At 47.3% G+C, this 57,132-nt stretch carries 57 protein-coding genes and 1 tRNA gene (1 of these 58 only partly in view); 27 read left to right on the plus strand and 31 right to left on the minus strand.

Annotation, left to right across the window (positions count from 1 at the left end):
* From KVT36_RS14175 to KVT36_RS14210, 8 genes are all read left to right on the plus strand, one after another.
* Positions 1-273 (plus strand): inositol-3-phosphate synthase (locus tag KVT36_RS14175; RefSeq protein ID WP_217604160.1); only part of this gene is annotated, 273 nt, incomplete at its 5' end.
* 2 nt (positions 274-275) lie between these two features.
* Positions 276-737: a phosphatidylglycerophosphatase A gene (locus KVT36_RS14180; RefSeq protein WP_217604161.1), complete on the plus strand. Its 462-nt coding sequence runs from the start codon at positions 276-278 to the stop codon at positions 735-737.
* 5 nt (positions 738-742) lie between these two features.
* Entirely contained in the window at positions 743-1,114 is a 372-nt protein-coding gene (locus KVT36_RS14185) for a GtrA family protein (protein ID WP_162277657.1), read from the plus strand.
* An 8-nt stretch (positions 1,115-1,122) separates the two neighbouring features.
* Complete coding sequence (locus KVT36_RS14190) at positions 1,123-3,690, plus strand: DUF5686 and carboxypeptidase-like regulatory domain-containing protein (RefSeq protein ID WP_217604162.1); 2,568 nt, start codon at positions 1,123-1,125, stop codon at positions 3,688-3,690.
* An 81-nt stretch (positions 3,691-3,771) separates the two neighbouring features.
* Positions 3,772-5,052 (plus strand): DUF4833 domain-containing protein, encoded by a 1,281-nt coding sequence (locus KVT36_RS14195; protein WP_217604163.1) that lies wholly within the window; start codon positions 3,772-3,774, stop codon positions 5,050-5,052.
* Positions 5,053-5,103: 51 nt separating this feature from the next.
* Entirely contained in the window at positions 5,104-5,724 is a 621-nt protein-coding gene (locus tag KVT36_RS14200; protein ID WP_254640001.1) for a sterol desaturase family protein, read from the plus strand.
* A gap of 1 nt (position 5,725) precedes the next feature.
* Entirely contained in the window at positions 5,726-6,667 is a 942-nt protein-coding gene (locus KVT36_RS14205; protein WP_217604164.1) for a phosphatase PAP2 family protein, read from the plus strand.
* 434 nt (positions 6,668-7,101) lie between these two features.
* Complete coding sequence (locus tag KVT36_RS14210) at positions 7,102-8,448, plus strand: glycoside hydrolase family 105 protein (protein ID WP_217604165.1); 1,347 nt, start codon at positions 7,102-7,104, stop codon at positions 8,446-8,448.
* A gap of 1 nt (position 8,449) precedes the next feature.
* Here KVT36_RS14210 and KVT36_RS14215 read toward each other — a convergent pair whose 3' ends face one another.
* Both KVT36_RS14215 and KVT36_RS14220 read right to left on the minus strand, forming a co-directional pair.
* The gene (locus KVT36_RS14215; protein ID WP_217604166.1) at positions 8,450-9,307 is read right to left on the minus strand and encodes a DMT family transporter; all 858 of its coding nucleotides are present in this window, start codon (positions 9,305-9,307) and stop codon (positions 8,450-8,452) included.
* Positions 9,308-9,322: 15 nt separating this feature from the next.
* Positions 9,323-11,017, minus strand: coding sequence for a beta-xylosidase (locus tag KVT36_RS14220; RefSeq protein WP_217604167.1), 1,695 nt, complete (start codon positions 11,015-11,017; stop codon positions 9,323-9,325).
* 55 nt (positions 11,018-11,072) lie between these two features.
* Here KVT36_RS14220 and KVT36_RS14225 point away from each other — a divergent pair, with 55 nt between their 5' ends.
* Positions 11,073-11,273 (plus strand): hypothetical protein, encoded by a 201-nt coding sequence (locus KVT36_RS14225; protein WP_217604168.1) that lies wholly within the window; start codon positions 11,073-11,075, stop codon positions 11,271-11,273.
* A gap of 1 nt (position 11,274) precedes the next feature.
* Here KVT36_RS14225 and KVT36_RS14230 read toward each other — a convergent pair whose 3' ends face one another.
* Complete coding sequence (locus KVT36_RS14230; protein WP_217604169.1) at positions 11,275-11,646, minus strand: helix-turn-helix domain-containing protein; 372 nt, start codon at positions 11,644-11,646, stop codon at positions 11,275-11,277.
* A gap of 80 nt (positions 11,647-11,726) precedes the next feature.
* On the opposite strand from KVT36_RS14230, the gene KVT36_RS14235 reads away from it, so the two are divergent.
* On the plus strand, positions 11,727-12,545 hold the full coding sequence (locus KVT36_RS14235) for an SDR family oxidoreductase (protein WP_217604170.1): 819 nt from the start codon (positions 11,727-11,729) through the stop codon (positions 12,543-12,545).
* Position 12,546: 1 nt separating this feature from the next.
* On the opposite strand, the gene KVT36_RS14240 is transcribed toward KVT36_RS14235, so the two are convergent.
* Complete coding sequence (locus KVT36_RS14240) at positions 12,547-13,422, minus strand: hypothetical protein (RefSeq protein ID WP_217604171.1); 876 nt, start codon at positions 13,420-13,422, stop codon at positions 12,547-12,549.
* 153 nt (positions 13,423-13,575) lie between these two features.
* On the opposite strand from KVT36_RS14240, the gene KVT36_RS14245 reads away from it, so the two are divergent.
* A complete protein-coding gene (locus KVT36_RS14245) occupies positions 13,576-14,841 on the plus strand; it encodes a hypothetical protein (RefSeq protein WP_217604172.1) in 1,266 nt (421 codons plus the stop codon).
* 15 nt (positions 14,842-14,856) lie between these two features.
* On the opposite strand, the gene KVT36_RS14250 is transcribed toward KVT36_RS14245, so the two are convergent.
* A complete protein-coding gene (locus KVT36_RS14250; RefSeq protein WP_217604173.1) occupies positions 14,857-16,068 on the minus strand; it encodes an exo-beta-N-acetylmuramidase NamZ domain-containing protein in 1,212 nt (403 codons plus the stop codon).
* Positions 16,069-16,200: 132 nt separating this feature from the next.
* Here KVT36_RS14250 and KVT36_RS14255 point away from each other — a divergent pair, with 132 nt between their 5' ends.
* From KVT36_RS14255 to rhuM, 5 genes are all read left to right on the plus strand, one after another.
* Positions 16,201-17,361 (plus strand): VCBS repeat-containing protein, encoded by a 1,161-nt coding sequence (locus KVT36_RS14255; RefSeq protein WP_217604174.1) that lies wholly within the window; start codon positions 16,201-16,203, stop codon positions 17,359-17,361.
* Positions 17,362-17,436: 75 nt separating this feature from the next.
* Positions 17,437-18,531 (plus strand): suppressor of fused domain protein, encoded by a 1,095-nt coding sequence (locus tag KVT36_RS14260; protein ID WP_217604175.1) that lies wholly within the window; start codon positions 17,437-17,439, stop codon positions 18,529-18,531.
* A gap of 130 nt (positions 18,532-18,661) precedes the next feature.
* Positions 18,662-19,876: a CehA/McbA family metallohydrolase gene (locus KVT36_RS14265; protein ID WP_254640002.1), complete on the plus strand. Its 1,215-nt coding sequence runs from the start codon at positions 18,662-18,664 to the stop codon at positions 19,874-19,876.
* A gap of 164 nt (positions 19,877-20,040) precedes the next feature.
* Entirely contained in the window at positions 20,041-20,421 is a 381-nt protein-coding gene (locus KVT36_RS14270) for a hypothetical protein (protein WP_217604176.1), read from the plus strand.
* A gap of 174 nt (positions 20,422-20,595) precedes the next feature.
* Entirely contained in the window at positions 20,596-21,588 is a 993-nt protein-coding gene (gene rhuM, locus KVT36_RS14275) for a virulence protein RhuM/Fic/DOC family protein (RefSeq protein WP_217604177.1), read from the plus strand.
* Between the two features lie 10 nt (positions 21,589-21,598).
* On the opposite strand, the gene KVT36_RS14280 is transcribed toward rhuM, so the two are convergent.
* The 4 genes from KVT36_RS14280 to KVT36_RS14295 form a co-directional block, all read right to left on the minus strand.
* Entirely contained in the window at positions 21,599-23,398 is a 1,800-nt protein-coding gene (locus KVT36_RS14280) for a glycoside hydrolase family 36 protein (RefSeq protein ID WP_217604178.1), read from the minus strand.
* A 38-nt stretch (positions 23,399-23,436) separates the two neighbouring features.
* Complete coding sequence (locus KVT36_RS14285; RefSeq protein WP_217604179.1) at positions 23,437-23,862, minus strand: alpha-L-fucosidase; 426 nt, start codon at positions 23,860-23,862, stop codon at positions 23,437-23,439.
* 23 nt (positions 23,863-23,885) lie between these two features.
* A complete protein-coding gene (locus KVT36_RS14290; RefSeq protein WP_217604180.1) occupies positions 23,886-26,447 on the minus strand; it encodes a glycoside hydrolase N-terminal domain-containing protein in 2,562 nt (853 codons plus the stop codon).
* A 694-nt stretch (positions 26,448-27,141) separates the two neighbouring features.
* Positions 27,142-27,438, minus strand: a complete 297-nt coding sequence (locus tag KVT36_RS14295) for a hypothetical protein (RefSeq protein WP_217604181.1) — start codon at positions 27,436-27,438, stop codon at positions 27,142-27,144.
* 186 nt (positions 27,439-27,624) lie between these two features.
* On the opposite strand from KVT36_RS14295, the gene KVT36_RS14300 reads away from it, so the two are divergent.
* Both KVT36_RS14300 and KVT36_RS14305 read left to right on the plus strand, forming a co-directional pair.
* Positions 27,625-28,041 carry a thioesterase family protein gene (locus tag KVT36_RS14300; protein ID WP_217604182.1) on the plus strand — a complete coding sequence of 139 codons (417 nt, stop codon included), beginning with the start codon at positions 27,625-27,627 and terminating at the stop codon, positions 28,039-28,041.
* A 42-nt stretch (positions 28,042-28,083) separates the two neighbouring features.
* A complete protein-coding gene (locus tag KVT36_RS14305; RefSeq protein WP_217604183.1) occupies positions 28,084-28,449 on the plus strand; it encodes a hypothetical protein in 366 nt (121 codons plus the stop codon).
* A gap of 13 nt (positions 28,450-28,462) precedes the next feature.
* Here KVT36_RS14305 and KVT36_RS14310 read toward each other — a convergent pair whose 3' ends face one another.
* From KVT36_RS14310 to KVT36_RS14330, 5 genes are all read right to left on the minus strand, one after another.
* Entirely contained in the window at positions 28,463-28,675 is a 213-nt protein-coding gene (locus KVT36_RS14310; RefSeq protein WP_217604184.1) for a YwbE family protein, read from the minus strand.
* Between the two features lie 93 nt (positions 28,676-28,768).
* Positions 28,769-29,365 (minus strand): TMEM175 family protein, encoded by a 597-nt coding sequence (locus KVT36_RS14315; protein WP_217604185.1) that lies wholly within the window; start codon positions 29,363-29,365, stop codon positions 28,769-28,771.
* A gap of 291 nt (positions 29,366-29,656) precedes the next feature.
* Positions 29,657-30,505 (minus strand): class I SAM-dependent methyltransferase, encoded by an 849-nt coding sequence (locus tag KVT36_RS14320; protein ID WP_217604186.1) that lies wholly within the window; start codon positions 30,503-30,505, stop codon positions 29,657-29,659.
* A gap of 36 nt (positions 30,506-30,541) precedes the next feature.
* Complete coding sequence (locus KVT36_RS14325) at positions 30,542-30,946, minus strand: VOC family protein (RefSeq protein ID WP_217604187.1); 405 nt, start codon at positions 30,944-30,946, stop codon at positions 30,542-30,544.
* A 74-nt stretch (positions 30,947-31,020) separates the two neighbouring features.
* Positions 31,021-31,815 carry a helix-turn-helix domain-containing protein gene (locus KVT36_RS14330; RefSeq protein ID WP_217604188.1) on the minus strand — a complete coding sequence of 265 codons (795 nt, stop codon included), beginning with the start codon at positions 31,813-31,815 and terminating at the stop codon, positions 31,021-31,023.
* A 91-nt stretch (positions 31,816-31,906) separates the two neighbouring features.
* On the opposite strand from KVT36_RS14330, the gene KVT36_RS14335 reads away from it, so the two are divergent.
* Complete coding sequence (locus KVT36_RS14335) at positions 31,907-32,587, plus strand: methyltransferase domain-containing protein (RefSeq protein WP_217604189.1); 681 nt, start codon at positions 31,907-31,909, stop codon at positions 32,585-32,587.
* 410 nt (positions 32,588-32,997) lie between these two features.
* Positions 32,998-33,324, plus strand: a complete 327-nt coding sequence (locus tag KVT36_RS14340) for a hypothetical protein (RefSeq protein WP_217604190.1) — start codon at positions 32,998-33,000, stop codon at positions 33,322-33,324.
* A gap of 333 nt (positions 33,325-33,657) precedes the next feature.
* Here KVT36_RS14340 and KVT36_RS14345 read toward each other — a convergent pair.
* A tRNA-Met gene (locus tag KVT36_RS14345) sits at positions 33,658-33,731 on the minus strand.
* A gap of 77 nt (positions 33,732-33,808) precedes the next feature.
* Positions 33,809-34,366 carry an isoprenylcysteine carboxylmethyltransferase family protein gene (locus KVT36_RS14350; protein WP_217604191.1) on the minus strand — a complete coding sequence of 186 codons (558 nt, stop codon included), beginning with the start codon at positions 34,364-34,366 and terminating at the stop codon, positions 33,809-33,811.
* Between the two features lie 150 nt (positions 34,367-34,516).
* Here KVT36_RS14350 and KVT36_RS14355 point away from each other — a divergent pair, with 150 nt between their 5' ends.
* Positions 34,517-35,518, plus strand: a complete 1,002-nt coding sequence (locus KVT36_RS14355; RefSeq protein ID WP_217604192.1) for a hypothetical protein — start codon at positions 34,517-34,519, stop codon at positions 35,516-35,518.
* 166 nt (positions 35,519-35,684) lie between these two features.
* On the opposite strand, the gene KVT36_RS14360 is transcribed toward KVT36_RS14355, so the two are convergent.
* The 6 genes from KVT36_RS14360 to KVT36_RS14385 form a co-directional block, all read right to left on the minus strand.
* Positions 35,685-36,632, minus strand: coding sequence for a bifunctional helix-turn-helix transcriptional regulator/GNAT family N-acetyltransferase (locus KVT36_RS14360; RefSeq protein ID WP_217604193.1), 948 nt, complete (start codon positions 36,630-36,632; stop codon positions 35,685-35,687).
* 407 nt (positions 36,633-37,039) lie between these two features.
* Positions 37,040-38,278: a DUF3570 domain-containing protein gene (locus tag KVT36_RS14365; RefSeq protein ID WP_217604194.1), complete on the minus strand. Its 1,239-nt coding sequence runs from the start codon at positions 38,276-38,278 to the stop codon at positions 37,040-37,042.
* A gap of 8 nt (positions 38,279-38,286) precedes the next feature.
* Entirely contained in the window at positions 38,287-38,520 is a 234-nt protein-coding gene (locus tag KVT36_RS14370; RefSeq protein ID WP_217604195.1) for a DUF4266 domain-containing protein, read from the minus strand.
* Positions 38,507-39,433, minus strand: a complete 927-nt coding sequence (locus tag KVT36_RS14375) for an FAD:protein FMN transferase (protein WP_217604196.1) — start codon at positions 39,431-39,433, stop codon at positions 38,507-38,509. Before KVT36_RS14375 ends, KVT36_RS14370 begins: the two co-directional genes overlap by 14 nt.
* Positions 39,434-39,438: 5 nt before the next feature.
* Positions 39,439-39,864, minus strand: coding sequence for a thioredoxin family protein (locus KVT36_RS14380; protein WP_217604197.1), 426 nt, complete (start codon positions 39,862-39,864; stop codon positions 39,439-39,441).
* A 61-nt stretch (positions 39,865-39,925) separates the two neighbouring features.
* Positions 39,926-42,460 carry a mechanosensitive ion channel family protein gene (locus KVT36_RS14385; protein WP_217604198.1) on the minus strand — a complete coding sequence of 845 codons (2,535 nt, stop codon included), beginning with the start codon at positions 42,458-42,460 and terminating at the stop codon, positions 39,926-39,928.
* Between the two features lie 149 nt (positions 42,461-42,609).
* Here KVT36_RS14385 and KVT36_RS14390 point away from each other — a divergent pair, with 149 nt between their 5' ends.
* A complete protein-coding gene (locus KVT36_RS14390) occupies positions 42,610-43,494 on the plus strand; it encodes a glycerophosphodiester phosphodiesterase (RefSeq protein ID WP_254640003.1) in 885 nt (294 codons plus the stop codon).
* Here the strand turns inward: KVT36_RS14390 and KVT36_RS14395 are convergent.
* The 4 genes from KVT36_RS14395 to KVT36_RS14410 all read right to left on the minus strand — a co-directional run bounded on the left by KVT36_RS14395 (position 43,491) and on the right by KVT36_RS14410 (position 45,746).
* The gene (locus KVT36_RS14395) at positions 43,491-44,072 is read right to left on the minus strand and encodes a nitroreductase (RefSeq protein ID WP_217604199.1); all 582 of its coding nucleotides are present in this window, start codon (positions 44,070-44,072) and stop codon (positions 43,491-43,493) included. The genes KVT36_RS14390 and KVT36_RS14395 overlap by 4 nt on opposite strands.
* A 20-nt stretch (positions 44,073-44,092) precedes the next feature.
* Entirely contained in the window at positions 44,093-44,524 is a 432-nt protein-coding gene (locus KVT36_RS14400) for a thioesterase family protein (protein ID WP_217604200.1), read from the minus strand.
* A gap of 53 nt (positions 44,525-44,577) precedes the next feature.
* The gene (gene rdgB, locus KVT36_RS14405) at positions 44,578-45,180 is read right to left on the minus strand and encodes an RdgB/HAM1 family non-canonical purine NTP pyrophosphatase (RefSeq protein WP_217604201.1); all 603 of its coding nucleotides are present in this window, start codon (positions 45,178-45,180) and stop codon (positions 44,578-44,580) included.
* Positions 45,181-45,251: 71 nt separating this feature from the next.
* Complete coding sequence (locus KVT36_RS14410) at positions 45,252-45,746, minus strand: hypothetical protein (protein WP_217604202.1); 495 nt, start codon at positions 45,744-45,746, stop codon at positions 45,252-45,254.
* Positions 45,747-45,835: 89 nt separating this feature from the next.
* On the opposite strand from KVT36_RS14410, the gene KVT36_RS14415 reads away from it, so the two are divergent.
* The 4 genes from KVT36_RS14415 (at position 45,836) to rpsG (ending at position 48,511) form a co-directional block, all read left to right on the plus strand.
* Entirely contained in the window at positions 45,836-46,948 is a 1,113-nt protein-coding gene (locus KVT36_RS14415) for a branched-chain amino acid aminotransferase (protein ID WP_254640004.1), read from the plus strand.
* 139 nt (positions 46,949-47,087) lie between these two features.
* On the plus strand, positions 47,088-47,372 hold the full coding sequence (locus tag KVT36_RS14420; RefSeq protein ID WP_217604203.1) for a hypothetical protein: 285 nt from the start codon (positions 47,088-47,090) through the stop codon (positions 47,370-47,372).
* Between the two features lie 259 nt (positions 47,373-47,631).
* The gene (gene rpsL / locus KVT36_RS14425; RefSeq protein ID WP_089918361.1) at positions 47,632-48,012 is read left to right on the plus strand and encodes a 30S ribosomal protein S12; all 381 of its coding nucleotides are present in this window, start codon (positions 47,632-47,634) and stop codon (positions 48,010-48,012) included.
* 31 nt (positions 48,013-48,043) lie between these two features.
* Positions 48,044-48,511: a 30S ribosomal protein S7 gene (gene rpsG, locus KVT36_RS14430; protein ID WP_217604204.1), complete on the plus strand. Its 468-nt coding sequence runs from the start codon at positions 48,044-48,046 to the stop codon at positions 48,509-48,511.
* Positions 48,512-48,786: 275 nt separating this feature from the next.
* On the opposite strand, the gene KVT36_RS14435 is transcribed toward rpsG, so the two are convergent.
* Genes KVT36_RS14435 through KVT36_RS14450 form a run of 4 tightly spaced genes read right to left on the minus strand, consistent with a single transcriptional unit; the run spans position 48,787 to position 53,830 of the window.
* Positions 48,787-51,774: a hypothetical protein gene (locus KVT36_RS14435; RefSeq protein WP_217604205.1), complete on the minus strand. Its 2,988-nt coding sequence runs from the start codon at positions 51,772-51,774 to the stop codon at positions 48,787-48,789.
* 13 nt (positions 51,775-51,787) lie between these two features.
* Positions 51,788-52,138 carry a hypothetical protein gene (locus KVT36_RS14440; protein WP_217604206.1) on the minus strand — a complete coding sequence of 117 codons (351 nt, stop codon included), beginning with the start codon at positions 52,136-52,138 and terminating at the stop codon, positions 51,788-51,790.
* Between the two features lie 30 nt (positions 52,139-52,168).
* Positions 52,169-53,320: a type IX secretion system outer membrane channel protein PorV gene (gene porV / locus KVT36_RS14445; RefSeq protein ID WP_217604207.1), complete on the minus strand. Its 1,152-nt coding sequence runs from the start codon at positions 53,318-53,320 to the stop codon at positions 52,169-52,171.
* A gap of 12 nt (positions 53,321-53,332) precedes the next feature.
* Positions 53,333-53,830, minus strand: coding sequence for a T9SS type A sorting domain-containing protein (locus KVT36_RS14450; protein WP_217604208.1), 498 nt, complete (start codon positions 53,828-53,830; stop codon positions 53,333-53,335).
* A gap of 485 nt (positions 53,831-54,315) precedes the next feature.
* Between KVT36_RS14450 and fusA the strand changes: the two genes are divergently transcribed.
* Positions 54,316-56,463, plus strand: coding sequence for an elongation factor G (gene fusA / locus KVT36_RS14455; RefSeq protein ID WP_217604209.1), 2,148 nt, complete (start codon positions 54,316-54,318; stop codon positions 56,461-56,463).
* A 172-nt stretch (positions 56,464-56,635) separates the two neighbouring features.
* Here fusA and KVT36_RS14460 read toward each other — a convergent pair whose 3' ends face one another.
* A protein-coding gene (locus KVT36_RS14460) for a sorbosone dehydrogenase family protein (protein ID WP_254640005.1) crosses the window boundary here: on the minus strand, positions 56,636-57,132 show its 3' end. It continues 619 nt past the right edge of the window; only the last 497 of its 1,116 coding nucleotides appear in the window; its start codon lies off the right edge, out of view; the stop codon is at positions 56,636-56,638.

Below are 57,132 nucleotides of genomic sequence, written 5' to 3' on the forward strand. Positions count from 1 at the left end.
AAGATAAATTCCCTGTCCCGCGATTCTATATTGGCAGCACCCATCGTACTGGACCTGGCTTTATTCATTGATCTGGCTAAAAGAGCCGGTATGGAAGGGATTCAGGAATGGCTGTCATTCTACTTCAAATCACCGCAAACAGCGCCTGGTTTGAGGCCGGAGCATGATATTTTCAAACAATTAATAAAACTCGAAAATACCTTACGTTATATGATGGGCGAGGACCTGATTACACACCTTGGCCTGGATTATTACGAGGAGGGTGAAGCTTAAAAATGAACAGGTTCCATCAATTGATCTCCACCAGCCTGGGAATAGGTTATGTTGGCAAAGGAGCGGGTACGCTGGCAGCAGTAGTAACCGCCATTTGCTGGTATACGCTTCAGGTTGGGGAGATCCCCAATATTACAATGCAATGGGCGGTAACCGCTTTCATTACGGTATTGGGGGTATGGAGTGGTAATAAGGTGGAAGCCTTTTGGGGTAAGGACAATCAAAAAGTAGTAATAGATGAAGTAGCAGGTATGTGCATCAGCTTACTGATGGTGCCTTTAAGCATACCATATGTGGTAGCAGGATTGATCCTGTTCCGCATTTTTGATATTACCAAACCATTGTATATCAGGCGGGCAGAACGCCTGCCGGGTGGTTGGGGGGTAATGCTGGATGATGTGCTGGCCGGTATTTGTGCAAATGTGCTGTTACAAGTGGCGTATAGGGGGGCCAGGTTATTCTGATGAGAATGGCAACCTTTCTGAAAGCACAGGCATCATCTTTGGCAGCCACCGCTTTCGACTATTTGACCACAATCGTTTTGGTGGATTTTTTTGGCTGGTGGTACCTGGCAGGTAGTATTACAGGTACCATAGCCGGAGGTGTACTTAATTTTATGTTAGGCCGGCTTTGGGCGTTTAACGCTGCCGATGGGAAAGTAGAATGGCAATTTATTAAATACGCGCTGGTTTGGTCCGGCAACCTCCTGTTAAATGCAGCAGGAGTTTTCATGTTCACGCATTACATGGGTTTGGACTACCGGGTATCTAAAGTTATAACCGGTTTAATAGTTGGCATTGGATATAACTATGTATTGCAAAAGAAATTTGTTTTCAGATGAATAAGCTTATGAAGTATAGCTTGGAAAAATTTGGCCTTGCGCTGTTATTGTTGTTAACCATTTGTTCGGTGCGCTTATCCGCACAAAACACCACCATTAAAGGAACTATTACAGACGCAAAGCAAAAGGCCCCCATGCCTTTTGTAAACGTATTTATTCCCGGTACCGCCATTGGAACATCTACAGACATTAATGGTAAGTTCACCCTGCAGTTCACCGGCCGGTATGACAGTATACATGTTGCCAGCCTGGGCTACAAAACCTTTAGGGTAAAGATCAACACCGGTACAGAGCAAACCGTGAACGTACGGCTGGAAAGTACTTCCCGCATGCTGGGAGAGGTGATTGTTAAAGGTGCAAAAACAGCCCGTTACCGCAATAAGGATAACCCGGCAGTAGATCTCATCCGCCTGGTACTGGACCACCGCGACAGCAACCGTATTGAAGGCCTTGATTATGCGCAGTATAACCAGTACGAAAAGCTACAGTTTGCGCTCAGCAGCGCATCTGATAAGGAAAGGCCTAACCGGCTGCTGCGTAAATACAAGTTCATAATGGATAACCGGGACACCACAAAAGTGGAAGGTAAATCCCTGTTGCCCATTTACCTGGAAGAAAATATTGCCGACGTATATTACCGCCGTAACCCTGAGAAAAAGAAAACATTTGTACGTGGCGATAAGAAGGTAAGTTTTGACGAAAGTTATATTGATAACGCAGGTATGAGCCAGTACCTGAACCATATTTACCAGGACTTTGATATTTATGACAACAACCTGATGCTGTTCACCAACCAGTTCCTGAGTCCTATTTCCAACGCCGGCCCTACTTTTTATAAATACTTTATTACCGATACCCTTTATACAGAAGACAGTACCAAGCTCATTGAGCTGTCATTTGTGCCCCGTAACCAGACCGATCTGCTGCTGCAAGGCAAATTATTCATTACGGCCGACGGGCATTATGCTGTACAGCGCGCCGATATGACGGGGAATAAGCATACCAACCTTAACTGGATCCGCAGTTTCCGTATTATGCAGGAGTTTGAGAAAATGCCCAATGGCCGCTACCGTACCAGCAAGCGTACGCTGATGGCGGATATGGGCATGTTTACCAGTGGCAAGGGCGGTATTTATGGCGAACGAACGGTATCGCTCCGGAATTTTGTGGCTAATAAGCCCATGCCGGATGATTTTTATAAGGGCAACCCCATTGTAAAAGCAGATAGTGCGGATAAAACAACGGACAGCTTTTGGGTGCATTACCGGCACGATACCCTTACCACTGCAGAATCAAAGGTTTATGAAAATATCGATAGCCTGCAGCACACCCGGTCTTTCCGCCGCACCATGGATATAGCTACCCTGCTGCTGGCCGGTTATAAGGGCTTTGGACCCATAGAAGTAGGCCCGGTAAACACTTTTTACAGCTTTAACCCGGTAGAAGGGTTCCGTCTGCGTTTGGGCGGCCGTACCACCCCTAAGTTCAATAAGAGCATTTACCTGGAATCGTATGGTGCTTATGGTTTTAAGGATAAAAAGTGGAAGTATTACTTTGGCGGCACTTACTCCTTTACCCACCGTTCCATCTGGGAATTCCCGGTACGCTCGCTTTCTGCCAACTACCAGCGGGATATGCAAATTCCCGGTCAGGCGCTGCAGTTCATCCAGGAAGATAACTTCCTGCTGTCGTTTAAACGCGGTAACAATGATAAATGGCTGTACAACGATATTTACAATGTTAACTACCTGCATGAGCTGGTGAACCATACGTCTTTTAAATTCGGGTTCAAGTACTGGGCGCAGTCACCGGCCGGTAGTCTTGCCTACATAAAAGGGCAGCCGGTAGGCGGTTTTCCTGACAGTGTGCAAAGGGTAAAAACCTCCGAGTTTTCACTGGAGTTCCGTTGGGCGCCGCATGAGCAGTTTTATCAGGGCAAACAGTTCCGGGTACCCATCCCGAACAAATATCCGATCTTTTTGCTGCGTGGTACTGCAGGGGTAAAGGGTCTTTTTGGTAGCCAGTATAACTACCAGAGCGTTACATTGAACATTTACAAATTGTTCTACATGTCGCCCATAGGTTATAGTGAGGTGGTATTTGAGGGCGGTTACACCTTTGGAAAGGTGCCCTTTCCGTTACTTAGTATTCACCACGCCAACCAAACCTACGCTTACCAGCTGGAATCCTATAACTTAATGAACTTCCTGGAGTTTGTGAGCGACCATTATGTTAGCTTAAACATTGACCATCACTTTAACGGATTTATTTTCAATAAAATACCTTTGCTGAAAAAGCTGAAATGGCGTGAGGTGGCAGCCGGTAAAATACTATATGGCGGCCTGCGGGATGAGAACCGTCCGGAGAACGACCCCTCGCTGTTCAAATTCCCAGTGGATAAGAATGGCGTACTTTCTACCTACACCCTGGGTAAAAAGCCTTATATAGAGGGGAGTGTGGGTATTGCCAACATATTCAGGCTGATCCGGGTAGACCTGGTTAAACGGTTTACCTACCTGGACCATCCGGATATTTCTTCCTGGGGGATAAGAACCCGGGTAAGATTGGATTTTTAAGCAGACATTTGCATAATTAAAATTAGATCAACTATATGCGATGTAGGGTGATCCGGCCTGAAAAAATTAAAATATTAACGGATGAAAAAGAGCACATTCAGAGATAAGTTGCAGCAGGGCATTTATGTGGTCATTAATCCCGTGGTAAAGGGTTTAATAAAAATAGGCCTTACGCCCAATGCGGTCACTACCATAGGTTTGATATTGAATATTGGCGTAGCCATTATATTTATAGTTGGGGCGGAAAAAAGTAACCGTGGCGACCTGTCCTACGTGGGCTGGGCCGGCGCGTTGATCCTTTTTGCTGGGTTGTTTGATATGCTGGACGGGCAGGTGGCCCGCTTGGGTAAAATGAGCTCCAAATTCGGCGCCCTGTACGATTCCGTGCTGGACCGTTACAGTGAGCTGGTGCTGTTCCTGGGTATTTGTTATTACCTGGTGGCGCACCATTACTTCCTCAGCTCCCTGTTTGCCTTTATTGCCCTCATCGGGTCTATGATGGTAAGCTACACCCGCGCGCGGGCAGAAGGGCTGGGTATTGAATGTAAAGGCGGTCTTATGCAGCGGCCGGAGCGGGTGGTGCTTATTGCCCTGTCGGCCCTGGGTTGTGGTATTGCCAGCCATTACATTGGCGGCGGGTATAAATTATTTATACCGGGCATACCATTTCATGTATTTGAAACCATGTCTATCTTTACAGTTCCGATCACCGTTTTGGCTATCATGAGCAATATTACTGCCATTAACCGCCTGCGGGAAGCCAAACGGTCGCTGGAAAAAGAACAGACAATGGAAGAACATAAAAGCAAAACGCCTGGTAAACAACTGATTGCGGTGATCGGTATTTTTATAATACTGCTTACCGGCATTGGCGCCAGGGCTGGCGGTCCGGAACGGCCTAAGTTCCCGGTACCTACCGGCATTCCGCACATGTTATATTACCTGCAGCGTACGCCCAATTCCAATACCATCGTGTACGACCTGAACCTGAAAGCGGATGGTACCCTGGATGAGGACGACCCGGTAAATGTTTACTGGCTGCGGTACACAGAAGGAGGAACAAAAAAGGGATTAAATTTTATTCAGCGTAAATTTGCATACGGTATTAAGGTAAAACGCCTGTCATCAGAAAAGTACGAGGTTAAATCCGTTGCCTATGATGGCCGTCCTATGTACCTGATGAAGTCTGACAAAGGCCAGTACCAGATGTACATGAAGATCAGTAATACCATGGCTTTGTTAAACAACATCTGGATCCAGATAGAAGGTGGTACCTTTTGGGTACCTAATGTTATATATGTGGAGCTGAATGGTACAGATCCTGTTACCGGCGCAGTAAAAACAGAACGTTTTAAACCATAGAAAAGACTGGTGCCCGCTCACCACACGGGTAACATAAAATATATTAACGGGATGAAAAAGAATTATGTATCCAATTCCGAGGAATCTGTCCGCATGTTTAAGCAGGGATGGATGGAAGCCTTATCAAAAGTACATTTTACGGTACCGCTGATCCTGTATGTGCCGGTGATCCTGTATTGTACCTGGCGGGCCTTTGCCATGGTAGGTATGGGCATACTGCCTTTCATTGGCTGTTTTGCTGCCGGCTTATTTTTATGGTCCATTACGGAATACATTATGCACCGCTGGGTGTTTCACTTCATACCTAAATCCAGGTGGGGGCTGCGCCTTCATTTCATTTTTCATGGGGTGCATCATGACTATCCTAATGACAGGTTAAGGCTGGTGCTGCCGCCTTCCGTTAGCATTCCGCTGGCCATTGGTTTTTATTTCCTGTTTAGGGCGCTCGTAGGCGAAGCATACCTGTATGCGTTTTACCCGGGTTTTGTGTTAGGGTATCTTTGCTATGATATATCGCATTATGCTTTTCACCACCTGAATTTTAAGAATAAGCTCTGGATGAAGCTGAAAAAGCATCATATGCTGCACCACTATTCAGATCCAACCAAGGGATACGGCGTAAGTTCGGCGCTGTGGGATAAGGTCCTTGGGTCGGATTTTATAAAGAAGTAAAATGGATTCATTTTCAACTGTCACACCTATTCCATTCTTTGATCGCAAAACAGTACTTATTACTACGCTGCTCAGCGTAGCATACCTGCTGCTGTCAACCTTACTGGTGGGCTTTAAGAGTGATCAGCTGGTGCTGGTAGGTTTGTTTAACGGGGCATTCTATCTCTCGCGTCCTACGCGTAAGTTTATCATAGGCTTTTCCATCTTTATTGTTTACTGGATCGTGTTTGACTATATGAAGGCTTTTCCCAACTACCAGTTTGGAACAGTGCATATAGAAAGCATTTACAATGCGGAGAAAAGTGTTTTTGGCATTCATTCCGGTAGTACGGTGCTTACCCCAAATGAATACTGGCTGGCGCATTCCCATACTTTCCTGGATGTGCTGTGCGGTTTGTTTTACCTGTGCTGGATCCCTCTGCCACTGGCTTTTGCGGTATATTTATTTTATACCAACCGCATGCAGTTTTTTCATTTTGCGCTGATCTTTTTCCTTACTAACCTGCTGGGCTTTGTAGTATATTATACTTACCCTGCTGCCGCGCCCTGGTATGTGCAGCAGTATGGATATACCCTGCATGTGCATACCCCCGGTAATACTGCCGGACTGGCCCGGTTTGATACTTTTTTCCAGGTGAATATTTTTCACGGCATTTACGCCAAAAGCTCCAATGTATTTGCGGCTATGCCTTCTTTACACTCTGCCTATCCGCTGATCGTATGGGTATTTTCCTGGAAAAGTAAAAGTATTTTCTTTCGCGTGCTGTCAACCATTGTAACACTGGGTATCTGGTTTGCCGCAGTGTACACCAGCCACCATTATGTGCTGGATGTACTGGCCGGTATTATATGCGCCGTACTGGGCATTCTGTTATATCAGAAGGTATTATGCCGGCGCTATTTCTTCATTAGCTTCTTACAGTATTTGTACCGCCATACCTGATGGGCAGGTATCTCCACATTATTATAGAAAATGCAACACTGCTAATAGCGTTAAACATTGGCTGTAGCAGCCTGTTACTCCTTATGGATTGATATTGCTATAGTTACCGGCTATATGAAATAATACGGCAGTCCGGCATATCATTTGAATAATAGTTAACAAGACAGAACGCTACATCAGTGCAATTAGTGTTGAGGATGTTGAATTATGCAGCGGTTTGATCCCCTTCCATGCCGCATCCATTTGTGAATATACAGGAAGAGAAGGAACCCAAAACGGTATGCCAGGGATGTGCTGAGGTAGTAATGCAGAGATGCTGAACGCTTAACGGTAAAACTGTTAAGCGTTCAGTTTTTTTATGACCTACCGTGACAGTATAGGATACCCCTGTATGGGTATTTGGGTATATTTAAATACTTAGATACGTCCATGTTATGAAAGCTGCAAAACTTATTTCCCTGGTTTTTTTATTATTTGTTTCATCTGTTGTATATCCCCAGTCCGGCGGGAATGATGTAACCACGCCTTTACATGCCCTGCAACCTGATTACGTAGTTCCTTATGGCGCTCCCACAGCAGATCAGGTAAAGCAGGTGCTGTACCGCATTTATCATTATTTAGATACAGTTACACCGGTGCAGCTGGTAGATAAGGTTTCCGGGCAGCTGGTAAAAGACTTTGCTGCGGTGAATGAAAATACCACCTGGCAGCAGGGGGCTTTCCGCCTTACCAGCTATGAATGGGGCGTTACCTACTGCGGTATGTTACTGGCCGGGGAAGCCACCGGCGATACTACCTTTACCGCCTACACGAAAAAACGCCTGCACTTTATTGCAGATGCACAACCGGCCTTCAGCAAATTATACCAGCAGCCCGGTAACAATGCCAATCCACTGCGGGCCGTGCTTTTCCCCCATGCCCTGGACGATGCCGGCGCTATGTGCGCCGCAGTGGTTAAAACGCTGCGAGCTGGCGGCCAGCCCAATTTGCGGCCCCTGGCAGATCATTATATTGATTACATATCTCATAAAGAATTTCGCCTGCCGGATGGTACCCTGGCCCGCAACCGCCCCCAGAAAAATACACTCTGGCTGGATGACCTGTATATGAGCGTACCGGCCCTGGCGCAAATGGGCAAGCTTACCGGCCAGCGCGCTTATTTTGATGATGCGGTGAAACAGGTGCTGCAATTTTCCCAACGCATGTTCAATAAAGAAAAAGGATTGTATATGCATGGCTGGGTGCAGGGCATGGATGTGCATCCTCAATTTCACTGGGGCCGCGCCAATGGCTGGGCCTTCCTGGCTATGACAGAGCTGCTGGAAGTGCTGCCGGATACCCATCCCGGCAAACCTGCTGTGCTGGCGCAGTTCCGCGCACTGGCAAAAGGGCTGGCCAGCTACCAAACCGGTCAGGGTTTCTGGCATCAGCTGCTGGACCGTAATGATTCTTACCTGGAAACCTCTGCCACGGCTATTTATGCATACTGTTATGCACACGGTATTAATAAAGGCTGGCTGAATGCCATGTCCTATGGACCAGCAGCATTACTGGCCTGGAATGCGGTTGCTACCAAAGTAAATGATAAGGGGCAGGTGGAAGGTACCTGTGTGGGCACCGGTATGGCTTTTGACCCGGCATTTTATTATTACCGCCCGGTAAATGTGTATGCCGCTCATGGCTACGGACCGGTATTGCTGGCAGGTGCTGAAGTATTGAACCTGTTAAAACATTTCCCGTTTGTGATCAACGATAGTTCCCTGCAAATAGATCAAAAATAAATTACCCTATTGCCAGTAATACAATGCCTGCCAGTATCACTACGGCAGCCACTATGCGTTTTTTTGCATCTGCTTCTTTCAGCAGGTTGGTACCAAAAAACACGCCTACTACAATGCTTAATTCACGCGCCGGGGCCACATACGTAATGGGCGTGGTTTTTAGCGCTATCAGCACCAGCAGGTAGGAGAGGGGTTGAAAAACGGCCACCATTATTACCTGCTTCCAATGCAGGCGGGCTTCTTCCACCACCTCCTGCCGCCGTTTAAGCATTACCGGTATTAATAATAGCAGTGGCAGCAGCATGGAGGCAAAGGTGATGAACAGGGCAGATACATGATAATCCACCACGGCTGCTTTATCCCATAACGTGTACATGGCAATGAATAAGCCCGTGAGCAAACCATATTGTAAACCAGTAGCCACCCGCGTATTCTTTGTTACTTTAAAACCTGTCATTACAATTACACCTGCAATGATCAGGCAAATGCCGGTAATGGCCAGCAGGCTTGGTTTTTCATGGAACAGCAGCACCGCGCCTGTTACGGAAAATAGTGGCCCGGCGCCCCGCGCTACCGGGTACACTACAGACAGGTCAGCCTTGCGGTAACCGGTTTGCAGCAGCACAAAATATAACAGGTGCAGGATAGCGCTTACCAGGGCAAAGATCAATACGGTCTGCGTCCAGGTAAACCGCACAGGCGAAGATTGTAACAAAAGAAAGGGTACACATAGGATACTGGCTACCAGCGATACCAGCCAGAAAAAGGGCAGCTTACCGTTCACCTGTTTGGTGATGAGGTTCCAGGCAGCATGTAATACCGCTGCAATAATAACCAGTAATAATGCCTGAATGCTCATAGGTATAAACTGCTTTTACCAGGAAAGCTGGAATAACGATACGGCCTGCCACGGTAGCTGCAGGCGCACTACAGCTGCGCCGTTATTTACAGGTAGTGTTTCCGGACCGCCTGTAACCTGCAGCTGTCCTGTTTTTTCCAAGGTTGTTATTTGTTCAGGTGTAGGCTGCCGGGGTGATCCCATTTGTTTCCAGGCTTCATAGGCATTGCTGTGGCTGGCATCAATCCGGTATTGCTGCAGCCGTACTTTACTGGCCGTTATGCCCTGAATAGTAATGCTAACAGGGGTAGCCGGCGCAGGGCTGTTATTGTCATGGTAGTTCCAGACCATTATGGCAGCCGTGCGGGCATCTTTTGTGGCCAGGGCGTTAATATCCGGTTGTGGGCCACGCACGCTGGAATCTTTTATTTTAATAAAGTCATATGCCAATGCCCCGCTAACGGCTACACGATTGCCCTGCATTTTGCCAAACATACGGAACACGTTCAGCACCGGTTTATCTACGCCATTGGTGGCCAGGTCGCGGAAACCGGCAAACCAGGGCTGGTCCTCAAACTCAAAAGCCCAGGTAACGGCGCCGGCCAGGTTTACGCCGCGGGCCGCTGCCAGCTCATATTTGCGGGCAAAGGAGGCTGCCGTATAGCTGCTATACATGGTACCATTGCGGTAGGCATTTTCCGGATGATATTTTTCAGAACAGGCAGCACAGCCTTCCGGGTCTGATTCGCCAATGATAATGGGCAAATGTTTCAACGTGGGGTAGGAAGCTACTATTTCAAAGCCTTTATCAATATCGCGCAGCTGTGTGCCCATGTTCATTTGCACTACGCCATTTACCAGGGTGGGCGCGCCTTTGGCATGAAAGGAGATCAGATCCAGCGGGGAGCCGGTTTTACCGGTTACATAGTTGGTGCCGTTCACCACATGGTCCAGGAAAGCTTTCAGGAAGTCGGCTGCATCTTTCCAGTTAGGGCCGGTTACTTCAGGGCCGCCTATACGTGCAGTGGGCAAGGCGCGTTTTACTGCGTCGGCCGTGTAATCATATAGTTTAATGTATTCTTCTGTAGTGCCTTTCCAGTAACCGATATTAGGTTCATTCCATAATTCCCAGTACCAGCTTTCCACTTCTTTTTTACCATAACGTGCCACGCAATGCTGCACCCAGGCATATACCAGCGCCGCAAATTTTTTATAGTCTTTAGGCGGGTAGGCCCAGCCGGTAAAAATTTCGTCATACGGATGGTCTGGCTGCCAGTGGTGCCGGTAAGGCTCCGGCTTTACAGACAAGGCCTGCGGCATAAACCCGATCTGTGCCAGTGGTTTCATGCCACGTTTTATATAGGTATCAAATATGCGGTCAGTAATGGTCCAGTCATATACTGGATTACCATTTTTATCTTCCGTATAGGCGTTGGTAGATCCCCATTTTAAAGCAGCCTCGCCATCGCCGGTCACTAAAAGGCTGTGTGTTCTTACATACACCGGTACTTTGCTTAGCTGCGAAATTTCAGTAAGCAGCTTTTGCCCGTCTTTCATGTAAGTGTAGTTGGGCTCATCATAGCCAAACCAGGCCCAAATGGGTGTCATAGGGCCTTTGGGCTGGTCCAGGTGCACCTGTATGGCTACGGTATCCTGCGCCAGGCAGCGAAAGCCAATGCCGGTAAGCACAAGCAATAATAGTATAGAACGAACGGAAGTTGATTGGGTCATACGCACAATTTTATGTGGAACTATTAAAGATACGGTTTGAAGAAAATAAAATGGAATGTATTATTTTTATCTACTAAATAAGTATAATGCTACCGTAAGTGCAGCGCTGCTGGCCATTGGCCGCGCGTTCCATCAAAGCCGGGCAAGCGTTCCGCCTTGTTTGTATGGCATGGGGCAGAGGAGCGGGGATTATTTTGCGGTAGCCAATGCAGCGCAGCGTCCGCGGCTGGAACCTGGCTTTCAGCTGGAACGGTAAGTTATCCTTTACCGGTTATTTTCTTTTTGTGCTTTTTGCCCCAGTCTATCATAGCTAATATGATAGGGCCAAAGGTTTTGCAGTAATCCGTGCTTTCATATTCCACACTCACAGGTATATCTGCATATACGGTGCGGGTAATGAGCTTATTCAGCTCCATTTCCTTTAGCTCCCTGGATAACATGCGGGTGGTAATGCCCGGAATGCTGCGCTGTATATCGCGGAAGCGCTTGTTGCCATTACAAATGGAGTTAATAATAGGCAGCCTCCATTTACCACCTATTACATAAATGGTATCCTGCAATGCCTGCACTTCCTCTGGCTGGCTACGGGGGAAGGATAATATCTTTTTTGCCTGTTTTTCTAAATGCATACCAGGTATACTCTGTTATACTGGTTACAAAGTTATACCAATTGCGCCGGATATTTGCACTGGATTTAAACAAACAGAAAATGAGCAAAACAATTTTTATTACCGGCACCAGTACCGGTTTGGGTAAGTTAACGGCCATTCATTTTGCCAAACAGGGCTGGCAGGTAGCAGCTACCATGCGGAGCCCGGAAAAGGAAACAACATTAACCGCCTACCCCAATATCAGGATCTTTAAGCTGGATGTTACAGATGTAACGCAGGTACAGCAGGCTACTGAAGCGGCTATTGCTGCATTCGGGAAAATTGATGTGGTGGTGAATAATGCAGGCATAGGCATTTACGGCCCGCTGGAATTTGCAGCGGATTCCGTTATTGACCAGCAGTTTGCCGTAAATGTACATGGCCCTATTAACGTGATCCGCGCTTTCCTGCCGCATTTCAGGGCCAATAAAGGTGGCATGTTCATTAACATCAGCTCTTTTATGGGTGTAACTACTGCGGTGCCAGCCGGCTCTTTATACAATATGTCCAAGTTTGCGCTGGAAGGTTTAACGGAAGGTTTGTACTATGAGTTAAAACCCTTCAACATTCAGCTGCGGCTCATAGAACAGGGCGGCTCTAACGGTAACAATTTCAAGGAAAATATAGTCTGGACCACCCATCCCACTATTACGGATTATGATCCTATGGTTAACCGGGTAAAAGCCCTGATGGATAATGCAGACCCTTCCCTGCGCGACGATCCGCAAGTGATCGTAGATGAGATCAATGCCCTGGCCACCGGTAAGAACCAACAGTTCAGGACATTGATCGGTAACATGGGTAAGAACCTGATGGATATGCGCAACAGCTTACCCATTGAGGAATACCTGGAAAAGATAGCCGCTAATTTTAATTAGGCTAGGGTTTGTGGAACCGTACCCAATAAATGTGGCAGTCCTTTTCGCTGGTGCCTTGTGTATAGAAAAGGTATTTGTTATCCGGTGTAACATATTGTCCCCAGCGGTGTGCGGTGCCATTGTTAATGAGTGGTCCCATGCTTTCCGGCGTGGTCCAGGTGCCGTCATTTTTCCGGTGGCTGATATAGAGCTCGCATTCAAAGTCCTTCGTTTCTTTGGCGCTGATAATGATGAAGGATTCATCTCTTGCAATGAAAAAATCCCCGTCAAAGCCGGGTGTGTTTAACGGCGCGCCCAGGCTTTGAATGGTGGTATCTTTGGCCGACATGGTGAATTTGCAGAAATCATAGGTGCTCCAATCCTGCATGCTTCCCTGCTTCCCGTTACTGCCCACGTAAAAAGCACCGCTTTGCACCGGCATAAAATCATAGAGGCCGTAATTTTTTTTCAGGTAAAGTTCCGGTTTGGTCCAGTCATGGCCCTTGCGCCGCGATTGCCATACCTCTCCTTGATTTAACTGTAAGTATAAAGTGTTGTCATCTAATGAAAAGGTGGGTGCATAAAACTGGTCTATTAAAATAAACGGACCTTTCCACTGATGATCTGTATACCTGAAGTATTTGATCTTGTTGGTGCCGGTGCTGAACCATTTCAGCGCATTACAATAATAAAACTCCTTGCCGTCTGCTGACCAGGCTACCCGGTCCATTGCAATGCCGGTATCGGGCAGCAGGGTAGGTGCAAAGATCTTAGGCGTATCACCCGGTGGTGTTTGTCCCAGGTAGGCATGGGCGCTGTTCCAGAAATCAGTTTGCGCCCGGCATACCAGGTTGGTGGTCAGTACCAGTAACAAGGCAATCATAAAGTGTTTGTACATAGTTAAACAGGTTGAGGGTGAATGATAAACCAAAAAAAGATTGTAACTTTTTGCGGAAGGAGCTGTATTGTTGTTCAAAGCTATCACAGGTGTAACACAGGTACAATTCACGGATGGTACAAGTTTTTTCAAGTTTTATCACACTGATTTCCAATGCCTGCAGATATAGATAAATTGTTGCGTATAATTGAGCAGAAGCTCGATTGGGGTGATAGTACGGCCTGGCAAAGCAGGGATTTTGAAAATCTGCAGCAGCTGATCCTGGACGAAACAGGTGTATCCCTTAGCGCCAGCACTTTAAGAAGGGTGTGGGGCCGCGTTACGTATAACAGCCTGCCTAGCATCACTACGCTGGATACGCTGGCCCGCTTTGCGGGTACAGCTAACTGGCGGCAGTTTGTAAAGGAACATACGGATCATGATAATGCTGCTGCACCGGCAGTCCCCTTACCTGTATCCAAACCAGCTAAGCGGCAACCGGGCAGGCTGGTATGGATGTTAGCCGGAAGCGTGATGATCTCCCTTACGCTGCTGGGTATTTTTGCTTTAAAGAAAACCCCGCCGCCGGTTAAAAAAAGTGATTATCAATTTGCGGTAAAGCCGGTTACCCGCACCATTCCCAACTCGGTTATTTTTACTTACGATGCGGTTGCTGCACCTACAGATTCCGTTTACATCCAGCAATCCTGGGATAAACGCAGAAGAACCCTGGTAAGTAAGAACCAGCATACCCATACCTCCGTTTATTATGAACCGGGATTTTACGTGGCCAAGCTGGTGGCCGATAACCAGGTGGTAAAAGAAATACCCTTACTCATACCTACTGATGGGTGGCTGGCCGCTATAAGCAAAATGCCTGTACCTGTTTATTTGCCGGCAGCCGCTTTCATGAATAAAACCATGTTAAACTTACCGGCAGAAGCTGTTACGGCACATAATATACCGCTGCAGCCGGATGCACCGGATGTATATTTTTATAATGTAGGCAATTTTAACCCGGTTCCCTTGTCGGATTTTGCTTTTAGCGTTCGTATAAAAAATGAGTACGGGGAAGGGGCGGCTGCCTGTCGGTTAACAACCATTATGCTGGTTACGGATGATTCGCCGATTGTTATTCCCCTCTCTGCCAAAGGTTGCGTGTCTGAAATAGGTTTGTTAAGTGTAGACCAGATGGTTTCCGGCAAACAGGCCGACCTGTCTGGTTTTGGGGTAGATTTTTCAGACTGGGTACAGGTGGGCTGCAAAAGTGTTGGTAAAACTATTGAATATAACGTGAACGGGAAAACGGCATATACCTGCGCGCTACCTGAAAGACCAGTGCATATTGTAGGCATGATCTACCGTTTCAGGGGCGCCGGCGCAGTAAAGGACATCAATCTCTATCAACAGGATAAACCTGTGTTCCGCGCATTTTTTTAGTAAGGTCCACCACCCCTATTCAGGATACAGCAAATATTTTTTTCGCATGGTTTTATATGCTGATAGCTGCGGCTCCCAGCTTTTACGCATCTCTGCTTCTGATTTACCGGCTATGATCTGTTGTTTAAAAAGAGTAGTACCGGCCAGCTTATCTATATTGCCCATTTGTTTGCTTTGGCTCATATCAAAGAATTTTTCTTTAAAGGGATAAGCTTTGTACATTTCTATCATCCACTGAATATTCACTTTGCCGCTGCTGCGGAGCGCTGTCATATCATACTGCCGCAGGTCCAGGCCATAACAAACCTTATCCTGGTGTAAAGGTGTTTCAGACATGCCGGGTATGCTTACCGGCGTAAAGGAAAAAGTATATTTCCCTTTCAGGTCAGGGTTACCCAGCACTGTAAAAGGCATATGAGTACCGCGACCCTGGCTGATGATGGTACCTTCAAACAAACACAGCGACGGATAGAGCAGTATGGATTGCTGTGTGTTTAAATTAGGCGATGGCGCCACCGGTAAAGTATAGTCCATGTGATGCGCGTAGTGTTTTACGGTGATCACTTTTATTTTACATTTTTGTTTACCGGGCAGCCATCCTTCGCCGTTTATCATCTGCGCAAATTCACCAATAGTCATACCGTGCGTAATGGGAATAGGGAATTTACCAATACCGGAGCTAAGCTTCATATCCAGTACAGGCCCGTCTACATAACCGTTGGGATTGGGCCGGTCCAGGATCAGCAATTCTTTATTATTTTCAGCGCAGGCTTCCATAATATCCGCCAGCTTGTTGATATAGGTATAAAAACGGCAGCCCACATCCTGTATATCAAAGATCATGATATCTATACCAGCCATATCTTTTGCCGAAGGTTTTCTTTTCTGACCATATAAAGAAATTACCGGGATACCCGTAGCCGGGTCAATTTCATCGCCCACCTTGGCGCCATTGCTGGCATTGCCACGAAAGCCGTGCTCAGGGCCAAAGATCACTTTAATATTTACGCCCAAGGCATGTAAGCTATCTGCAATAGACCGGGTACCAATGATAGAGGTGGTATTGGCCAGCATGCCTACCCGTTTGCCTTTCAGGTAAGGCAGGTAAGCCGCGGTTTGGTCTGCGCCGGTGATGATGGCGGGGGGAGCACCGGTTTTTCCCGGTTCACTGGCCGGCAAAAAGGAAAAGCAAAATGGCAAAAAGATCAGCGTAATAAACTTCCACATGGTTATGTTGCATCTGTTGTTATTACAAGGTAATTATTTTACCGGCTATATTTAAGGGGGCTGCTAATCTTTTAGGTAGTAATAGACATTGCGGGATTATTGTTTTATTTTAAGGTACTCATTAGATCTACTATGCAGAAAATAATTCCACTCATGGTTACCGCTTTCCTGCTGCTGGCCGTCCTCACCATTTGCAAGGGACAGCAATCGCCTAAAGCGGTCACTTTCAAAAAACATGTTATTAACCCGGTGTTTGTATCAGAAGGCGCTGCTACCGGAGATGTGAATAATGATGGCCGTACCGATATACTGGCCGGTAATTACTGGTATGAGGCGCCCGGCTGGCAACGCCACCTGCTGCATGCAGATACTTTGCACGCGGTACCGGGCTACAGCACCACCTTTCTGAATTTTTGCATGGATGTGAATAATGATGGCTGGGCAGACCTGATCCGGTTTGACCAGCCTGGCGGTGTATGTGTGTGGTATGAAAACCCGAAGACCAACGATAAGCTTTGGCCTTCGCACATGATCCTGCCATCCGCCGGCATTGAAACACCGCTTTTTGCAGATGTAGATAAGGATGGCAGAAATGACCTGATCTGCAATGATACGTTGGCCAAACAGGTCATCTGGTTGAAACCGCCGGTGGGCAAGGGAGATACACTCTGGCAGCGCTATATCATCAGCAGCGATCCCGCAAGAGGTACGCACCGCTACACACACGGGCTGGGTTGGGGAGATATGAATAAAGACGGCCGCAATGATGTGATCATTAAAAGCGGCTGGTGGGAATCACCTGCAGATGTAAAACAGGCTAACTGGATCTTCCATCCTGCTGATCTTGGAAAAGACTGCGCCAATATGTTTGTACTGGATGCAGACGGTGATGGCGATATGGATGTGATCAGCTCTTCCGCGCATAATTACGGTATCTGGTGGCATGAGCAGCAGGCGGCCGGTAAATGGATCACCCATGATATCGATACATCATTTTCTCAATCACATGCCATGGCCATGGCAGATATTAACCGTGATGGCCATCCCGACCTGATCACCGGCAAACGTTATTTTGCGCATAACGGCCATGATCCCGGTGCGTATGAGCCGGCAGTATTGTATTGGTTTGAGTACATTCCCGGTAAAACCCCGCGCTGGATCCCGCATGAGATCGATAACAATTCAGGGATCGGCAATAGCTTTGTAGTAACAGATATGAATAAGGATGGGTTATTGGATATTGTGGTGAGCAATAAGAAAGGCGTATACTTTTTTGAGCAGGAGAAGAGGTAGGGCAGATAGTATATGCGTTACGGTGGGTAAAAAATAATTTGTAGCTTGCTGCGCAGATCAAACCATTTTCACAAGATGAATACCCCCGAAGTATTATTAGAACAGCCTAATAACCGCGGTATTTTGCATGCTGTAGTAGAGCAGGACGATCGTACCGCCTATTTTTATATTTACCCCGCAGAGCAATTTTCCGAGCGTTATAATATAAGAGCCTGTTGGCTGCGCAACCTGCAGGCTGCTCCTGAAGAGCGGGATAACGCAGCCATGGAAGAGGGCAGGGCGCCGCTGCTGGAAGCACAGTATTGTAAACACCCGCAAGGCGCGGAGCCTTTGCAGGCAGAATATGTAAACATCATGTGGAATGAGGAAGATGATGGAGCTACCGTGTTTTACCAGGATGAGCCTATGGCCATTATTCCCGGATGGAGCCTTTATTCCGATCAACGTGCCTGTTATACATTGGACTGTAACGCTATAGTTGAGGACAGGGGCATTTTCCCACTAACAGCGCCTGCGTTATATGAAAGGCTGCAAAAAACATCCGCTTTCTGGGATCAGTGGGGAGATGAGGATAGCAATCCATGGCCGCCCATTCAGCAACAGTTCCTGGACGTGTACGAAGCGCAGCTCGGCAGCTCACTGCAATATTATGCTATAGATCAGCAGCAGTGGCCGCCCATGGCATTAGCCAGATTTGAGAAAGATGATGTTGTATATTTCATGAGCCTGGGCGTAAGTATCCGCCCTATGCCCTGGGTAGAGCTGTTGTATAATGACCAGGCAGCAGGTTTCAGAAGAATGGAGCTGGGCCTTGCCGTGAGTAAAAAAGATTATACAGAAGAGGAGATCATGAACATGGCGCAGGCTGTATCCGGTATGGCAGACAGTCCCTGGCGTAACCTCACCTGGCTGGGAGAGGGGCATACCATTAGCTCATCCGGCTTGCCGGCAGGGTTTGATAGTTTTATTCTTTCATCCGCGCTGTATAAAGGCCCGGCCATAGACCTGCCATCTATAGAGGGCGACCGTGTAAATCTTTATTGGGCCTGCCCCATAACGCTGGCGGAAAGAGAAAGCGCGCACAGCAAAGCTAATGGTGGTTATGAGCTGCTGGAAAAAATGATCGGCGCAGGGATCACGCATGTTGTTGCAAAAAGAAAAGGTTTATAGAATATTTCATAATTATGAAGCCGTAAACACTGAATAAGTGTTTGCGGCTTTTGTATTTGTTGATGCAAATTTAACATGGCCGGCGTTTTGGGTCTTATAACTTTGCGGCGCACTCAATAATAATTTTGATATGATGTTCAGGAATAACAGCATGCTTGCAGGTATGGTCTATACCGGGCTGCTGATGGGATGTATCAGCAGTGCTGCATTGGCACAGTCAGGCCACAGTAATCCATGGGCACCTACGGTCATTAATACGCTGCCGCCGGTAGCCAGCCTCACTAATGGGGTGTGGTTAAAGGGAGATCTTCACTTACACTCCCGGCATAGTAAGGAATCATCGAATAACCCTGTTGCAAAGATCATCGCATTTTCTAAGTCCGTTGGTATAGATTATCTCTGCATCACGGATCACGATAACCATGTTGATGGTGATGTTGCGAATAACACCTGGGCCGATCCTGAGTTCAAATCAGACTCCGTGCTGCTGTTGTACGGTGCAGAATGGACAACCACCCGCGGCCACGGCAATGCATTTTCTGCCAAACCGTACGATCATCAACGGTTATACGACGTTCGTGATCAGCGCGATGTGGTCATAGGCGCTGTAAAGAAACAGCTTGGGATCCATTTGTCTGCCAACCATCCCAGCGGGAAAGATCATTTTGGATATTCCTATGATATCATTGAATCTATTGAGGTCTGGAATTCCGCGATCTGGTCAAAGAATGAAAATGCGATCATGATCTGGGACGACATGCTGTCATCAGGCCGCAAGTTAACCGGCAGGGGAGGGAGCGATGCGCACCATGGTACGCCGGATACACCCGACAAAGCAACAAAGAACAGTGTGCAGGCGAAGGCTAACTATGTTGGCACTCCAACAACCTGGGTGTTTGCCACAGCACGTACTCCGCAGGCAGTTGTAGATGCCCTCACAAATGGCAGGGTTGCTGTTAGCGCAAATCCATACGCACCCCGCATTGAATTTTATGCAGACCTGGATCAGGATGGTAAGATGGATATGATGATGGGTGATAACGTTAAGGCTACGGGCAAGGCTGTGAGGTTCCGTGTTCAGCTAACAGGAAATACTGTTCCGGATGCATCGTATACTATTAGCATTGTAAAGAACGGTAACAAGTTCGACTCGTTATACGTGACCGGTCAAACGCCCACTGCCGAGTTTACGGACACACCAGCAGCACTGGGCCGCACTTATTACCGCGTTACGGTAGGGGGGCCGGCAACACCCTATCCGCAAGTGCCGGGATCAATGGCATTGAGCGGCAATATGGTAGGGCTGTCTAACCCGATCTATTTTAATTTTGATCCGAATTTTTGAGGATGAAGTGAGCTTAAATGTGATACACAAAGAAAAAGCTTTGAGCATTTTATGCCCGAAGCTTTTTCTTTTTTATAGCACGAAAGAGTGAATACGGGTGCCGTTTTTATACGTTATATTTAATATGACATTCCCATACGTTGTTAACATTAAACCCATACAACATGCAAGATCCAATGATCACCCCTGTTGCACCTATGCCCGCAACCGAACCTACCCAGCACAGTATTTACGAGATCTCCCGGGAAACCGCCGTAAAATGGCGCCGTAACTGGGAAGCCGACCTGGCAGCTGCCAACACTCCTAATTACGTTCGTTCTTACCGGATTGATGCAGCAGAGCTGGAAGAGATATTACGTATCCCCGGAATGAAGTATGTGCGTGTTTACTTTGGCCGTGCAGAACGGGGGCATCATGACAGGATGATACTTGTTGCTGCAGATGTGAATGGAAAAGATATGGTGCAGGGCGAGAGCGCTAAATTCTTTGATTTTACAACACCAAGGCCTCCCTTTGATGAAGGAGAAACAACGGTTTGGTGGTAAGAGAAGATTAAGAAGGAGGGTGTTAGCCTTCCTTTTTCAGTTATACAAGAAGCAGAATTTACAATTTGAAATTGAAAATAACGGAAACACAGAATTGTATGAAGATTTACCTGCGCTTAACGATTTATCCATTGCGGATGTGTTAATTTCATGATTAATACAAAGACAGGTAAAATGGAAAATAATCAAATTATCATTTACCAGACACCGGATGGCGAAACATCTATAGATGTTATCCTTGATCAGGATACAATTTGGTTAACGCAATCACAAATTGTAGACCTTTTTCAATCCAGTAAGGCAAACATTAGCGAGCATATAAAACACATATTTAATTCAGAGGAATTGAATCAGGAAGCAACTGTTCGGAAAATCCGAACAGTTCGAAAGGAAGGTAAAAGGGACATTTCCAGGGAGTTAGAGCACTATAACCTGGACATGATCATTTCCATTGGCTATCGTGTCAACTCAATCCGTGGTACCCAATTCCGCATTTGGGCAAACAAAATTCTAAAAGAATACCTGGTTAAAGGATATTCCTTAAACGAAAAACGCCTACACGAACAAAGCCAGCAGTTTGAGGCGCTTAAACAAACTGTGAAATTGATGGGCAATGTATTGGGGGCGCAGGAATTATCTTCTGACGAAGCCGGCGGCCTGTTAAAAGTAATTACCGATTATACCTATGCGCTGGACGTTTTAGATAAATATGATCATCGTAAGCTTACCATAGAGGCCACGCATACGCAGCAGGGTTTTATTGCCAATTATGGGGAAGCAATGAAAGCTATCCGGAGCTTAAGAGATAAATTCGGCGGCAGCCGCTTATTCGGTAATGAAAAAGATGAATCTTTCCAAAGCTCTATTGCAACCATCTATCAGTCTTTTGGTGGACGGGATCTCTATCCGAGCATTGAAGAAAAAGCCGCCCACCTGTTATACTTTGTAGTTAAGAACCATTCATTTTCAGATGGCAATAAACGGATCGCAGCTTTCTTGTTTGTATGGTTCCTTGAAAAGAACAGTATCCTTTACCGGGAAGATGGTACAAAACGCATTGCTGATAATGCGCTTGTTGCACTAACGTTAATGATTGCAGAAAGTAAACCGGATGAAAAGGATATTATTGCGCAGGTGGTTGTTAATCTTATCAACGGTTATAACTAAAGCAGCATTTTTACTCCTTTAATTCCACTACGGTTCCATCATGGCCCTGTAGCTCCAGCGTATATTTATCTGAAAATTTGCCCAGGCTTTTACCAGTCCAGTGGTCCACTACTTCACAGGGCTTATCCAACTTAGCCGTAATGGTTCTGGCGGTACTATCCCAGTTCAGCAGCACTACGTATTTACCTTTGGGAGTAGATAACCTGCCTATCTCAAATTTCCCATCTTCAAAAGCAGCTGCCTTCGCGGTAGGTGGTACTGTTTTCCGCAATACGTTTAACCGTTCGGGTGAGATGGTGGTCAGGTCGTCCCCGCTTAGCAGCATACCGCCCGTGCTATAGATGAGCGCTGCATGAAAACGGAATTCATTATCCGGCATCTTACCGGTAAGCAGCAGGCAATCAGGATCATTCCACCACAGGCGGCCGTTCCGCCAGGCGCGGTACAGGTTTTCCCTGCCTGAACGTTCAAAAACAGACCACTGACGTTTAATATCCATAGAGCTGCGGGAGCCGTGTATAAGGCCCAGCGATGGCCATAGCGGATGATTACAGCCCAGTATAAAAGCATCGCCGGTGCCTTTAAGTATAGCTTCCATACCGCGGCGGTATGCATCTACACGGGTGGCCTGTTTATCATAGAAATAACCACCGTGTATTGCGCCCCAGAAATTTGCGTCCAGCTTAAAGTAGGTACATCCCCACTGGTTACGCATAATGCGGAACATTTGTTCCAGGTGTTTTTGCACGGCAGGATTGGTGCCATCCAATACGTACCAGGGTTTAAGCCGCCAGCCGCCGAAGGTAACAAGATCGCTGCGCAGGGGTTTACCGCTCGCGTCTTTTACCAGCCAGTCAGGATGCTCTTTATATACCGTTGAATTACTATCGCAAATAAAGGGAGCAACCCATATGGCCGGCTCAAAGCCCTTGCTGCGTATGGTTTTCAATACCGGCTGTATGTTACCGCCAAATGATTTGCCGGTTGATAACCAGTCGCCCATATGCGGCTGGTAGCCGTCATCTATCTGTATGTATCGCAGGGCAGGCAGGTTGGCCTTGATATAATCCAGGTTATCATAAATATTCTGCGCCGTTACCTGCGGCCCAAAGCAATACCAGCTGCACCAGCCGGTAGGCGGTTGCTTAAAGGCCAGGTGGGGATGATAATGATTTATACGGTTGGCAAACTTCTCCAGCAGGGCATTACCCTCGCCGCCATTCATCAGCGCCCATTCCTCCAGCTGAAAAGCCGCTCCGGGGGCCAGGGAAAGGTTCTCAAGGTCCATTACTACTTTAATGGTGTCTGCATTCAGGTAAAACTTACCTGCAAAGTGTTTGCAGCTGGTAAACCCCAGCAGCAGCTGCGGTTCGCCGGCAGGGTACAGGCGTAACAGGTTGTACACGGCCAGGTAGCCGGCCGGTTGTGGTATCCGGTAATGCCCGTCATCCGTATAATTACCTAATACCTGGGGCTTTTCCAGCGTGCCGCTGGTCTGCGTCAGCATCTGGAATCCTTCGCCATAAAAAGGCGTATTAGATGGTAATGCTTTACCCGCCTGCGCCAGCAGCACTTCTTTGATACGTACCGGCGTACTACCGGTGTTGACTACACGTGAGGTGCAAAAATCCCCGTTCCATGTGCGGGTGATCTGTACCGTAGCAGGTGCAGCTTGCCCGTTGTCCGTTACAATGGTGGCTTTGCTGCTCTTTAGTGCCTGCAGGAATTGATCTGCCGGGCCGGCATGCAAAGCTGTTCCTGCCAGCAGGCCTGCTAATAAGCAGGCATAACCCTGTTTCTTTAATATCATTCGTATGAAATTTTTACCTGGTTGGTTTTAAAGTGATCTCAAATAACATCAGCTCCGGCAGCTTTTATCAGCCGCACCCAGGCCTCTGCATTGAACTGTTCAGGGTTAAATGTTTTCGGCAATTTTTCCCGGTAAACATCCCTGGGTATTGTTTCCTTGCGCATGAGGTGCTCCGCATAACCATCTACTTTTTTGCCAATCCATTCCCCACCGGCGGCAGAATACACGCCCCAGTGTATAAAGCAGCCAAACTTATCCTCCCGCCACCAGGCTATGCGGGCATCATGGTTTTTCATACTGCGTTTCCACCAGCCGTTCACTGCATCATCAATAGCTGCCTGATCCCGTTCAGCGCCCTTTTGCATCAAAAGGGCCTGCTCATCTTCCTTATCGCCTGCAGGAGTTTGCGCCTGCAGGCCTATGGATATAACGGTAATGATTGCACTTAAAAATATGCGCTTCATAGTATGGTATTAGTTGTGCTACGTTAATAGGTATTCATGTTATAGTCTTTCCCGGCTGTTGTCATCAGGTCATACTCATAGATCTTTTTCAGGGGCAGCTCCGGCAGCCTGGTTTTGTCTTTCACTTCCGTTTTTACCGGCAATGGAATAAAGTAACAGGGGTTTGGATTATTTCCGCTGGCGGGTTTTAATGCAGTACCTGCTGCATTTACGGGTACCTGTATACGAATACGGCAGTTGCCGCCCAGCTTACTGTGAAGCACTGCTTTGGTAAGCTTTCCCTGTTCCCACTCCATATCTATTTCAAAACCACCACGGGCCTTCAGCCCCTTTACATGGCCGTTTGGCCAGGCTGCCGGCAATGCAGGCAATAAATAAACAGCGCCATCATGGCTTTGCAGCAGCATTTCCGTAATACCGGAGGTTACGCCAAAGTTGCCATCTATCTGGAAAGGCGGATGCGCATCAAATAAGTTGGGGTAAGAGCCACCCGATCCATCTGCTACACTTACACTATCTACAGTGGTCAGGAACAGCTGTTTGTTCAGCATCATATAGGCATGATCGCCATCTTCCAGCCTTGCCCACCAGTTCACCTTCCAGGCTTTGGACCAGCCGGTGCCCCCATCGCCACGCAGCAGTAAGCTGCGTTTGGCTGCTGCTGCCAGCACCGGGTTATGACGCGGCGTAATGAAATAACCGGGGAATAGTCCGTATAAATGGGAGAGGTGCCGGTGATGATCTTCCGGATCATCCAGGTCCTTATACCACTCCTGCAATTGCCCGTACTGCCCTGTGTGAAAGGGATACAGCCCCTGCAGCCTAGCTTTTAACTGGGTTGCAAATGCAGCATCTTTATTTAATAGCTGCGCTGCCTGCACCGTATTATTGAACAGGTCACGTATAATGGAAAGGTCCATGGTAGTGGCTATGCTCACAGAGCCTTCCCTTTTACCATTTACCAGGAAATTATTTTCCGGAGAGGTGGCCGGGCTGGTTACCCATTGGCCTTTATCGTTCTTTATCAGCCAGTCCAGCATAAATTCTACTGCAGACTTCATAACCGGGTAGGCTGTATCCGCAAGGAAGGAACGGTTGCCGGTGAACAGGTAATGCTCCCACAGGTGCCGGGTAAGCCAGGCCCCTCCCATAGGCCAAATGGCCCATCTTGGGTTACCCCGTGGATCATTAAAATCAATACCGCCTGCAGGATTGGTCATGGCCCATATGTCTGCATTATGATGTGCGGTCCAGCCCCTGGCGCCATAATTAACGGCAGCGGTTACACGCCCTTTTTGGGCCAGCTGCATAATGAAGTTGAACAATGGGATACCGCATTCACTAAGGTTGGCTGTTTCAGATGGCCAATAGTTCATTTCGGTATTGATGTTAATAGTATAATTGGAGCCCCAGGGTGGCTGCATTTCATGGTTCCATAAACCCTGCAGGGTCATGGCTGGCCCGCCTTTACGGGAGCCTGCTATCATCAGGTAACGTCCATATTGATACAGCAGTGTGGTCAGCTGCGGATCGCGGTGGCCACCACTGGCTGTGTATGCTTTTAGCCGCACATCAGTAGCCTGCGTTGCAGAGCTGTCTTTACCAAGGTCCAGCTGTACTTTACTGAAAAGGGCCTGGTAATCTTTTTCATGCTCCTGCAGCAGCTGTGCATAATCTTTTTGCCTGGCAGCATCCAGGTAACGTAAGGCTTCAGCAGCAGGATCTTTACCTTCCCTGCCCGGAGACTTATCCGGTCCGTTATAGCTGGTGCCTATGGATAATAACAATACTACCTCTGAAGCGCCCTGTACTTTTAATCCGCTGGTATCAGCATGCACGGCGCCATCTTTTACCCTTGCCTGCAAATGCACTTCGTAATTCATTCCTTCACCATTCCCACCAGGAGCATACACAATTTGCCGGGCTTCTGCCGGACGGTTAGCCACATATTCCGGGCATTTACCTTTCATGACCACATAACGGTCGTTCACCGCCTGTGTGTGATGCGGCATGGGGTTTTGAAAACGGGTATTAAAGGTAATAGCGCCGGAGCGGCTGCCCCTGAAACGAACTACCAGCAATTGCGCCGGGTAGCTGATAAATACTTCCCGTGTATAGGTAACTCCACCTGCGGTAAATGTTACGGTGGATAAGGCATTGTTCAGGTCCAGCTGCCGCCGGTATTGTTCCGGTGAGCCATTAATGGTGTTATCAAAAAACAGGCTGCCCAGGGTCAGGTAACGGGCACTGTACAGGCCCATCATTTTACGTGCAGCCTGGTCAGCCTCTATGTATTTTTCTTCAAACAGCAGCTGGCGTATAAACGGTAACGTTTGTTTGGCTTGCGGATTATTACCATCACGCGGCCCGCCTGACCACAGATAACCTTCATTCAATTGCAGCTGTTCCTGCTGCACGCCACCAAATACCATAGCACCTATACGCCCATTGCCTACCGGCAGGGCGGCTACCCATTGCGTGGCCGGCTGCCGGTACCATAGCCGTAGCAGCGAATCTTGCGGCGGCGCTGCGGATAAAGCCTGTACGGCTAATAATAAAAGAAAGGTAATGGTGTAACGTTTCATACTGGAATTCAGATTTTTTGTGGAACAGCGGATTACCGGTAGCATTTTATCTTTATAGATCAGGCCTCCAGGCTTTACGGAAATTGCTGAAGAATATCTGGTGCAACAGGGTGGCTTATAGTAGCTCACTAGACCTGGCGCTCATTACCAAATGATAACAATACAGTTACTAACAGCATTTTTGCAATAGAGAAAAAGAGGGATGGACTTAATAGTATTTATGTCCTTCTTTTTCATAAACCTGGAATCTTGATTTAAATTAAGCAATCGATTGCATAAAATAAAATTCTGGTGAAGATTGCATCAGGAAGAGAGGAAATCACATTAATACCACTGGAAAAACCTTCGTTCAAAAATTTAAGGGAAGGGAGCGATGTGCCGGACAAAATGTTCAGGGATTATCTGATCCTACTGCTGGCAAAAGCTGGCAGGCCATCTGGTTGTATAGAACAAAGAAACAAACAATGAAAATGCTTTTCATAGTATCAGCATATGAACAAAATGGAACCAGGCTCCCAAAGCATCTGCCTGAAAGCTTTACTACAAGCGTGACCGGGAATATTGCCCTTTGATAATTTACCGGTGCTGTTTAAGCAATGATGTATTGAATTTTTGAGGTTAAAAGAAAATAGTGCTTACTGTAAAGATCATAAAACAAAAAACGCCCCGTAATTGCGGGGCGTTTTTTGTTTCGTCATGGATGCTGATAAAGATGGTAAACAAGGGTTCCTGATGGCGGCAGGCCCGGCCCGCCATTGGTATATCCCAGCGCTACCAAAGTTCGGTTAACTGGATTGGTGTCGGCATCGCTGACAATTTCTGCATTTGCCAACGTGCTCCAGGCAACAAACTGGCCGGAGGGGGTGTACCAGGCGTAGTTAATGATGGCAGGTCTTGCTGTTTGAGTTTGGGTCTGTTTTGTGGAAAATGAGCTTAACAGAAAGATCCCGGCGAATAGTGGGAAAAAGAGAAGGGCTTTCACGTTTTTCATGTGAAAATGTTTAATGGTTAAGAGGAGTATATCATTTAAATCTACAAAACAGATTTGAACAATCAAAGAACATTTCAGAACATGTTTGTATGAATTGTGTAACAGCCGGATTATATGGGCAAACGGTATTTACAGGTTTCCCGATTTAAGTTATTTACATACATTAGCGGCGTAAAAATGTTAATCATGGAATATGTAAAAGAATATGTTGTTAATCCTGATCATATAGACGTTCAGGGAATAATGGATGGTCTGTTTTACCCGTTTTACATGGAATATTGCAGGCATGAGTTTATAAAAGATGTTCTTGGATTTGGCCTCGAAGAAGAAGCAAAAAAAGGAATAAATATGGTTTTGTCTCAGTATACCATCAATTTCCTTCGTTCCCTCAAGAAGGATGATAGATTTACAGTAACCTGTGAATTGTTTGCGGATAAAAGTGGCAAACCTCAAATACATTTTGAACAAAAAATAATTCTAAACGGAAAGATCGTTACCAAAGCGGTTTTCACGGGAACCTGTGTACCTGCTACCGGTGGACGGCCATTCCTCCCGGATTCAATCAAAGAAAAACTGATCACAGCACCTGTATTGGAATCTTAATAAAGTACAATCCGGCAAATACAGGGATAAATTAAACCCAAAATGAAATTTACAAAACTGGTCCCCAATATATTTTATACAGACATTAAAGTAGGCCTCCGGCTTTTTGTTGAATGCCTGGAGTTTAGTATTGGGCACGATGAATTGAGCTCTGAAGATCCTTTTTGTGTGATTGAAAAAGATGAATTGCGTATCAACCTTTTTCAAAATAAGGAGTATGCAGAAAAAGACCGGCCTGAATTCAGGCTGGTAACAACTAATATTGATGAGGTGTATAAAAAGGTAGCATCAACGCATCCGGAATTACTGCATCCCAATCTCAACAAAATTACACTCCGGCCATGGGGCGCCAGGGAATTTGCATTGAAGGATGAATCCGATGTTTGTATGATCATTCAGCAATGGTAATTGCGGGTAGTGTTTATTCGCCATCGGGATCCACCACATCTGTTTGGGCTACACGCCCAACCTGTCCATCCTCCAGCCGTACCTTTATCCCTCTTGAATGATAGGCTGCTGATGTAAGCAGATCTTTAACAATGCCGTATGTTAACTTACCATTTCGCTGATCTTTTTTAAGGATAATGGCTACTTCCAGTCCGGGATAAATGTCTTTTCTATATTGGCCATCCATATGTTTTCTGTTTATCAGTTGTAAAATTATTGAAGGAAAACATCATTATGAAAACTTATGTATGATCTTTATCCAGGTGGAGAAGCCTTTACATCAAATTTTCGGTGCTTCTGGCCTTAGATATAGTAAGAAACAACCACAGATGATGGAAAATCCAAGGCCAGGATGCCAGAAAGCCAGGCCGGATGCTGACAACGCCAAAAGCAGGGTACCAATGGAACGCAGGCGGAATAAGCGGCGGGCTCTTTCATTATCATGGCGAAAATGGGGGATAGTTTGATAGATGAGGCCGAGATAGGTAAGGTTTACCAGGAAAAAGATAAAAGCATACATGGCAACCGGCACTGCTTCCAAACGGGTATCGGCCATCCAGGAGGTGAGAAAAGGGATCAGGGAAACAACAAACATGTGGCCGAAATTTGACCATATCAATCTCGATGTTGCATGCTTTGCATTTTTCAGCAGATAGTGGTGATTTACCCAGACGATAGCAATAAACAAATAGCTGGCAGCATAGCTGACCCATGTTGGCCACAGATGGCTCAATGCCTTAAATGTTGCCGGTTCCGGCTTTTTTAGGTCGAGCACCATAATGGTGATGATTATGGCGAAAATGCCATCAGAAAAAGCATTGATCCGTTCAAGGCTTTGTTCCCTGGATCGGTTCATTTCAGTTATGACGTTTCCCATAGCTGTTGCATTTTATGTGTTTAGGAATACCTGGATGTTTTCTCTGCCTTGCTGAGACAATTTCCGCTTCCGGGCGTTCCTGTCAGAAATCGCCCATTTGCCGAAAAAACTAGCCAGCCGAAAGACCCTAATTACTGCACTCACAGTAAGAGCGTAGCACGATAATCAACTAAGACACAAAATTAACAGCTATTTGGTTAAACAATTCTCCCGTTCTGTATCGGGAACGGGAGATGTTTAACCAGCTTGCAGACTAACAAATTGTAGCTTGAATAGTGTATATACCAGGATCTAAGTAGTGGCAACCAGTATTGGTTCGGCATTCGATAAGGAAAGTCCATCCTCCCTGCCGGCAAAATACTTACCTGAGAGGTCACTCCCTGATACAATTTCTGCATTCCGCAAACCCGCTTTAGCAGAAAGCTCCAGCATCTGCTCAGGTGTAAAAAAGCTGAGAAATGGCGTCCCTGCCGCCGCAGCTCCTTTCATGGCCATCTCAAGCAAACGTTGTTCGTCTGGATGCAGCAGGTCTTTCGGTAACAAGAACGACATGGCTAATGTAGAATGCGGGGCCAGGGATGCAACCTGCTGAAGCATACCCAGTACCGCCTCCTGTGTAAGGTACATGCTGACGCCGGTACAGGCAATGATTGCCGGGCTGTTGGTATCAAAACCGGCATTTTCCAGTGACAAAAGCCAGTTGGTATTTTTTTCAAAATCAACCGGAACGAACCGCAATCCATCTGGTATACCTAAGCCGAGTGCAACCAGGCGCTGCTCTTTCCATGCCTGTGTGCCGGGTTGGTCAATTTCGTAAACTGTTATTTTTGAGCCAAGCTCCTTTCGCCGTAAGGCAAAGGTGTCAAGGCCGGCGCCCAATATAACATACTGATGTATTCCACGATTAACGGCCGCTGCAACCAGATCTTCTACAAACCGCGCCCGCGTAACTATTGACAGGCGTGCCTGCCGGGTGCCTTCAGGATGCATGTCCGGCCGCTGTTGCCAGTTTGCTTCCGGGCCTGCCAGCTGCAGGCCGAGTTCATCTTCCAATATGTGTGGCGGTGCATCTACCTGCAGATGTAATGCTCTCCATAAAGCCACGCGCACGGCGGTATTATCCGGAATTGTTTTTTGCATAGACTAATTGTTTACATCATGAATGAGAACATTGACTCAGAAAAGGATTAACTGCCAGGAAAAATTGTATTTGTCTGAAAAGAAAGCAAACTTACGGCTGAAGCCATAACTATCCAGCGGCATCATCATGTGGCCTCCTTTTGAGAGTGACTGATAAAGCGTTTCAATTTCTATATCAGTTTCACAGTTTACGGCTATGGATACAGAAGAATTAAAGGAATAGCTGCCCTGTGGATCATCTGCTGCCATATATTCTCTACCTCCCAGTGAAAAAAGCACATGTTTGATCAAACCTTTTTCGGCGCCCGGCTCGCCCGGTTCAAATGCTTTTATCTCCTTTATTTCTGAATTGGGAAGGAGCGATGTATAAAATGTAACGGCCTCTTTCGTCTTCCCGCAATTATCGCCGGTAAACATCAGGAATGGTATCGTCTTTTGCATAAGTGTTCATTTAACTTAGGGCAAAGGTACCGGCTGCAATTAGTTTGAAATTGTACAAAAGCGACAGGCATTTTCTATGATTGCCATTCCGGAAAACCAGGCATCCGTTCAATGGTTTTACGCAGGTAAATGCGGGGGCTTGCTCCTGAGAACAGTTTAAAGTCGCGGATAAAATGAGACTGGTCATAGTAACCGATCGAATGCGCAAGATCTGTGAGGGAATGAAACCTGCCCTGCCGCAAAAATGCCAATGAGGTTTGGAACCGGCAGATACGTGTAAACAGGCTGGGGGCAATACCTATATGTGAGTGAAAGAGCCGTTCAAGCGAACGTCCCGATAAGTTGAGATCATGCAGTACACGGGATAAATTTGTGCCCTGTTGCAGCGCGTCAACAGCATATTCCACTTTTTTATTTCCACCTTCGTGACGGCGCACCTGTGCAAGCAGAAATGTAGACAAGCAATCAACCTGTTGTTGTAACGAGCTGCAATTGAGCAGCTGTTCTGTTAGAGATGTCTTGGTAAGCTGAGAGATACATGTATTTTGATGGGTCAGCTCATTTGCATTTAAGCCAAAGACTGATTTAAGCGCTGTTGGCTGAAAGCTTACGCCAATAGTGCGAAAACTGCCATAGCAATGTAATTGCCCATACTGTTTCGCCTGACCGAAAACAAATAACTGCGGCAACCGTTCTCCTTCAAAACCGGCGAATGCTTCCGGTTTCTCCTGAAAAATAAGTCCGGGTATACCATTACACATCGCAGTGAAGGTCTTTGGCGATACATCATCCGTTTGATCCTCCAGCATCCAGAAATGGCGGACATAATTTTTGAGGGATGCGGGAGGAGGAATTATCTGGAAGTTCATGCGATGATTTTTCAGGTGTAAAGATACGACGTAACCAGAGTATAGGTAATTGCATTAAAAAAGCCATTATGGTTGTATATATTTGATAGCGATGAGGCTATTAACAGAAAATGAATTAATCTGGTCTTCCATAGTTGCTAACAACCGCATGAATCGCAAGCGAAATGCCAGCGGGATAAACAGCTATGAAAGAGAGCTGAAATTTAAACCGGAAGTATATTTGAACACCTGTCTGAAGCAGCAGGGGCATGTAAAATGGCTGGACTTATGCTGTGGAGAAGGTAATGCATTAATTCAATATGCCAGGGAGTTAGCAGACAAGGGGTCTCAGCATCGGGGCACACTGCTGGGAATTGATCTTATAGACCAGTTTCAGCCAATCCCATCATTTGTCAGCTGCCTGCGATTTCAAATAAGTTCCCTGGTTAACTGGGAAAATGAAGATCAGTACGATCTGATCACCTGTGTTCACGGACTTCATTACGTTGGGGACAAGCTTAAGGTATTATCGCAGGGATTAAGATCTGTTAGTGATCAAGGATTAATTATGGCTAATTTGGATCTCAATAATGTTAAGATTGAGGGAGATTCGAAGGGGCAATATTTAAAAAAGTTGTTTATCGAGAATGAGATTGAATATAATGTCCGGAGAAAGCTAATTATTTGTAAGGGGTCAAGAAATATTAATTTCAACCTAACTTATAAAGGTGCAGATGACAAGACCGGACCTAATTATACAGGACAAGATGCGGTGGATTCTTATTATTCTTAACAGGTTAGGGGAGAATAATAAAAACAAAATGGCTTCCAGGCAACCGCCTGAAAGTCTTTTTTCTTGTACGCAACGATAGGCTCTGACAGGAAAGAATAGCCTAATGATAGGAAAAGCTACATAAAAATATGGGCAAGGATGCTGATACCTTTCTTCTTTTTCATAGCGATTATCTGTGCTTGAGTTAGACCTGGCATTACTCCCACCTATTCAGGTGCCGGTAGTAATGTAATATTTATAAAGTCACAAATTGGGTGAAACTTCATCCCCGGGTTATTCCTGTTCATTTGATTTGAGAAGGAGCGATGGTTTGAACACCTCATAGAATTGGCAGAGGGATCGAATGCAATCAGTTTATTGATGGAAAGAATACAAAAGGATTATATAAATTACTTTTCAATTTAGATTCAATGAAGGAACAAGAAATGAACTTAAATATCAGATATGATGCCCCTGATGAAGTTTGGGATAAAGTCCCTGTAATTTATGCACAACTTAACGGTTGGCTGGGATATGGCACTGGTGGTGATCATGGTGAAAGAGGAGTGCCATACTGGTTTAGTTTCAACGAGAATGAAAAACATATTTGCGCATCAGTGGAACCTGGCGGACTTCAATTTGCCGGGCTAATGGATACCGAAGAATGGGACATATGGGTTAAAGCCATTAAGGAAATTGCAACAAAAGAACTAGGCTATAAAGTTGGAGAAATCGAACAGGGAGAGGTGGATTTCTGACATTGGGCAATTCAGGCAATTTGCGATTATTTCAAATTTAGCAGGGAGGAGATAGTGCCCAATGCACCCCGGTTCTTCAATAAAAAAGCCCGACAACAAAGAGAGGAATTATGAATATTCAAAGCGATAAAAGTAAATCATAAGCTATCCACCGGAGACCTTAAGAACCGTGACAATTAGAGGATGACATATCTCGGGCTTTTATCACCAATAGCATTACCATGTTTATTATCTAAGCAAACAATATAGAATAGGATAATTGGCAAGTCGTACCGACATTGTGCTTAAAAAAAAGGCTTTCAAGCATCTGCCTGAAAGCCTCCTAGAAATTCGTAGCGAGAAAGGGAGTTGAACCCTTGACCTCAGGGTTATGAATCCTGCGCTCTAACCGCCTGAGCTACCTCGCCATATAAGCCCCTCTTTTTACGGAGGGAGTGCAAAGATAATGGTCAATCCTGAAATATCAAAAACTAATCAATTTTTCTTAATAAATCCCCGGTACCAGCCGCTTAGTATGCTTTTTATATTCCAGGTAATCCACCCCTAAAGCCTCCGACAGCATTGTTTCCTCCACATAGATCCGGTACAGGAAAGCGATCGTCACCGGTACAAATACCACCAGCAGAGCTACCCAGTTATTCATGGAAATGCCAAACCCCAGAAAAGAGAGCAGCGACGCTGAATAGGAGAGATGCCGCACATATTTGTACATCCCATCCCGCTTAACAGTGTGCCCTTCCCGGATGGCTACATTCACCGTAAAAAAACGGCCCAGGGAAATAATAGCGATCAGCCGCAGCACCATACCTGATATAATCAGCCCGATGCCTGTCAGGCCAATAACAGGGGACTTTATAATCGGGAAATAGGTCAGTTTAGAAATATTTACGGCCGCAATCACACAAACCATTACCGTTATCCATATATAGGTCAGGGAGTGTTTGGCTGGTTTTTTATCATTTTGCCCCGCACGCAGCACCCGGTTCAGGATAATCTCTGATGCAAACCAGCAGAAGTATATAATATTAAAGAACAGCTCCATGGCAGTCAGTTCTCCTAAAGATAACGGCTACAATAGCAATAAGCAAGACCGGAATTTATCTAAATTACGAGGCAGAACTGCTCTCCACGGCTATGAAATTTTACCGCAGTCAACCAGTCTAACTTTAGGTTCTCCCTTAAAATAACCGGTATGGAACAGTTACACCTGCCGCAGATCTGTTGTCCGTTCCCGGCCAGCATCAGCCATCAGTTGGATGATGTGCATGCGCATAATATGTATTGGGTACAGCAATTCAGCCTGGCGCCCACTCCTCAGCTAATGGCAGCTTACCGCCAGGCCAGGTTCCCCTGGTTCGTTTCCCGTATCTATCACACGGCCGGTTACTTAGAGCTTTGCCTGGCCTGTGATTTCTGTACCTGGCTGTTCAGGGTAGATGATCTATTGGAACAGCTGGGAGGCAACAAACGGCAGCATGAGCGTATGGTGCAGGAAATGATCCGCGTACTGGAACAAGGACAGACTAGTGTATTGAGTGAGCAGGCAGCTTTAGCCGCCGGGTTAATGGATATCTGGGAGCGCATGAAAACCCTTTGCCCACCGGGCTGGCAGCGCCGCTTTATAAACAACATGAAGAACCTGTTTGATGCCACCTGCTGGGAAGCGGATAACCGGTTTGCTGCCCAGCCACCCGGCATAGCCGAGTATATTAAAATGCGGCCTTACACTAGCGCCATGTACCCTTGTATTGACCTGATAGAGATGATGGGCCAATCCTGGCTGCCGGACGAGATCCGTTTGCATGATGCGGTGCAGCAGCTTACCCTTACCTGCATAGAGGCCGTATGCTGGATAAACGACCTGGTTTCTTTTAATAAAGAACAACGGATCAACGAGCCGCATAATGTAGTACTGTTGCTGCAGGGCGAGCATCATTTAAGCCCCTATGATGCTATCCGCGAAGTAACAGAGGTCTGTAATGAAACCATCCGTCACTTCCAGTTCCTGGAAAAGAAATTGCTTACAGGCGGAAAGGTGGTGCACAAAAATTTGCCGCATTATACGGCAGGGCTCCGCTCCTGGATACGGGGAAACCTTGACTGGAGCCTCTTTGATACAGAACGTTATGGTGTAAAGGTGGTAAAGCGGGATGAAGAATATTTATCATTCAGTAAAATATTCCTGGAGGAATAACTGTAAAGCAGTGCGCGCACATTCCCCCTTTTCATAACTACACAAAGGCAGGCTATAACACAAGGCTAGCCTCAAAAGATAAGGGCAACTTTTTTTCATAGCCGCCCAAAAAAATAGCCACCTATGCCGGGTGGCTATTCATGTAAAATCTAAATATTAAAATGTATCAATCCAAAATTAACTCCATTTGAATGTTGGCCCTTTCATAAGGTGAGGGCGGGCCGGTTATTTTCTTAAACCCCAGTTTGTGGTAAAGGTTAATAGCCGGCTTTAAAATAGTATTGCTTTCCAGGTACAGGCGATGAGCGCCAATGCTGCGGGCCTTTTCTATAATAGCATTCCCCAGCAGCCAGCCAATGTTCTTACCGCGCGCTTCCGGCGACACGGCCATTTTGGCCAGTTCATAACCGCCGTCTTCCATTTTAATAAGGGCACAGGTACCCACCGGTTCATCATTATAAACAGCCATCAGGATATATCCGCCTTTTTGCAGAATGTATTCTTTAGGATGGTCCAGCGCTTTGTAGTCAGCCGCTTCCATTTTAAAATAAGTAGTGATCCATTCTTCGTTCAGCTTCCTGAATGCTGCTGCGTGTTTGGGCTGGTAATCTATGATCTGCACCTCTGTGCTTTCCCGTTGTTTTTTCTCCTCCTGCACGCGCCGCAGCAGGCTTTTCTGCTCTAATAAGAACTCCCATTCTGCAATGCCTTTCCACAGGTCGTACTGCGTGGTTTTCATGGCAGTATCCACTGCAGCGCCTACATCTTTATACTGGTCCTGTATTTTGATGCCGATGGCTTCCCCGGCAGCGGAGAGGGTAATGTAGTTCTTACGCCCGTCCTTTTTACCTTTCTTCTCTTTTACATATCCCTTCTTAGCCATTTCCCGTACAATCTGGCTTACAGAAGGATGGGTGTGTCCGATCTCCTGCGCTATTTCTGTAATGGTCCTTTCCTCCCCGCGGGATAGCACATAAAATACCGGGAACCATTTAGGCTGCATGTCAATAGCATACAGGCTGTAGATCTGTGAGGCCTCTTCCGTTAGCAGATCGCTCAGGCGCCGCAGCCGGCTGCCCAGGGCCATTTTTCCTATTTCATCATAAAAATCCATAACTATATCTTTAATTACGTAACTGCTTACGTAAATGTATGGAGAAATATTTTTCCAGCCAAAATTTGTTGCCCTGGCTTATTAGGAACCGTGTGTTTTCCGCCGGCTGCCTTTGGGACCGGTTATAAATCTAGTTACTGTAGCTCGTTGAGGACCGTAAGCTTTCCGTCAGGATACTTTTGCGCCCGGTTGCAAATTTTGCTGCCAGATGGGAAAAGAGAAAAACCAGGCTGTAAACCAACATCAGTCCCTCATTGTAAACTTCAAACAGGATTATTTAACCAGGGTATAAACCTATTCCAGAGCAAAGCACGCTATGTTTCTCCCATGTCCTTCCCATGAGTTTCTCATGTCTTTCCCTACTAAATCCCATGTTTTTCCCTAGTGAATCCCTGGTGAAGTTCATGTCAGGGCATATTTCCTCCTCCCTTCCCCCCATGCATCCGCATATGGCTCGCTTCCAGCAAAAGAGTGATCATATGTGCCGATAATCCATCCGACCGCTTGTAAAACGCATACCGCAATGCCGCTTCCCGGAAAGAATAGTTGCCCAGAAAAGGTTTGTAAAATGCATACCGTATACCCATGTCCAGCTTGTAGCTGTTAAAGGTAGAAAGGTCGTAGTCAGATGTATAGAAACGCTCACTAAGAAGATGCTCCTTATAAGGTTTAAAATACTTACTGCCCTGCTGATTATAATATCGCAGCAGGGGAGATAAAGTAAGCCGGGGTGTTATTTTTACCGGCGCTTCCAGCTGCAGCGTATGTGCCGTAATCCCAAAGTTATCCCGGTAAAAACGGTAATAGGAACGCAGAATAACCCGCTGGCCCACGAAAGTGTTCAGCTGTAAGCCCAGCGGTACTTTCCACCTTTCCCGCGGCAGGTTCTCTACTTTTAAGCTATCGCCCAAAAAATATACACGGTGAAAAGGGGTGGATAATAATCCATGCTGGTATACCAGCTCCGGGAAAACAGCCAGCTGCATGCGTTCATTGATCACCTGGTACAAAGCAAAGCTGGCATTGTAAGAGCGGCGTTTGTACTCCGTAAACCATTCTTTATACCGCAGCTCCTCCGGGTAGATCAGCTTTTCAGGTGAAAAATGATCAGGATCCAGCCGGCCCCAGCGCAGGTCGTCCAGGAATACCTGCAGGGAAGCGCTCACTTCACGGGTACTACTGGCATTTGCCTGGCTCAGGGTTATGCCAATGGGCACAGAAAAATAATCGGATTCAATAGAAAAGCCGGAGTGGATACCTACCCGTACACGGGACCGCCGTAACAGCCGGCTGTAACCGGCATCCAGGTGAGTACGGGCATCTACCCGGGAGGCAGAGGAAACGATATGATCTATTTTATCAGTGGATGCAGAGGTGATCACATCCACTCCCATATTTACATGAAAGGTATTTACAGAATCGCGTTTGTGCGTAATAGTTATCTCAGGTGCATATACCTGTAATGCCTCCGTACCTATGCCGCCGGTAACCGCGGAATGATCGCCTTCCTGTGTGTAATAAGAAAATAACAGCTGCACATCCGTTTGCGATACCCGCTGCTTTTTATATGTACTGTCTTTTGCCTTTTGTGCAGATGCAGATAAAGCCGTTGCTAAAAGTCCTAATACCAGATATTTCTTTTTCATGCCCTGATTCAGTTACAGCCGCATCCTCCGCTGGCTTTGCCGTTGCCGCCACCGCTGGCGCCTTCGCGGTAAGTATGTGCACCTTCTTCAAATTTTTCTATGTCGGGTTTGCCAGGTTGCATATTTTCATCATTCAGGTAAGCCCGCTGGTAAGGTTTTACACTTACACAGCTGTGCAGCGCAAATATCAGCACCGCTATCATGAATAAAATATACCACCTTGTTGTATTATGCTGTTGCATGGATATTAATATGCCTGGATTGAAAAACCTGGTTCTCTGCATCTATAAGCAGGCAATGTACATTCGGTAGCTGATCTACCAAGTACATACCTGCCTCGCGCCCCATTACTGTTACGGCCGTAGCCAAAGCATCTGATAGTTCTGCACTGGGGCTCACCACCGTTACGCTTTTAATAAAGGGAACCGGCTTACCGCTCACAGGGTCTATGTTATGGGAATAGCGGATGCCGTTCTGCTCAAAGTATTGTTCATAATTACCGGAAGTAGCTACCGCCGCATTATTTACCGGGAGCCAAAGCATTATTTTAGAAGGATTGTCCGGGTCGGCAATGCCTATTTTCCAGGGGCTGCCATCCGGCTGCGTACCCCAGGCTGTGAGGTCGCCACTGGCATTTATTACGCCGCTTTTTACACCCTTAGCCATCCATAAGGCTTTTACCCGGTCTGCCGCATACCCTTTACCTACAGCGCCAAAACCAATACGCATGCCCTTGCGCGATAAGTAAGCGGTACGGTCCGCCTGTAATTGTATATGCTGGGAGCCCACTGCCTGCAGGGTAGCGGCCAGTGTAGCCGCATCCGGTAGCTGAAAGGAGCTGCCTTTAAAATTATATAATGCCTTTAATGCGCCTGCCGTAATATCAAACGCGCCCTGCGTAAGTGTGGATAAACGGATGCAGCGCGCCATAAGGGCATATACTTCCTCATCCACCCGCAGGGGCTGTACACCGGCTTGCCGGTTCAACAGCGAGGTTTGGGAAGTATCATTAAATTCTGTAAGTAATTGTTCAATACGTTGTATCTCCGCCACGCCTTCGTGTAAGCGTTGCTGTGAGATAGCCGCATCCTGCTCCACAATGATCAGCTCAAAGTCTGATCCCATTAACCGCAGCTGTACCTTATGGCTTTGCATACACGTTATTTTAGCATTTGCCGCACAGTGGTAATAAAATCCCCCGCCGTCTGGTGGCTGAAAGGTACTTGCGCTAACATTTTTTTAGCAGGGGTCAGCAGCACTATCTGCGGAAAAGCTCCATGGGGATTAAACTGCTCCGCCAGCGATTCATACTGTGTTTTCAGTGGAGCCGGTATTTTTTTACGCTGTGGAAAGTCGGCTTCCAGCAACACCAGCTTGTCATGTGCAAAATGCTGAAAGCTGCTATCGGCCAATATGGTTTTATTAAACTGTATACAGGGAATGCACCAGTCAGACCCGGAAAAGATCAACAGCACTTCCTTGCCGGAGGTTTGCGCCAGCGTAAATGCTTCATCCGGGTTTTTAAGCACCTGCGCCTGTGCAAAAGCAGTAGTAAAAAGTAATAACAACAGCAAGGTTCTGAACATAGGTAATATCATTACACATTACAAAATTAGGGATGTTGTTACGTAAGGCCAATATTAAATTTTAGCTGGATGTTCCTTCCCCCGGTGGTTTCTCCGGTTTCCACTGTTGTAAAATGGTGGGATCCACAGACTTAATATGCAGCTCCCGCTGTGGAGAGGGGATCTGGATGCCTGCTTTTTGCAGGTTTTCGTATATGCGGATCAGTACATCGTGCTGTAAGGTGCCGGCAAGGCCCAGGTCCAGGATCCAGAAAAAGATGCGGAAGTTTACGGAGTTATCTCCAAACTGGTACAGCAGCACTACCGGTTCCGGGTTCTCCATCATGCCTTCCCAACCCTTTACAGTTTGTTTTAAAATATCCGTTACCTGTTTAAGGTCTGATCCGTATTCTACTCCGATCAGCAGCTCCACACGGCGGGTACGGTTGCTGAGGGTCCAGTTGATCAGCTGCTGGGAAATAAGATCCCCATTGGGTACAATTACTTCAGAACCATCATACGCGGAGATCTTACTGGAGCGGATGCCTATTTCCTTTACCACGCCGGAGCGGGTGCCCAGCTCGATTACATCGCCTACTTCAATAGGTTTTTCAAAGGCCAGTATTACACCGGATACCAGGTTGTTCACAATATTCTGCAGGCCAAAACCAATGCCCACCCCTAATGCGCCTATCACAATGGCCAGCTTATCCATCGGTATGCCGGAAGCCGCAAAGGCCAGCAGCACGCCCAGCCCCAATACCGCCAACCGTATCAGCAAAATGGCAGATCCCAGTTTTTTCTTTTTACCGATACCGGCGTTTTGCCCGGTGTCGCCAAACATATAGGCGATCATCTGTGTAATTACAGTAGATACCCAGAGCACCAGCAAAAAGATGATCACACTGCTGAACGTAAAGGTAGTATTACCAATGGTACGGCCGGTTTCCAGGAACTCACTGATCGCCTCATAAATATTATCAAACACATACAGGTTGCGGGCTATCAGCATTAGCCAGGTAATGGTGGCAAACAGGTACAGGAATACTTTTAAGCGCGACTGTACATTCTGAAAATCAATAAAGGAAATAAAAGTGCTGGAATGCTTATTCGCCTCTACCTGCAGGTACACCGCCTCCATCAGCAGGTCCACAAAAAATATCAGGTTAACGGCCATGGTTATACTAATAGCAGCTGTAGCGCCAATGATCTTGGCGGCCGTAACACGGCCGGTTAGCACCAGCAGCAGAGAAAAAGCGCTCATCACAATAAACAGCATCAGCATGTTGCGGGAATATTTAGGCAGGGCCAGCGTGCTGTGTTTGGTTATTCTGCGTAAACGGATGCCTAATATAATGCAGGCAATAGCCGCCAGGAACAGCCCCCATTGTTCCGCATTGGTGGCCTGTATGGTAAGGTTATTCAAAAAGTAAATGAACAGCAGCCCCACCAGCGCTATCCAGTGGTTCAGCAAATGCCGGGGTATGGAATGGCCTATCACATAGCTCAATGCTGTAATAGTAACCACCCAGTTTAGCTGGATGAACAGGATAGGATACTGCACGGAAAGCAGGCCAGCCAGCGTAAAAACAAAAATGAGCGTACTGGCCACCGGGAAACGGTATAATATACGGGAGTGCTGTAAAATAGCTTCTGCCTCCGTAGGTGGATGGCGCTGCCGGATCTTGCGGGTATTGTTATATGCCCAGAAAGCAAACAACCCTGCCAGCAATAACCAGATAACAAGCACCGGCCATTGCACAGAAAAAAAGATGAACAGTATCTGCAGGTTCTTGTACACAGAATCCTTTAACACGGTAAAGAATGTAGGTTCATACAACTGTTTTTTGGGTTGCCATAAGTAGGTATAATCTTTAATGAACATGCGCCGGCTGAAGTTGTCCAGCTGAAACTCCATATCGCCCAGCAGGTTGTTTACCGCTATGTAGCGCATTGCCACCTCGTTCTGCAGTAATCCAATTTGCAGAAGGGACTGTTTGTTAGACTTATCAATTTGCCGGAACTTCATAATAAGGCTGGTGAGCTGGCTGATGTAAAAGGTGCGCAGCTCGTCCTCCGTGGGTACGGCGCGCATGGCAGTATCTTTGCGTACCTGTTGCAGGGTATCGTTAATGTTCACCAGTTTTGCATAGTGCTGGAATAGATCATCCTGCCACATTTTTAAAATGCGGTTCAGCTGTACCAGCATTACTTTATTGGTATACAGGTCATGTACATTAGGGGTGCTGCCCAAAGCGGCAATATTGTTCTTGATCACATGCAGGGTGGAATCCATGAGTGGCAGCTTCTCCGTAATGTGGGCAGTATCATACCCCCGTTTAAGGGTGCTGCCCAGCTCATTCAGCATCAGCGTATAGCCTTCCAGCCGGTTAATGATAATGGCCACCGCGGTATCTGATACGCGGGAGCGGCTGGTATCCTTAGTGCTTTGTATCACCTGTTTGCTGATACGGGCGCTATCTGCCAGGGTAGAGTCCTGTAGGGCTTTTGCGGGTGGTTTTTTCCCTTTCTGGGCCTGTAACCCGGCACAGGGTAATAACAGTAAAAGCAGCCACAGTAGGCGGCGGCCATGTTTTTCAAAGATAGGCTTGTTCATGGTTACTGTATAAATACCCTGGCAATTTAAGGTATTCCGTTTACTTACCTGTAGCAATACAGCTAACAAACTCTGGCATTATTAATGATTACATAATACCGCTTGTGCCAATAAGCCGTTATATTCAGTCTTTAATTATATAATACAACATGGTGAAACAAACTTTACTGCTAGGTATTTTATTGATAGCAATGTTAGAAATGAAAGCGCAAACTACCTTCCCGGCTTTTGATAAAGAAGGCCACCGTGGCTGCCGCGGGCTCATGCCTGAAAACACCATACCCGCCATGAAAAAGGCCATTGACGTAGGGGTAACTACGCTGGAAATGGATGTAGTGATCAGCAAAGACAAACAGGTAGTGCTTTCCCACGATCATTACATTAACCCGCTGTTCAGCCTTACACCGGATGGAAAAGAGTTTGCAGCAGATGGAACCAATAACTACATTATCTATAAAATGGATTATGCGGAGGTTAAAAGATTTGATGTAGGCTCCAAAGCCCATCCTTACTTTCCGCGCCAGCAGAAAATAAAAACCCATAAACCATTATTGGGTGAGCTCATTGATTCAGTAGAAGCATATGCGCAGCAGAAAAAGAACCCACCCATGTGGTATAACATTGAAACAAAATCTGTAGAAGGGCATGATGGAGAATGGCAACCGGCCCCCGAAGAATTTGTAGACCTGCTGGTAGCCGTGCTGCAGCAGAAAAAGATCACAGACCGGGTAGTGATACAATCCTTTGATAAAAGAACGTTACAGGTGTTACACAAAAAATACCCGGATATAAAAACATCTTTCCTGGTAGGCGACGATAAATTAGGCGGACTGAATGGCGCGCTCACAGCGTTAGGTTTTACGCCTTTTGTATACAGCCCTAACTATAAGCTCGTAAACGCCCAGCTGGTGCAGAGCTGCAAAGAAAAAGATATTAAGCTCGTCCCCTGGACACCTGATACTGCTGAAGAAATTACCCAGCTGAAAGCCTTAGGTGTAGATGGCATTATTACAGATTACCCCGACCTGTTTTAATTCGTAACCACCCTCACTTTCTCCGCTATCGGCTTCAGCCTTCTGCCTTCAGGTAGCGCCTGGTCTGTATAACCCAGGTAAAAGAAACCCAGCACTTTATCCTGGTTGCGCAGGCCCAGGTAATCCTGCATGGCAGGGGTGTACGTCATACCGCCGGATCCCCAGTAAGCGGCTATTCCTTCCGCAGCAGCGCCTAACCACATATTCTGCACCGCGCAGGATACGGCCGCTATTTCCTCTATTTCCGGGATCTTGGGATTATCGCCCCGTTTCATGCAAATGGCAATAATATGGGAAGCCAGGTCGCCCTGGTGCTGTAATTTCTCGTAATTACCCGGAATGTATTGTGCGGCAGGGGTGTGGGTTTTATATAGCTCCGCATGATCAGTACAGAAACGTTTTACGCCCTCCCCGCTATACACTACAAAATACCAGGGCTCTGTATAACCATGGGTAGGGGCCCAGTTGGCAAGCTCCAGTAATTGCCGAATAGTTTCATCCGGTATTTTTTTGCCGTTCATGGCAGCCGGTTTGATCGTTCTTCTGTCTTTAATAAGTGTTACTAATTGCTGATCCATGTTCATCGTTCGTTTAATGCTTAATTCAATAGTTCTTTCCAGGCAGCAGGCAGGCGGGTTACCTTGCGTTGCGTATAATCAAAACATACCATGCCGGTTTTGGCTTCAGCTATTAAAATGCGGGTATCCTTACGCAGGGCGGTAATACGGTAGTACAGGTCAAAACCGGTGGCGCTGTGTTCTGCAGCAGCTACTTCAACTTCCAGCACATCGCCATGAAAGCTTTCGCCTTTATAGGTGATGGCTACATCGGTCATAATAAGGCCGGTGCCGCCGGCATTGTCCAGCTCTTTTAGATCACGGGCCTGCAGGTACTGGATGCGGGCTTCATGCATAATAGATAAGATGGCATCATTGCCAACATGTTTGCCATAGTTCAGGTCCTGTATACGGATGGGGATGTTTGTGCTGAAGTTAAACTGTGCTGGTAACTCTAATTTTACGCGTGCCATTATGGTTTTATTCGAATAGTTGCTATTGTATTGTTGTCGTTCAAAGGCTCACTTTATTGTAAGTGGTTCCCATTATTATTTTTCGCGCTCTGCAAAAAAGCTACCAGTTTGGCAAAGGCCCGGGCCCGGTGGCTATACTGGTTTTTCTCCGTAAGCTCCATTTCTGCAAAGCTGCGGGTAGCGCCTTCCGGCACAAATACCGGGTCATACCCAAACCCTTTGCTGCCTTTTCTTTCCAGTAATATATTACCGGGGCAAATGCCTTCAAACTGGTGTTCTGTTCCGTTAAGGATCAGGGAAATAACCGTGCGGAACTGTGCGCTGCGGTTTGTTTGCCCCTGCAGCTCCTGCAACATTTTGGCAATATTGTCATCCGCAGATTTTTGCTCCCCGGCATAACGGGCAGAGAGTACACCCGGCGCGCCCCCCAGGGCAAACACTTCCAGGCCGGTATCTTCAGAAAAGGAGTTTTGCCCCGTCATTTTATAAATGGTCTCAGACTTTTCCCGGGCATTTGCTTCCAGGGTATCATGCGGTTCAGGAATATCTATATCAATACCGGCTTCCTGCAGGGTAATAATTTCAAAAACATCGCCCAGCAGGGAGCGGATCTCTTTTATCTTGTTATCGTTGTTAGTGGCAAATACCAGTTTCATCCGTTGCGTTGATTTAATTCCGTAAAAAATGATCAGTATAGCTGTTAAAAAGTTTATTACTGATCAGTTGATTATAAAAAAAGTTGTTTTAAGCCATTCCACAATTTGCCCTTTAATACTTTGTCAGCAGCAATTAATTCCAAAGGATCAGAGAAGAGCAGCTGCACACCGCCTGCACTGTGTATCTGGTACGCAGGCAGCGGCTCCAAACCCAGGCTGGCAGGAGAAATACCAAACACCACACATTGTTTCATACTCACAGCCTGCTGCCACGCTGTTAAGGGTGATGCAGGGAAGCCTGCTATATTTACCAACGCAACATCCTGCATGCCCAGTTTACATGCATTTAATATATTAGTGAGCAGGTTAAACAATTCATCGTTTAAATACGCACCGCTTTCGTTTTGTATGACGAGTACGATGTTTTTTTGATTTTCTCCTAAAAATTTCACTTTAGGCAAGGGCTTTTGCTCTGCCGCAACAGGGGTGCTTTTCCCGGGAATGATAGGCTGGGTATATATTTTAGCCAGAAAGTATGGGTCCAGTTGCAATTGATCAAAAGACATAGATATTGATTTTAGTGATCACATGATCGTTCCTGCTGGGGAAAAATCAGTTTATTTGTGTAAAAATATCGAGATAAAATTGATAAACCATGATGGTAGTAGATTATCCAGGCGTAAATGCAACATTAATGGAACAGGCATTAAAGCAGATCAAGGTCAATAAAACCACTAACAGCCGTATTAATGAAGTGGATTTTAATAACCTGGTGTTTGGGAAAAAGTATGCAGACCATATGCTGGTAGCTGATTTTGATGGTGAACAATGGCATAACGCGGAGATCCTGCCCTTTCAACATATTTCTGTAAGTCCTTCCAACGCAGCCTGGCATTATGGACAGGCTATCTTTGAAGGTATTAAAGCTTATAAAGATCAGGAAGGTCATCCCATGATCTTCCGTCCGTACGATAACTACGGGCGGTTTAACATCTCTGCAGAAAGAATGGGCATGCCCTCCGTACCGGAGTGGCTTTTCATTGGGGGGATGGCTATGCTCATTGACCTGGACCGTAACTGGGTGCCAACCGGCGAAGGATGTTCTTTATACCTGCGTCCTTTTATGATCGCTGCCGATGAATTCATTGGCGTGCGCCCCTCTGATACCTATAAGTTTGTGATCATCAATTCTCCTTCCGGAGCATATTTTAATAAACCCATTAAGCTGCTGGTGCAGGATAAATATATCCGTGCCTTTCCCGGTGGGGTAGGGTATGCCAAGGCGGCAGGTAACTACGGCGGGGCTATGTACCCTACCATGCAGGCCCGCAAGCAGGGTTACGACCAGATCCTCTGGGTAGATGGAATGGAGCACAAATACCTGCAGGAATGCGGTACTATGAACGTATTTACCATCATTGGCAATAAAGCGCTGACCCCGGATCTGAATCAGGGCACTATTTTGGCAGGGGTAACCCGCGCCAGTGTAATGACGCTGCTGGAAGAGATGGGCCTGACCCTGGAAGAAAGACCAGTATCTATTGACGAGATCGTAGCAGCCTGGAAAGCAGGCACCCTGCGCGAAGTATTTGGCACCGGCACCGCCTCCAGTGTAGCTTATGTAGAGCAGCTGGATTATAAGGACCATCATATTAAGCTGGATACCGCTAAATACGAAGTAGGTGCAGAGGTGATCCGCCGCCTGGATGCTATCCGTACCGGGAAAGTAGCGGATGAAAAAGGATGGAACTACCGTATTGATAAATAATTAGTTTTAGTTGTGTTATGTTCACAGGCTGTTTCTTAGTGGAACGGCCTGCTTTTTTATAGACCATTCTTGTTAACAGGGGCGGCATTCTCAAATGGATTCTGTATTTTTGCCCTCCGCTTTTTTAAACACTTGTGCCATGACTTTAGATGCCTTTATTGCCTCACTGAGCCAGGCAGCGCCGCCCGCAGGGCTGAGCGGGCCTTTACAGGCACTTTGGTGGGATGGTAAGGGCGACTGGGAACAGGCGCATAACGTGGCGCAGGATATTGATAACAGCACCGGCTCCTGGATCCATGCCTACCTGCACCGTAAGGAAGGCGACCGGTCCAATGCCGCCTACTGGTACACCCGGGCAGGTAAAAGCATGCCGTTCAGCACCCTGGAAGAGGAGTGGAGGGATATTACCGCCGCTCTTTTATAAGATGCCGCTGTAAAGACCGTGGTGTTTCAGGAAAGAATTTTTGAGCAGTTATGAGCCTACCCGGCTTTAATTAAAAGGAGATCTTGCAGCCCTTAGGAGGTAATTTCCTGCTTTTTTAGCGCTGGCGCGAGTTTTTTTGGAATTTGGAAGTAAGTAATTTGGAATTTATCATAGTTCGGTTTACCTTTGCCCTCCCAAAATCCTTTACTGGACTTTGGAATGTCATTGTAAACCGACAGCAAAAAAAATTAGGTAAAGAATGCCTACTATACAACAATTAGTAAGAAAAGGAAGAGAAATTATCCGGGCTAAATCCAAGTCCAGAGCTCTTGATAGCTGCCCCCAGCGCCGGGGTGTATGTACACGTGTGTACACTACAACGCCTAAAAAGCCTAACTCTGCGCTGCGTAAAGTAGCTAAAGTGAAGCTGACCAATAAAATAGAGGTGATCGCATATATCCCTGGTGAAGGGCATAACCTGCAGGAGCACTCTATCGTGTTGATCCGTGGTGGTAGGGTAAAGGATCTGCCGGGTGTGCGTTATCACATCGTACGTGGTTCCCTGGATACTGCCGGTGTGAAAGACCGCAAACAGAGCCGTTCCAAGTATGGTACCAAAAAGGAAAAGGCTAAGAAATAATCTTAATACTCAAGAGAAATTTTTCAGATAAATGAGAAAGCAAGCTGCTAAAAAATTACCATTGGCTCCGGACCCCCGGTTTAATGATAAACTGGTGACCCGTTTCGTGAATAACGTAATGGAGCAGGGGAAGAAGAGCATTGCCTATAAAATATTCTACGACGCCGTAGATAAAGTAAGCCAGATAACCGGTGATAACGGTTACGAGGTATGGAGAAAGGCTTTGAATAACGTAACACCCGCTGTAGAAGTTAGAAGCCGCCGTATTGGTGGTGCTACCTTCCAGATCCCTGCAGAGGTACGCGCCGATAGGAAAGTATCTTTAAGTATCAAATGGTTGGTACGTTACGCTAGTGAAAGAAATGGTAAGAGCATGGCTGAGAAACTGGCAAACGAGATCGTAGCTGCCAGCAAAGGTGAAGGCGCCGCTTTTAAGAAGAAGGAAGATACGCACCGTATGGCAGAAGCTAACAAGGCTTTCTCCCACTTCCGCATCTAGTTCAATCAGAAGCTAAACGCTGAAAATATATAGCAAAAAGCTGATCATAACGGAAACGTTGTGGTCAGCTTTTCGCATTTGGTATAGCCGCAGTTAAGCGTTCTATACTGTGCAGCGGCAGCGCCACCTCACCAAAGTCCGGCAGGCCATGTTTTTCAATGCCCATAAACTTCAATTCTAAGCCAGCTTAGCCCTACTCCGGATACTTCACGTATAACAAAAAAAGCCCGGAGCATACACCCCGGGCTTTAAGCGTTCAGCATTAAGCATTCCGCTTATTTCACATTCACCAATACTTTGATCTTACCAGTGCCATTACCATCAAAGGCTTCCAGGGCTTTACCAATCACCTGCCCGGGTTTTACTTTGTCGGGGTCCGCCTTCATGGCATAACCACTCAGGCTGGAGGTTACCAGCATATCGCCCCGCCGTACAGGACCGTTCTCACCGCACACTTTAGTAGGAATTACCCCTACCACACCCATAGGCACTTTATCAGAAATATCTGTATCCACGCTTTCTTCAGTCAGCAATACGCCCGGTTTGGTAGCATACACGCCCACTACCAGGGTAGAGTAAGCACCTTTTGATTTTTCTACGGTGCGATCCGCATCCGTAGCAATTACCAGCACATCGCCCGGCTCATAAGCCTGGATATTACCGGTTACATCAAAAGCTTCCGCTACATCGGCGCCGCTATTTTGAGTACCGCCATTAAAGAAGCCACGGCCGGCCTTATTAATACGGGCCACATTGGTACTGGCGCTCTGGAACACAGCCACATTACCGGAAGGGCCGGTATGGTTCACCAATAACCCGGTACCTGTACCGGTATTGCTGATCAGCACCACTTCCCTGGAATTAGCAGAGTTAAAGTTGGCAAAACGTGCGCCGCGGCCGGTACCAAAATTAGGTACAAAGCCATAAATGCCATTACCGGTACCATCAGAGCTGCCCTCCACACCATTCCCATTTTTACCGGCATTAGCAGTAACACCATTACCGGTGCCTTCCGTAAGAGCTATAACGCCAGGGCCATTACCGGATGGGTTAGAGGAATAAAATAACCCGGCAAAGCCACCGGTACCGGAAGAGAGGCCATATATGCCGGCAGTGCCAAAGTTGGAGAAAATGGAATTTACTTCTCCCTTTACTGCCGGTGAAGTACCGGTAGTACGGTCTACTTTAAAATTACCGGCAGTGCCGTTACCTACGGTTGTTACGGTTATTACATCGCTGGTATTATTCTCATTAAAAATATTAAACCTGCCGGCCCGGCCTGTGGCAAAGGTGGGTACCCAGGCATAAAGGGCGTTACCGCCACCATCAATATTGGCTTCCACAGCGTTGCCGTCCTTACTGGCATTAGCGGTAATAGCATTGCCGTTACCATCCGTGATCGCTACCAGCGCGGGTCCGTTACCGGATGGGTTAGAGGCATGGAACAAGCCGGCAAAACCACCGGTACCGGAAGCCGTGCCAAACACACCGGCTGCGCCAAAGTTGCCAAAAATGGTGTTTACCTCCGCTCTTACAGCTGCTGCCACACTGTTGGTATTATTCACCTGAAAAGAGGCAGCATTACCCAGGGTATTATCCGGTATGTTGCCGTTGCCATTGGTTTCTACCTCCAGGGTATTACCTCCTGTGTTGGTTTGATTGAAATTTTCAAAGCGGCCCGCCCGCCCGGTGCTGTTGTTGAGGCCCACCTGTCCGTACACACCGATACCTGTGTTACTGGTGCTGGTAGCAATAAAGCCCCGTACGCCATAGCCGCCGCCATCATTCCGGCCTACTACCGCACCTGCAATATCACTGGTGGTGCGGCCTACTACCGCTTCCCCGCCGCCATTATTATCGCCTACAACACCGGCAGAAGTTTGTGCGCTGGTAATGCCCTGCACGGCAAAGCCAGCACCAGTGGAGCTGCGCAGGCCCGCGCCGTTGCCGCTGCTGGTCACATTAACTACAGTACCATTGCCTACAGTACTGGCATTTAATGCACTGTTATTATTGGCATTATTGAAAATGGAAATGCTGGCCGGAATCCCGTTATTACTGGTAGCAGTAAGGCCGGTGCCTGTGTTACTGTTGGCATAAACGCCTGTACCGTTTGCACTGGCATTACCATACACGCCTAAACCATTGGGCGTAACGCCATATACACCCCAGCCGCTGCCGTTCTGCGAGCCATATACACCAACACCCAAACCACCGGTGCCATTATTAATACCGCGTATCCCGCTGGAAAAGCCACCGGGAGAAGTGGAGTTCACGACACCCCTGATAGCGCTGATATTGGACGTAGTAGTGTTATTTACCCCCTCCAGCGAAGTACCGTCACCGGCATTGGTGATGGAGAAAAGGGTAGCTGCATTATTTTCTGCCGCGCTGTAAGGTAAGGTAAGCCCGCCACCGCCGGCATTATCTGCACTGGGCAGCCAGTTGGTGCCATCAAATTTTAATACCTGGCCGGCTATGGGTGCAGTGGCAGATACCGGTTTGGTTTGTAGAGCTGCTACCACCGGGTTAGGGTAAGTACCGCTTAAATCGCCACCTGCAGGTGCGCTGTTAATGCTGCCGGCCGGTCCTGTAGGTCCTATAGGCCCTATGGGGCCAGCGGGTCCTACGGGTCCGGCTGCTCCAACTGGTCCCGCGGGTCCGGCAGGTCCGTTACCACCAACAGGGCCAGCAGGTCCTGCCGGTCCGGCGGGTCCCACAGGTCCGGCAACGCCGGGTGCACCTTTCACACCCTGTGGTCCATCATCCCCTTTAGGTCCTGCAGGTCCCGCAGGCCCGGCTGGTCCGGTTGCGCCCGCAGGTCCTGCTGGTCCCGCGGGGCCTTGGGGGCCAGGGGTAGTATTAGCCGCGTGCAAAGCAAAAGGCACACTTTTGAATGGGGTAGTGCCCAGCGTTTCAAAGCTGCCGTTGCCAATAGCGGTTTCTACTTTCAGGTATTGGTTGGCATTAGCCCAGGGAACAGCGGCAAAGGTGCCGGTTAGGGGGCTGCCGTTACCTATTTGCAGGGTAAATAGCCCCAATGTATTGGTAGTAACATCATGTGTTTCCTGGTATTGTACCGGGCCATTGGCAGCCCCGCCTAATATGGAAATGCGTACTGTCATGGCCTGGTTAGCCAGCATTACGCCATTATTATTACGGGCCACCGCCTGGTAATTAATACCAGTAAGCCCGCTCTGCGCCTGTAAAGCGCCGGTTAAGGCTATTAATATCAGTAGGGTGAGTAAAGTTCGCTTTTGCATGTATAGCTGATTTTTATTGTTGTTGTTGAATAGGGGTCTTTTCTATTTTCACCGGTTTAATGGCCCTGAGTGCTTCTGCTGCAGATATTTCAGAAGGCTGGGGTTTGCCATTAGCGCTAACCGGGCGCCGGTTTAGCTGTCTGCTGCTGTTATTGCTGCTGCGGGTCTGCTGGTAGTTGGTAAAAAGCAGGCTGCGGGTGGAGGTGGCCGTTTTACGCGGGTCGGCTGTAGCAGCAGCGGCTGTATGCTGTTTGGCAATATCTTTCTGGAAATCGGGGAACAGCTGGTCACGGGTGCGTTCCTGCGCATGGGCGGTAACGGTTGCAGCTGTTATCATAAACAGGAGTAAGTACAATGCTTTCATTAGTATATGTTTTGTGTTATTAACAAAGGATTATTGTTTAGCAGGCCGGGTGTAGATCACGGAGAACTGCAGGCTGGCCCGTTGCAGCACTCCGGTGGTAGGCATGCGGTAGGCCGCATCCAGCTGAAGGGAATGAATGCGCAACCCTACGCCGGCGCTGAAGTGTTGCCGATAGCCTTTATTGGGATGCTCGTAGAAGTAACCGGCACGGGCAAAGAACTGGTGCTGGTAGTTGTATTCCAGCCCGCCGCCTGCAGTAAATTCCCGCAGCTCTTCCTGGAAACCGCCGGGCGCGTCCCATAATGAGGTGAACATAGCAGAAACCACTCCCCGGTTGGGGTCTTTACCTTTCAGGATCACGTTGGTGGGCTGCCCGTTAGCATCCAGCTGGTATTCAGGCGGGGTGGGCACCAGCAGCTTGTTGATGTCGGCCAGTATGGTGAATTGGTGATCTGCCGTATTTACAAAAGTGAATCCGCCGCCTATGCGCAGGTTCATGGGTAAAAAGGTGCGGCGGTTACTATCATCTGTATAAGACAGCTTGGAACCTATATTGGTGAAGCTGATGCCCCAGCAGTAGCGGTTGCCGTAATCCAGGATGTCGGAGTAGTTCTGGTAATACAGCCCCACATCGCCGGCGCCGGCAGATGCCGGTTTTTGCTGCAGGCCGTTATAGCTGCCCTGGCCCAGCTGGCTGCGGATGTACCGCAGGGATACCGCCAGTGATAAATGCTGGCCCAGCTTGCGGGCGTAAGTGGCATCCAGCGCATATTCCACGGCATGGTACTGCTGCAGCATCATACCATTATTATCCCGGAAGGTTATATCCCCGTGATTAAAATATTTGAGGGATGCGCCTACCCCTTCCGGCTCATTAAAGTTCTTAAAGGCGGCAATATGGCCCATATGTGTTTTGCGGTCGTTCACCTCCCACATCCAGGGAGAGTAGGAGGCGCTTACGCCCCAGTCGCCGGCGAATACAATTTTTGCCGCATTGCCGAACAGGTCGTTCACATTGGGTTCAAGGCCGGTAACAGCATCGCCTACGGAACCGCTGCGGGCATCCGGGTTAACCAGCAGAAAGGCAGCGCCTGCATTCACCGGCACCTGTACTTTTTGCGCAGCTAACGGCAGGGCCACCAGCAACAGGCAGGCAGAGAGTAGAGTAAAACGGTATTGCATAAACGTAGATTTTTATTGGATGACCAGTTTATCAAAGAAGAGTTTCCCGTTCACATTCAGGATCACGGAATAAATGCCGGCAGCAAAACGGCTTACCGTAACCGGTATCACCACCTGTCCGGGGCCATAGTGCTGGAACTGCTGGTATACCTGCTGCCCGGCGCTGTTAAGGATCCGTATCAGCACACCGGAACCGGTAAGCAGCTCAAATTGCGCTTTGGCAGTACTGAAGGCAGGGTTGGGGTAGAGGATAAAATTCCGGATGGGATCTGCCCCCGGGGTCAGGGGAGGGTATTCCGGCTGCTGGAACCCCTGGGTAAGCATAGTAGCGCCGCCTGTAAAAGTAGCCACTACCGGTTCGCCTATGGTGTACTGTATGAATACATTGCCCACCAGGCCACTGCCACCGCTGCTAGCCACCACCTGCCGCTGCGTACTTTGCGCCCGGGCCCGGCTGTTTAACAAACCCATCAACAGTAAAGGCAAAAAAAGTGTGTAGATAAATTTCATGGAGCAACATTTAGTAATGAGAATACTTATCCGCATTGCCGTAACGGGCAATAACAGAGCATCAGGCGCTGGTGCAGCAGCCTGACAAGGAGTTAAATAATAGGTGTTGGAACCGGTGTTATTCGGTTAAAACGTCACATATCAAGACGTTACATTAATAATTAGGGTATTCATTCAGTGTGCATTGAGGTTGACTAAAAAAATCTAATTCCAATCTTTGGGATTTGTTACCAGGCGCTATAGCAGCCTGCACATTCAACTGACAGACCTTAAAACAATAACACAAAAATTAGGTAAATGGGTAGGATAAACAACAGGCACTTTTTTTTCGGTTAAATTCTGCCGGTAGCTGGCAGCCTCCGCACCATAGATGGTTTTTTACTATTAAATAACATTTTGGCAATGCATCCTCGTTTTATTTATTTCTAAAAAAGGATTACCTTTGCCCCCCAAATTGCATTTAAAATACAGTCATTTCTAATATTATGGCAGACTTAAGATTTCAAAGGAACTTTGGTATTGCGGCGCACATTGATGCGGGTAAAACCACTACCACAGAGCGTATCCTGTACTATACAGGTAAAACCCACAAGATAGGTGAGGTGCATGAAGGTGCTGCCACCATGGACTGGATGGCACAGGAGCAGGAAAGAGGTATTACCATTACATCTGCTGCTACTACCTGTTTCTGGAACTTCCCGACCCTGCAGGGCCAAACTCAGCCTGATACCAAACAATATAAATTTAACATCATTGATACTCCGGGTCACGTGGACTTTACCGTAGAGGTGGAGCGCTCCCTGCGTGTACTGGATGGTCTGGTAGCACTGTTCTGCGCCGTATCCGGTGTAGAACCCCAGTCTGAAACCGTATGGCGCCAGGCTAACCGCTACCGCGTACCCCGTATCGGTTTTGTAAACAAAATGGACCGTTCCGGTGCCGACTTCCTGAACGTGGTAAAACAGGTGAAGGAAATGCTGGGCGCTAACCCCGTTCCCCTGATGCTGCCTATTGGCGCTGAAGATACCTTCAAAGGTGTGGTAGACCTGATCACCATGAAAGGTATCATTTGGGACGAAGAAGGTAAAGGCGCTACTTACCAGGAGATCGAGATCCCGGCTGATATGAAGGACGAGGCTGATGAGTGGAGAGCTAAGCTGGTAGAAGCTGTTGCTGAATACGACGACAAGCTGATGGAGAAATTCTTTGAAGATCCGAACTCTATTTCAGAGGCGGAAATTCATGAAGCTATCCGTAAGGCTACTATTGATATCGCTATTATTCCCATGCTGTGCGGTTCTTCTTTCAAGAACAAAGGCGTACAGAAAATGCTGGATGCCGTTTGCCGTTACCTGCCTTCTCCGGTAGATATTGAAGCGGTAAAAGGTACCAACCCCGACAACGGTGAAGAAATTGAGCGTAAACCGGATGCAAAAGAACCTTTCGCAGCCCTGGCGTTCAAGATCGCAACCGATCCGTTCGTAGGCCGTCTGGCATTCTTCCGGGCCTATTCCGGCCGTCTGGAAGCAGGTTCCTACGTACTGAACACCCGTACCGGCAAGAACGAGCGTATCAGCCGTATCATGCAGATGCACGCTAACAAGCAGAACCCCATCGACTTCATCGAAGCAGGTGATATTGGTGCTGCGGTTGGTTTTAAAGATATCAAAACAGGGGATACTCTTTGTAATGAGAACAATCCCATTGTGCTGGAATCCATGACCTTCCCTGAGCCGGTGATCCACATTGCCATTGAGCCTAAAACACAGGCAGACGTGGACAAGATGGGTATGGCCATTGCCAAGCTGGTAGAAGAAGATCCTACCCTGAAGGCAAAAACAGACGAAGATACCGGCCAGACCATCCTGAGCGGTATGGGTGAGCTTCACCTGGAGATCATCGTTGACCGTATGCGTCGCGAGTTCAAGGTAGAAGTTAACCAGGGTGCGCCGCAGGTGGCTTATAAAGAAGCATTAACAGCTACTATAGAGCACCGCGAAGTGTATAAGAAACAAACCGGTGGTCGCGGTAAGTTTGCCGACATCCAGATCGAGATCGGCCCTGCAGATGCAGAATGGCTGAAAGAGAACGATGGCAAGCATTACCAGTTCATCAACGATATCTTTGGTGGTTCAATTCCTAAGGAGTTCATCCCCGCAGTTCAGAAAGGTTTTGAACAATCTATGAACCAGGGTGTACTGGCTAACTACCCGCTGGATAACCTGAAGATCCGTTTGTTTGATGGTTCTTTCCACGCAGTGGATTCTGACGCCATGTCATTTGAGCTTTGCGCCAAATCTGCTTTCCGTGAAGCCGGCCGTAAGTGTAAACCCGTACTGCTGGAGCCGATCATGAAAGTGGAAGTAACTACCCCTGATCAATACATGGGTGATGTTACCGGTGACCTGAACCGTCGCCGTGGTATGCTGGAAGGTATGGAATCAAGAGCAGGTGCCCAGGTTATTAAAGCCAAAGTACCGCTGAGCGAAATGTTCGGTTACGTAACCCAGCTGCGCTCTCTGTCCTCCGGCCGTGCTACCTCTATCATGGAGTTCTCTCACTACTCACCAGCGCCTAACAACATCGCTGCAGAAGTGATGGCTAAGGTAAAAGGTAAAGTGAACGCTGATTAATTATGCTGAATGCGGAACGCTTAACGCGGAACGCAGCAAGCCAAAATAAAAGATCCCCGGTGCATGTATTTGCACCGGGGATCTCTGTTTTAAGACCTCTATATCCCGTACCCGCACTCTGCGTTACGCATTCGGCATTCGGCGTTCAGCGCTCCGCAGTAAGCATTCAGCATCACAAACCGCTGATCTCGATCACCTTATCATTATTCCCGCCATTGCTGGTGCACAGGTATACCCGCCCGGCCGGCGACACACAAACATCCCGCAGGCGGCCAAAGGCATTCACAAACCAGGTACGGCTGCCGGTAACCTGCTTTCCATCTGCTGACAGCTTTAGCTGATACAGCCGCTGCGATTTTAAGGTAGCTACCAGCAGGGAATTACCCCATTCCGGTATGCGGCTGTTATTATAATACTCCATGCCGGAAGTGGCCACAGTGCTGCTGCCGGATGACCAGATGGGCGCGGGTACATTGTTCGTAGTGCAAAAATTCTGCTCACCACCCTGGTCGCAGGGGCCTTCTACCGCCGGCCAGCCGTAATTGCGCTGTTTTTCTATAATATTTACCTCATCCTCAATATTAGCTCCGTGTTCTGCGGTATACAACCGGTCATGGGCCCATACCAGCCCCTGGGGGTTGCGGTGCCCATAGCTCCATACCGGGTTAT

The sequence above is a fragment of the Chitinophaga sp. GbtcB8 genome (assembly GCF_019091455.1).
In the GTDB taxonomy this organism is placed as follows: Bacteria; Bacteroidota; Bacteroidia; order Chitinophagales; family Chitinophagaceae; genus Chitinophaga.

What these genes read in the sequence shown, in the direction of transcription:
- KVT36_RS14390 (WP_254640003.1), top strand. Translation starts at nt 42,610, where the DNA reads ATGGTGAAACAAACTTTACTGCTAGGTATTTTATTGATAGCAATGTTA.
- KVT36_RS14410 (WP_217604202.1), bottom strand. Translation starts at nt 45,746, where the DNA reads ATGTCTTTTGATCAATTGCAACTGGACCCATACTTTCTGGCTAAAATA.
- KVT36_RS14305 (WP_217604183.1), top strand. Translation starts at nt 28,084, where the DNA reads ATGAAATTTACAAAACTGGTCCCCAATATATTTTATACAGACATTAAA.
- KVT36_RS14215 (WP_217604166.1), bottom strand. Translation starts at nt 9,307, where the DNA reads ATGAGCATTCAGGCATTATTACTGGTTATTATTGCAGCGGTATTACAT.
- KVT36_RS14245 (WP_217604172.1), top strand. Translation starts at nt 13,576, where the DNA reads ATGCCTGCAGATATAGATAAATTGTTGCGTATAATTGAGCAGAAGCTC.
- KVT36_RS14330 (WP_217604188.1), bottom strand. Translation starts at nt 31,815, where the DNA reads ATGAACTTCCAGATAATTCCTCCTCCCGCATCCCTCAAAAATTATGTC.
- rpsG (WP_217604204.1), top strand. Translation starts at nt 48,044, where the DNA reads ATGAGAAAGCAAGCTGCTAAAAAATTACCATTGGCTCCGGACCCCCGG.
- KVT36_RS14180 (WP_217604161.1), top strand. Translation starts at nt 276, where the DNA reads ATGAACAGGTTCCATCAATTGATCTCCACCAGCCTGGGAATAGGTTAT.
- KVT36_RS14420 (WP_217604203.1), top strand. Translation starts at nt 47,088, where the DNA reads ATGACTTTAGATGCCTTTATTGCCTCACTGAGCCAGGCAGCGCCGCCC.
- KVT36_RS14280 (WP_217604178.1), bottom strand. Translation starts at nt 23,398, where the DNA reads ATGATATTAAAGAAACAGGGTTATGCCTGCTTATTAGCAGGCCTGCTG.
- KVT36_RS14360 (WP_217604193.1), bottom strand. Translation starts at nt 36,632, where the DNA reads ATGGATTTTTATGATGAAATAGGAAAAATGGCCCTGGGCAGCCGGCTG.
- KVT36_RS14270 (WP_217604176.1), top strand. Translation starts at nt 20,041, where the DNA reads ATGCAAGATCCAATGATCACCCCTGTTGCACCTATGCCCGCAACCGAA.
- KVT36_RS14380 (WP_217604197.1), bottom strand. Translation starts at nt 39,864, where the DNA reads ATGTTCAGAACCTTGCTGTTGTTATTACTTTTTACTACTGCTTTTGCA.
- KVT36_RS14395 (WP_217604199.1), bottom strand. Translation starts at nt 44,072, where the DNA reads ATGGATCAGCAATTAGTAACACTTATTAAAGACAGAAGAACGATCAAA.
- KVT36_RS14310 (WP_217604184.1), bottom strand. Translation starts at nt 28,675, where the DNA reads ATGGATGGCCAATATAGAAAAGACATTTATCCCGGACTGGAAGTAGCC.
- KVT36_RS14450 (WP_217604208.1), bottom strand. Translation starts at nt 53,830, where the DNA reads ATGAAATTTATCTACACACTTTTTTTGCCTTTACTGTTGATGGGTTTG.
- KVT36_RS14355 (WP_217604192.1), top strand. Translation starts at nt 34,517, where the DNA reads ATGGAACAGTTACACCTGCCGCAGATCTGTTGTCCGTTCCCGGCCAGC.
- KVT36_RS14285 (WP_217604179.1), bottom strand. Translation starts at nt 23,862, where the DNA reads ATGAAGCGCATATTTTTAAGTGCAATCATTACCGTTATATCCATAGGC.
- KVT36_RS14365 (WP_217604194.1), bottom strand. Translation starts at nt 38,278, where the DNA reads ATGAAAAAGAAATATCTGGTATTAGGACTTTTAGCAACGGCTTTATCT.
- KVT36_RS14230 (WP_217604169.1), bottom strand. Translation starts at nt 11,646, where the DNA reads ATGCATTTAGAAAAACAGGCAAAAAAGATATTATCCTTCCCCCGTAGC.
- rpsL (WP_089918361.1), top strand. Translation starts at nt 47,632, where the DNA reads ATGCCTACTATACAACAATTAGTAAGAAAAGGAAGAGAAATTATCCGG.
- KVT36_RS14375 (WP_217604196.1), bottom strand. Translation starts at nt 39,433, where the DNA reads ATGCAAAGCCATAAGGTACAGCTGCGGTTAATGGGATCAGACTTTGAG.
- KVT36_RS14385 (WP_217604198.1), bottom strand. Translation starts at nt 42,460, where the DNA reads ATGAACAAGCCTATCTTTGAAAAACATGGCCGCCGCCTACTGTGGCTG.
- KVT36_RS14290 (WP_217604180.1), bottom strand. Translation starts at nt 26,447, where the DNA reads ATGAAACGTTACACCATTACCTTTCTTTTATTATTAGCCGTACAGGCT.
- KVT36_RS14205 (WP_217604164.1), top strand. Translation starts at nt 5,726, where the DNA reads ATGGATTCATTTTCAACTGTCACACCTATTCCATTCTTTGATCGCAAA.
- rhuM (WP_217604177.1), top strand. Translation starts at nt 20,596, where the DNA reads ATGGAAAATAATCAAATTATCATTTACCAGACACCGGATGGCGAAACA.
- KVT36_RS14370 (WP_217604195.1), bottom strand. Translation starts at nt 38,520, where the DNA reads ATGCAACAGCATAATACAACAAGGTGGTATATTTTATTCATGATAGCG.
- KVT36_RS14260 (WP_217604175.1), top strand. Translation starts at nt 17,437, where the DNA reads ATGAATACCCCCGAAGTATTATTAGAACAGCCTAATAACCGCGGTATT.
- KVT36_RS14265 (WP_254640002.1), top strand. Translation starts at nt 18,662, where the DNA reads ATGATGTTCAGGAATAACAGCATGCTTGCAGGTATGGTCTATACCGGG.
- KVT36_RS14225 (WP_217604168.1), top strand. Translation starts at nt 11,073, where the DNA reads ATGTATTATTTTTATCTACTAAATAAGTATAATGCTACCGTAAGTGCA.
- porV (WP_217604207.1), bottom strand. Translation starts at nt 53,320, where the DNA reads ATGCAATACCGTTTTACTCTACTCTCTGCCTGCCTGTTGCTGGTGGCC.
- KVT36_RS14210 (WP_217604165.1), top strand. Translation starts at nt 7,102, where the DNA reads ATGAAAGCTGCAAAACTTATTTCCCTGGTTTTTTTATTATTTGTTTCA.
- KVT36_RS14415 (WP_254640004.1), top strand. Translation starts at nt 45,836, where the DNA reads ATGATGGTAGTAGATTATCCAGGCGTAAATGCAACATTAATGGAACAG.
- KVT36_RS14435 (WP_217604205.1), bottom strand. Translation starts at nt 51,774, where the DNA reads ATGCAAAAGCGAACTTTACTCACCCTACTGATATTAATAGCCTTAACC.
- KVT36_RS14335 (WP_217604189.1), top strand. Translation starts at nt 31,907, where the DNA reads ATGAGGCTATTAACAGAAAATGAATTAATCTGGTCTTCCATAGTTGCT.
- KVT36_RS14240 (WP_217604171.1), bottom strand. Translation starts at nt 13,422, where the DNA reads ATGTACAAACACTTTATGATTGCCTTGTTACTGGTACTGACCACCAAC.
- fusA (WP_217604209.1), top strand. Translation starts at nt 54,316, where the DNA reads ATGGCAGACTTAAGATTTCAAAGGAACTTTGGTATTGCGGCGCACATT.
- KVT36_RS14235 (WP_217604170.1), top strand. Translation starts at nt 11,727, where the DNA reads ATGAGCAAAACAATTTTTATTACCGGCACCAGTACCGGTTTGGGTAAG.
- KVT36_RS14400 (WP_217604200.1), bottom strand. Translation starts at nt 44,524, where the DNA reads ATGGCACGCGTAAAATTAGAGTTACCAGCACAGTTTAACTTCAGCACA.
- KVT36_RS14300 (WP_217604182.1), top strand. Translation starts at nt 27,625, where the DNA reads ATGGAATATGTAAAAGAATATGTTGTTAATCCTGATCATATAGACGTT.
- KVT36_RS14320 (WP_217604186.1), bottom strand. Translation starts at nt 30,505, where the DNA reads ATGCAAAAAACAATTCCGGATAATACCGCCGTGCGCGTGGCTTTATGG.
- KVT36_RS14440 (WP_217604206.1), bottom strand. Translation starts at nt 52,138, where the DNA reads ATGAAAGCATTGTACTTACTCCTGTTTATGATAACAGCTGCAACCGTT.
- KVT36_RS14340 (WP_217604190.1), top strand. Translation starts at nt 32,998, where the DNA reads ATGAAGGAACAAGAAATGAACTTAAATATCAGATATGATGCCCCTGAT.
- KVT36_RS14220 (WP_217604167.1), bottom strand. Translation starts at nt 11,017, where the DNA reads ATGACCCAATCAACTTCCGTTCGTTCTATACTATTATTGCTTGTGCTT.
- KVT36_RS14200 (WP_254640001.1), top strand. Translation starts at nt 5,104, where the DNA reads ATGAAAAAGAATTATGTATCCAATTCCGAGGAATCTGTCCGCATGTTT.
- KVT36_RS14325 (WP_217604187.1), bottom strand. Translation starts at nt 30,946, where the DNA reads ATGCAAAAGACGATACCATTCCTGATGTTTACCGGCGATAATTGCGGG.
- KVT36_RS14190 (WP_217604162.1), top strand. Translation starts at nt 1,123, where the DNA reads ATGAAGTATAGCTTGGAAAAATTTGGCCTTGCGCTGTTATTGTTGTTA.
- KVT36_RS14250 (WP_217604173.1), bottom strand. Translation starts at nt 16,068, where the DNA reads ATGTGGAAGTTTATTACGCTGATCTTTTTGCCATTTTGCTTTTCCTTT.
- KVT36_RS14315 (WP_217604185.1), bottom strand. Translation starts at nt 29,365, where the DNA reads ATGGGAAACGTCATAACTGAAATGAACCGATCCAGGGAACAAAGCCTT.
- KVT36_RS14195 (WP_217604163.1), top strand. Translation starts at nt 3,772, where the DNA reads ATGAAAAAGAGCACATTCAGAGATAAGTTGCAGCAGGGCATTTATGTG.
- KVT36_RS14255 (WP_217604174.1), top strand. Translation starts at nt 16,201, where the DNA reads ATGCAGAAAATAATTCCACTCATGGTTACCGCTTTCCTGCTGCTGGCC.
- KVT36_RS14185 (WP_162277657.1), top strand. Translation starts at nt 743, where the DNA reads ATGGCAACCTTTCTGAAAGCACAGGCATCATCTTTGGCAGCCACCGCT.
- KVT36_RS14350 (WP_217604191.1), bottom strand. Translation starts at nt 34,366, where the DNA reads ATGGAGCTGTTCTTTAATATTATATACTTCTGCTGGTTTGCATCAGAG.
- KVT36_RS14295 (WP_217604181.1), bottom strand. Translation starts at nt 27,438, where the DNA reads ATGAAAAACGTGAAAGCCCTTCTCTTTTTCCCACTATTCGCCGGGATC.
- rdgB (WP_217604201.1), bottom strand. Translation starts at nt 45,180, where the DNA reads ATGAAACTGGTATTTGCCACTAACAACGATAACAAGATAAAAGAGATC.